The following is a 57041-nucleotide window of genomic DNA, read 5'->3' as shown; positions in this document are numbered from 1 at the left end:
CACGCCACGGCGTCGGCGTATTTCTTCCTTGCGTCCTCCAGCTCCTTTTGCCGATCCACGGTGGGGATGATCTCGCCGGTGGGCTGTGGCTCGGTCACTTCGGGTACGCTGGGATACTCCTCCTTCTGATGACAAGCGGTGGCACTGATTGCCGTCCCCATCAGCATAATGGCGACGAAGGTGCAAAACAGAAATCGAGTGATCTTTTTCATATTGTTTTCTCCTGCCGCGTGGGAAGGCGGCATGGCTCATGGGTTGTGAATGGCGTACAGAGTTTCCTGTGGCGAAAAAGGAACAGCGCGGAGGCCGGTGTTGTTGACCGTCCGCCGCGCTGTCCTTTGCCTGTTGTGGAATTATGCCAGCGTATGGATGATCTGGCAGCTGCTTGATTTACTCAGCCATGGCCCTCCAGAGGAAGGTCACGATCTGACCGCGGGTACAATCGTTGTCGGAGCCGAACAGTCCGCCGCCGATGCCGGTGGTGATGCCCTTCTTCGCTGCCCATGCCACTGCGTCGGCATAATAGGCGTTGGTTGCCACATCGCTGAACTCGGCGCTGCCGCTGACTGCGGGGCTGCCGGAGGCACGATAGAGGAAGGTCACCGCCTGCGCACGGGTGCAGGTAGAATTGGGGCTGAACTTGCCCTCGCCTGTGCCGCTGGTGATGCCGTTTTCGACCGCCCAGGCAACAGCCTTGGCATAGAAGGCGTCAGCGGGAACATCCGTGAAGCTGCTCATGCTCTTGGGGGCGGGAGAACCGGCCGCACGCCACAGGAAGGTGACGATCTGCGCGCGGGTGCAGGGATCGTTGGGAGCGAACATATTACTGCTCACGCCGTTGGTGACGCCCTTCTCCACTGCCCAATCAATCGCTTCCTCATAGTAGCTGCCTTCCGTTACATCGACGAATACGCCGGTCTGGGGGTTGCCGTTGGACTTCATGAAGATGGCTTCGATGGTGTGATCCTTCGTGACATTCTTGAAGGTGTAGGACTTCACAGCACCCACGCTCTTGCCGTCCACCAGCACCTTGGCTACGGCGTAGCCCTTATCCGGGGTGATGGTGAAGGTCTGATCCCATCCGTCACGGACGGAGGTCCAGCCGGAGGGAGAGATGGAGCCGTTCGTGCCGGCCGTTGCCTTAATGGTGTAGTAGGTGTAGTACCAACCGCCGCTGCTGCTGGACTTGTGATACAGCTCAATGGAGCCGGTCAGCGTCGTGTAGTTGGCGTCGGTGGGAGTGAAGAGCCACTTGTAGGTGGTATTGGCCGCCACAGCGGTGGTACCGGGCAGGACATTGCCTGCGTTATCCACCCACACCAGCGTGCCGGCATTGGGGTTCAGCGTGCTGCCGGTAACGGTCAAGCCGGCGTCTGCCAGCGTCTTGCCGCTGGTGGTGATAGCGGTGTACTTGGGTGCGCCGGTGGGGGTCGCTCTGGTGATGGTGATCTCCACCTCTGTGCTGGTCGCTTCGTTGAAGCTTGCATCCGCCGCCTTGGTGACCTTTACCTTTACGGTACCAACCTTGACGGGAGTCAGCTTGCCGGTGGCGTCAATGGTTGCCTCGCCGGTGCCGTTGGTCACAGCGTAGGTCACAGCCCCGGTGCCGGAGCCGCCGGTGGTGCCCAGCTGCAGGGTCTGGCCATAGACCACGGTGGTTCCGCCGGTAATGCGCAGTGCCTGCTGATCGTCCTTTTCTGTCAGGGTGATAGTCAGGGTGATGGTGAAATCCTCGTAGTTGTTGCAGGAGGATTTCAGGGTGATGGTGATCTTGTCACCCGCCTTGCCGCCGGAGATCGCATAGGTCAGCAAACTGCCGTCCGCCGCGAAATCCTGCTTGGTAAGCGTAGCCTTCGAGCCGTTGCTGACGCTGTATTCGCTGTTATAGCTCCACGTCTGCCCGGTGGGAATCTCCGACCAGTCCGGCGTGTAGGTGTGATCCGAGGCGTCCGTGTACTTCTGCTCCAGCTCGACCGTTTTGAGGCTGCCGCCATCCGCCTTGTTCACCATGACTTCAAGCCCGATGTTCTCCACTGTGTTGTAGTTTTCGGTGTCCTTCGGAGTGAACTTTGCCTGGAAGGTCTTGGCGGCAGTCGAAGCGCCGCCCACAGATTCGCTGCTATCCGTCCAACTCCAGCCGTCCGGCAGCGTCACATCCGCCAGCGTCTGACCGTATTTTGCCGTCAGGTCGGTGGGCTTTGTGTAGGTCGGTGTTGCCTTCGCTACCACAAATTCACAATGCACAGCTTCAAATCCGTAGTAGTTATCCGTATCACCAATGCTGGCGTACATACGGTAGGTACCGGCGTTCAGCGCGGGCGGATTCTGAATATCCCACGTCTGAACAGAGCCGTTGCCCGCCGCGGCATAACTGTAGGTCACTTGAGCATTCGCGTCACCAGTCCGGTCTGTCAAGGTCGGTGTGCTGGGCGCTTGACCGTAAGTATAGCCTGCCATGCTGACCTTGCCGTACTGTTGAGCCTTTTCGACAGTGATATTCGATCTTCCCGAAACCGTTAAATACTTCTCAGTGTCAGTCGGTTCGAAAATCCACTCGGCTGCATAGGTACCGTTCCCAACCACGGGTATATGCGTGCCGTCCACCCATTCAAAGGTTCCATCGACATCCACGTTGTTGACATTATCATGGAGCTTGCCGGAGAGAGCGATGGTATTCAGGGCGTTGCCGTAGGTGATGGCGTTCTTGCTCAGCGTCGGTGTGCCGGTGGGAGTGATCCTGTTCTTCGCGCTGACGTGGATGGTCAGGGTGATATCCTGATAGTTGCTCGTGGAGATTGTAACAGTGATCGCGCCGAATTGTCCTTCGTCCGTGGCGCTTCTGTTTGCTTCCAGCGTCAACTCACCGGTCTTGCCGTTTACAAGGGTAACAAAGGTGCCACTGCCCAGAGTGGTATCCACCTTCTTGTCATAGGCGATCGTGCCGTAGTCACAGGGAGCCGTCAGCTTCGGCAGCAGCGTCGAGAGGTCAAGGGAATAAGTCTTGTGCAGACCGTTGGTGATGGTCAGCGAGCCAGCCGCTGCCGTGGGTGCGGCAGCCTTGGTGATCTCGAAGGTCTTGCTGGCCTCGCTGAGAACATAGTTGCCGCCGTCAGCGTCCTTGATGGTCACAGTCGCAGTACCGGCATTGGTATTGTTGCTGTAGAAAATCTCGTACTCCTTCTGGTCGATGATGTTGCCGATGTCGTCCTTAACGGTGACGGTCGGCTTCAGCGCATCGCCGGTGTAGGTGCAGGACGCGACTTCAATCGTGGGCGTCACGGTTTTTGGCGTGATTTTCCACTCGACCGTGGCAGTTCCGGTGTAGTTGCCGGTACCTTCGATGGTCAGGGGAATGCTGTCATTGGCATTGGTGGCCTTGTCGCCGCTTACAATACGGTAGGTGATGGTTTCAGACCAGCCTTCCAGCGTCACGCGGGTGATCTTCGGCGATTGTTCCGCCGCCTTGTACGCGAATTCGTCTTTTTCCAGCGTGATGGTTGCGCCCTCGATGGACTTGGGGGCGACGTGGACTTTCACGGGGTCGGTTACGGCTGCGTAAATGCCGCCGTAGGATTCGTCCGGGGTGAATATCCAAGAGATTTTGTAATCGCCGGTTTGTTTGGGTTTATCGTTTGGATACGGCCACGCAAAGGTGCCCTTGACCTCTATTCCTGTGTCGGGGTCTTTCATCTTGCCCGAAATTTTGCTGTTGCTCAGTGTATCGCCGTAGGTAATCGGCGTTGCGGTGATTTCGCCGCCCGGCGTGGGCTCGATCTTGTTCGCCGCGTTGACCTTGACAGTCAGAGTGATGTCCTCATAGTTTGTGCTCTTGATTACCACGGTCGCTGTACCCACAGAGCCGGTGGTTTTCACGTCATTTTTCTGAATGGGCAGGGTCAGCTCGCCGTTTTCCACCTTCGCGCCGCCGGTGTAGTAGCCGTCATTGAGTTTGATCTCGCCCAGCTCATAGGTGGGTGCACCATACTCTTTGGGCTTTTCCGGCGTGGGCAGGGTGGGGAGCGTCACAGTGTAGGTCTTTTTGTAGCCGTTTATAATGGCGAGCGCAGTTTCCTTGGTGAAGTCAGGCGCAGCGGCCTTGGTGATGCTGCCAGTAGTAGGGAAGCTGCTCTGCTCCAGGGCGTAATTCTGCGCTGCCTGTCCGATCAGGGTCACTGTGGCAGTGACGTTCTTGCCGCTGCCCACACCGGCATCTTCAAAGCTGGCGGTCACGTTGTAGTCTGTGCCTTGCTTCAAGGTCACGCCGTCGAAGGTCACGCTGGAGATGTCCGCGTTTTTCGTGCCATCATAAACTTTGTCTTTTGCCGTAATGCCGGTAACGGTAACAGCCTTCGGGGTAATCACAAACGTGGCAGTCGTATTTCCGGTCAGCGTGTAATTGCTGTTGGCAATCGAGGCTGTAACTGTGTAGCTGCCTGCATTAATGGGAACGGCTGTGTCATTGTATCCGTTGCCGGTGTAGGTAAGCGTTACAGGAACGTTTTTCCCGTCCACAGCGCCGGTAAGTTTGGCAGCGGCGGCGACGACACTGCCGTAAGTGCCGCCGTTCGGGGTAATGGTAACGGTGACTTCCCTGGCGGTGATGTTGGCAGTGGTTTCGCTCTGATTTCCGCTTTTAGCCAGCACATAGTTGGCGGCAGAATCGCCGCTCAGCGTCAAATCGGAAATCGTTACTTTCTGCTTACCGACACCAGCGCTTTCCAATGTACCTGTGGCAGTAACGGTTAAGGTGTCATTTTTCAGAACACCGACAAGGGTTACCGCGCTGTAATCCAGCACAACATTGGTATTGCCGTCATAGGCTTTGTCGTTTGCCGTAATGCCGGTAACGGTGAGGGGGCGTTTGGTAATATTTACCCAGGCGGAGCCGGAAGCATCCGCATAGCCGGACTTGGAGACCTTATAATATACGATCTTTGCACCATTCGTGAAGTTGGTGTAGGTCAGGCTGTCCTGTGTGCAGCTATTTGCGCTTGGGCCGTATTTTACGGTTGCGCCACTGGGCACGCCGGTGAGGGTGATTCCGTGTGCTTTACCGTCATACACACCATCATAAGCCTCAGGCGAAATGCCGCTGAAGTGCTTCTGCGTGAGTTTGACCTTGATCTGCGCCGCCACAGGCGTGCTGGGCTGCTCCACCTCGCCAGCAATCGAAGTAAGATCCAATGTTCCGGTGAGCGTCTGTTCCTTCAGCGTATTCGGATCATAACCGCTCCATGTGACGGGGATATCATTAAATGTCTTGCCATCCACCGTGGTGATCGTCACGGTTCCGGGCAGTCCCAGCTCATCCTGCGCCGTTCCGCAGGGCTTATCCGTAATGCCAACCAGCGTATTGCAGTTCTTTACCGTACGCTTGACAACCGTTACGGGGCAGTCCTGAGTCAGCTCATTGTAGTTATTGGTATCTGTGGGAGTAAACACGATCGTGGTGGTCTTGCTGCCTGCGCTGTCCCAAGATTTAGCAGCATCTGCCTTGAAAGCGAAGGTGCCTTCGCCGCTGCCGCCGGTGAGGGTCGCTTCACTGTTGACATAAACCGGCGCAGAAAGCGTCGGCCAGTCGGTCACCACCGGATTGGCCTTCTGAATGGTATACTTCACGCTGGCGGTGGCAGCATTATTGCCCTCGCCCACCGTGATGCTGGCGGTGTACTCGCCCGCGTCAGTGGGTGCGGAGGGCAGCGTCTTGCCATTCTGCGCGTATGCCACCGCGATTGTGTCGATAGCAACGCCCTTCCAGTCGCTGCTTGTCACCGTCGCCGCCTTCTGTTTTCCGTTATAGGTCAGCGTATCCGCAGCGGGTGCGTTGATGGTCACGCTGCCGCCGTTCGGGCTGGTGCAAGTCGTGTCTGTGCAGCTCGCGGTGATGGTCGCGCCGCTTGCCGTGTACGTCCAGCTATGCTGATGCCGGGTCACGGTGAACGGCTCGCTGTCGCACTGGTAGCCGTTGTCGCTCCACACATGAACGCGGTATTGGTAGCTGCTGTTTTCCGGCAGATTGCTGATGGAGAGCGTCTTGCTTCCCGCCCCGGTATGCGTCGCATTATTCACTGTGTGGAAATACTGACTACTGAGCCAATCTTTGTCTGATTCTCTAAATAGCTGCCACTGGTAGCTGACATTCTCCGTTCCGGGCTTGATCACCGCAGTCAGCGTGATGTTGCCGTCCGTCGCAAACGCCGAGTTTTCGGTGTAGTTCGTATCGTTATTCGGATAGATCTTCTCGACCTCGAAGGGCGCTTTTTCAACGGTGACTTTTGATAGGCCTATATTGGCGTTGGAGACCCATGTGTTATCCTCTTTTTTGTAAGCGTACCCCTTCGCCAGCAGCGCATAGGGCTTGACATAGTCGGTGCCGCTCGTGATCTCGCCGTAGCTGCCGCCGCTGAGACTGGCGCTGCTGCCGTCGTTCATGACATCCACACGGCTGAAGGTGCCGTTGCTCAGCGAAAGCTTTCCGCCGTTCTGCGCCGTGACAATGGCGAGCTCCGTATTCCCGTCGTTGACGGTCAATTCCGCGCCTTTGCCGTCCACCGTCACATTGAAGCCTCCGTTGCTGCCCGTGTCCGTGACCGTCAGAGAAATGCCCTTGGCGATGAGCACTACTCTCGTGACCTTTTTCCCGCCGGTCGCCAGCGTCACCGGCCCGCGGGTCAGCTCATAGGTGGTCGAATGCCCGTCGGCATAGCCATTCACATCCTGATACAGCGTGATGGTCTTTTCGCCGTTCGCCGCGTTCGCCGCCTCGATGGCAGTGGCAAAGCCCGCGTACCAGCTCGTTTTGTCGCCGATGGTCAGCGACGCCGCCATCTGCTTCTTACAGACACTGCAAATGCCCTTGCCGTCCGTGCCGCCGTTGTGCGTATGCGACACGACCTTGACATTTTCCAGCGTATTCACTCCATCATTGGTCACAGCCTGATTATCACTTGCTCCGTAATACGCCGCGCCCTCCGCCAGCAGGTCGGCGAGTTTGCGGTCGCCGTTGGTTTTGATCATCGTAAATGTGCCGCCGGAGAGCTTGACTTTGGTGGTGTAAAAATCCGCGAAGGTAAACGTGCCGCCGGTGATCGTCCCCGTGACATTGTAGTCAAACGTAACGCCGCCATATTTCTTTTCATTATTAAAGCTGCCGCCGCTGATGTTCGCGATGCTGCTGCCCTTGAATTTGACAGGACCATTGAAGGTACCGCCCTTGGCGTTCAGCGTGCCATTCACCTCGACGGAGGCGTCGGTAAATGTGACACCCTCCTTCACCGTCGCCGTGCCGTCGATGGTCGCACCTCGATAGCTGCCGCTGGCAAAGGTCACATTCGCGTTTTCAGCGACCGTCACATTCTTGGCGGTGTGCGTTCCGCCCTTCAGCGTCAGCGTGCCGGTCAGCGGCATGGAGGTGTCGAAAGCATACATATCCAGCAGCAGGGTCAGCGTCGGCTCGGTGCAGCCCTCATTGCTCCAGCCGTTCAAGGTCTGGATGGCCTCTACATAGCCGTTTTCCAGCGCGCTGTCTTCCGTGAAATAGGCAGTCTTGGTCGTGCCGTCAGCGGCCTTGGCGGTGATCTTCGTATACAGTTTCTTGTGGCACACAGAGCATACGGGGTTGCTGTCATCGGCGCACTGATGGACGCACTCCGGGAACTGTACCTTGTACGCTGTATAGCCGGTCAACTCTGCAATTTTGGTGCTCTTATCAACGACGCTCCATGTACCGCTGTTTTCGCCGTACAGTTCACACTTTGCATGGTTGGTTTTCAGCAGGTCCTTAACGGTGAGGCTCTTGCTCGTCGTGTTATCCGTGAACTTGCCGATGGTGCAGGCGTTTGTATTGCCATTCCACAGCTTCAGGCCGTAGCCCGTACTTGTGGAGCCATACGCAACATTGCTTAAAACCAACTCGCCGATTTCGCCGCCAAAGCGCTCCAATGTGCCGCCGGCCTGCAGCTCCACGCGCGAAATCTTGCCGGTGTAGGAGTTGTCGACTGCAAGCGTTCCGTTGGAGGAAACGTAAAACGTGACATCAAGCGCCTGCGTTCCGCCGCCTGTTCCGGAATCCTTGACCGTCAGAGTATTGGGTTTGTTCCCGCCTCCGACACCAATGTATTTATTCTTGGTGCTGACAGTTTTGCCATTCAGATCCAGCGTTTTGAAGTCGGTAGCAGAGCAATTTCCTGTGAGCGTCACATCCCGCAGCAGCGTCACGGTGCTGCCTCTGGCTGCATCAAACGCCTCCGTCAGCGTCTTATAATAGGCGCTCTCGCCTATACGTGCATCGAACTGCGTATGGCACTTCTTGCAGGTGTAGCCGGTATCGTCCATCTCGTGCGTGCAGGGCACAAGATAGACCTTGCCGTCCTCGCCCAGGCTGGTCACGCAGTCGGCGGCATCCGCCTTGAAGTTCTCGGCGCGGAGCGTCACGCCGCTTGCCGGTTCGGCGATGGCCCCAAGATTTATGCCTTCACGCACGCCCACACGGATGACCGAATCCTCTCTCAATGCGCCTGATACAAGAATGGGCAGCTTCCAAGCATAATTGGCGTAATAACCGGCCTTCACCGAGCCGGAAACAGTGAGCTCAGGAGTTGTTGTTTCCTTTCCGTCGTAGTAAACGTCATATTGAGAGTTGTCGGTAACGGTAGCATCGGTGAGGGTAATAGCGCCCTTTCCATAGATGCCGCCGCCCTCATAGGTGCTGTTGTTTCCGGTGATCGTCACATTCTTGACGGTTACCCCTCTCTCCGAATAAATGCCGCCCCCGTGGCCATAACTTGTATTTCCCGTGGCGGACGCCTTGTTGCCGGTGATCGTGGCGTTGGAGATCGAAACATTGCCGGCGTTAAAGTGGATATAGATGCCGCCGCCGTTGCCGGCGGTTGCCGTGTTGCCGGTGATGGTGCCGCCGTCCATGGTGAAGCTGCACTTCTCACCCACATATACGCCGCCGCCACCGCCGTCGGATGCGCCTGCGGTGTTATCGGAAATGGTTCCGCCATGCATGGTGAAGCTCGGCGCTGTGACATTGGAGTTCGTCGTGCTGATAAGGAACACACCGCCGCCGGCGCTGCTGCCTGCTTCATTACTGGTAATCGTACCACCATACATGGTAAAGGACGAGCCAGTCTTAATGTCATTATGTGAGCCAATCTCTACACCGTTTACAAAGCCGGTAATCGTGCCCCCATAGAGGTTGAATGTGCCGCCGTTGATGGACACGCCGCTCCCGCTTCTGCTGCCCTGGAGCTTGCCCGTGCCGGTGCAGTCGGTCAGCGTCAGCGTCGCGCCGCTGCCGACCGTGATACTGCCGGAAATCGTCTGCCCGTTCAGGCAGAGGTTGACCTCGCCCGTTGGTACAGTCCAGTCTGCCGTTACAGACTGCGTCAGATAATAGCTGCCAGCAGTACCGGGCAGGGAATCGGCTGCCGTCCATGCTGTGCTGTTGTTATGGGTATGACCGTTGACCGTTGTACCGCTGTCCTTGCCGCAGACACAGTGGGTATGCTCGCCGGACTGTGCGTCCGCCAACAGCGCGGTCTGGCTGTTGAACCAGCCGAGCAGCGCCTCGAAGTCTGCGCCGGTGATCTGCGCCTGCTGCTCTGCGTTCAGTGCTTCATAAGCATCATACGCCGCCTGAATGTCGTCATAAGCTGCGTCCAGCTCGTCGGCGGTCATGCCGTCCAACTCACTCACGATGGGCAGCGCATCGATCATCGTCTGCACAGCGGATACCGCCGCGTCCGCATTGTTCCCGGCGTTTTCATCCTCGCCGCTCTCGGGCGCATCTGCTTTACTGTCCTCAGCGCCACCGGCGTCAGGGGTACCGGTATTTTGCGGGTCACCCTCTGAACCGTTCTCTTCCTCATTCGTTCCAGCCTGTTCGGATACGGCGGGCGAAATTTCCTCCTGCTGCTCCTGCTGCACGATGGCGCCGCTCTCCGGCGTATCCTCCGCCGCTCGCACGGGTGCGGGCAGGAGCGTCAGGCACAGAGCCAGCGCCATGAATGCACTCAATAGTCGTTTTTTCATGTTCTTCCTCCTTGAGATCAGTTTGCATTTATGTCGAATCCGGCGTCCGCCGGACGTTGTTTTTATAACTCTTCCGGTACCAGATGCAGCTTTTTCGCGGCGGTCTTGGCCTCCGCCCGGCGCTTCACGTCCAGCTTGTCGAGGATGTGGCTGACGTGGGTTTTCACCGTGGGCAGCTTCACGTCCATGATCTGCGCGATCTCGGCGTTGGACTTGTCCGCGCAGAGCAGATGGAGAATTTGCAGCTCCGTGGGCGTCAACTCCTCGCCGGGGGCAAGGCGGGGTTCGAGGAAATGCGGGTAGAACGCCGCCTGCGTCCGCACCGCCGCCATCAGCCGCTTGCGCCATGCTTTGTTGCCGTCCCAGTCCAGTGCCTCCAGCAGCGGCAGCACCGCCGTGCCGTATACGCTGACGGTGCGGATGAAGCGGTACTCCGCCGCCGCGTCCAGCGCCGCCGTCAATCTCTCGCGCCACCCCTCGTCCTTCTTGCGGTACAGGGCAATGGCAGTCAGGACATTCAGGTGAATGCCGTCGATGATGCGGGCGCAGTTTTGGACGTACGGCTCCAGCGGGGCAAGCGTCAGCTGCGCCGCGTCCGGCCTGCCGTCCTCCAGCTCCACCATGGCCTGGGTGAGATACTGGTAGCGCCGCATGACGTTCAGGTGCGTCGGCTCCCGCGGGGCTTTTTCCCGATACCACGCGTCCGCCGCGTCAAGGTCGCCGGTGTGCATGTCAATACGGCAGAGCATGGCGTCCATATTGGGCAGAAAGCGTGTCAAACCGCGCTCGGCAAAGCATTCACGGAGCACCTCGATGGTGCGCCGCGCGTCGGCGGGCTGTCCGCTTGCCAGCTGGCTGCGGGCCAGCAGTCCACTGACGGCGAACTCCATGTCCGGCGTGCCGCGGTTGCGGACCTCGTTCAGCTGTGGGAGAAGGGACAGCATCCGGCCGGCCACGTCCTCCCCCTTTTCAAACTTGCTCTCGGCGATGGCGCAGTCCGCAAGACCCACGCCGTCCCGCCCCAGCACCGCCTCCACGGGGAGACGGAGGGTTTTGTAGAGCAGGTCGTCCTTTTTGCTCCATGCGGAAAAGTCCTTGCCGCCGTTCATGATGCTGGGCAGCGCGCTTGTGACGGAGAAGGACGGCAGCGTCACTTCCTTGTTCATCAGCAGCCGGAACACGGCGGGAATGGTTTCCGTCAGACCGTTCACGCCCCGCTGGGGGAGAGAAATGTTCAGCCATGCAAGGCGGCTGCGGGCCTGCTTTCCGGCGGCGTCCTGCTTGCCGCAGCGCTCGGCAAATGCTTGCAGCTCGCCGTACCAGCGCTCCGAGCCTTCGTAGTCCATCGCCAGCGCGCAGAGCATGCTCATGCCCTGCATCAGCGAGGGAGAGGCGAGAATTTCCGCCTCCGGCAGGCTGCGGTAGTATTTTTCCATCTCCGCATAGTGACCCATGCCGGGGTGCAGCTCGGCGTTGCGCACCAGCAGCTCGGAGACCTTGGAATGGTCACCGCCGCTGGTGTAGCATTCCAGGGCGTGGGCGTAGTCCTCCTTCAGCTCATAGTACAGCCCGCCCCGGCTGAAGAGCGCTTTGCGCTTTTCCTCGGTATACTCCCGTTCCATCTCCCAGCGGAGAAAAACTCGGAACCCCGACCAGAAGCGGAAGCGCTGGCAGTCGTCGTAGCGCAGCATAGTGGTGTATCGAAGAAGCCAGTCCAGCCGTTCGCCGGCATGGGGATCGCCGCTGACCATCCGCGCCATTTCCAGGTCAAAGCTTTCAAAGGGAGCCAACTCCAACAGGAAACGCCGCACCGGCAGGTCAAAGCGCCGGTAGATGGCGGTCTCAAAGTAGAGGAACACCTCGTGGAACACCCGCGCCACCAGCTCCGGTGTCCACGGCTTGTCCGTGGACATGCACCGCGCCGTGATGGCCACACCCAGCGGATAGCCCGCGGATTCTTTCAAAATTCCGTCGATCTCGCTATCTGTTACATTTGCTCCCGAAAGCTGAAACAGTCGCCGCACATCGTCCGCGTCAAAAAGCAGGTCGTCGGCCTCCAGCACCGTCATCAGCCCCGTGTACTGAAACGCCGTCAGGCAGCCGGGTGGCACACCGCGCGAGAGCAGCACGAAATGGCGCTCCGGACTGGAGCGAATCAATTCGCAAAGAGCCTGCTGTCCGGCTTCCTCCTGCATGAGCTGAAGATCGTCGATCAGCAGAATGTCCCAATCCTGCGCTGACGGTGGGATCGTGCAGTCTGGATCTGCCGCGCTTTGCCGCAGCACGTTCCGCCCGCGCAGCAGCGCGTCCGCCAGTACGGTCTTTCCAAAGCCGCAGGGCGCGCTGAAAAAGAGCACGCGCCCCTGCCGCAGAAAACGGTCAAACTGCTTCTCAACGGACGGTTTTACGATGATGTTGTCCTGCAAGCGTTTCCCTCCCTTATATCAGAGTGAAATTGTCCCGTAGGGTTCCCCTACGGGACAAGGGGATGCATCCCCCTGTCGATACCTCTTTCGACACGGTTTATAATCATTCAGGTTTATTATACAACCCCTGACGGAAATGTAAATCGTTCCAAAGTATGAGACACGCTGCATAGCAAACTGCTATGCAGGTCAATATTTCATGCGGTGAAAAAGAAATTGCACAGCATCAGGTCAAAATGCCCGCGCTGTGCGATTCGGTGTTTACTTATAGAGCAAGTGTGATTTCCTCCACCGCGGCAATCTCATCCGCAGAAAGGAAGGCATCATTGTCTGTATCAAAATTATCCTTGACATACTTCCGGAAGTTTTTATCCGGGAAGTTTGTTTCGTCAATCTCCACATCGCCGGCGGCAAAGGCGGCGGTGGGCAGTAGCGTCAGCACCATGCAGCAGAGCAGCAGGATGCTGAGAAGTCTTTTTCTCATGGTCTTGTTCCTCCGTTTTCGTTGTAATCGATTAATATGGTCGCTGCAATTCTTCTGTTCCTTAACTCGTCTCCTACGGCCACCCCCTTTTTCCTGCGGTACACTTCCACAGCAACAGAATTGCCATTATGTGAGCAGCACGCGGCTGACGCGCTCCAGCAGCTTCATGTGCTGCCGTCCGGTTTCCATGGTGTAGATGCGGGTGGTGTTCACGCTGGCGTGGCCGAGGATGTCCGCAAGCCGCAAAAGATCCTTTTCCACGCTGTAAAAAACGCGGGCGAACAGATGCCGCAGAGAATGGGGAAAGACCTTGCGCGGGTCAACCCCCGCCCGCGGCGCGGACAAGGCGGGCGTATTCCTCGCGGGAGAGTTCCCGTTCCTCGCTCCCGAACAGCGTCCGCTGGACGCGCAGGGGCTTCACGCGGCAGTCTGCGCGGCCGGAAAAGGACAGGTAGCTGTTGATCCCCGCCAGCATGGAGTTGACGCTGGCGGCCTCGTATCGCTCGGTCAGACCTTCCTTGTAGCAGACGGTCAGCTCTTTGGTGGGCTCACGCCCGTCCAGCCAGCACAGGAAGGCGCAGGCGTCGCACAGGTATTTTTCTATCGTGGCGGGGCTTTTCTCGTTTTCTCGCAGGTGCTTTTCAAAGGCTTGCAGCTCGTTCATGAAAATATCCTCCGTATCGTTTTTTGTAGCTTGTCCATGAGGGTATTGTACGATACGGAGAGTGTGTCGCCTATAAAAGAGGCGCAGCTTCAGAATGAGCGGGTTTCGGCAAGTGGGGCGGGTGTATAGACCCTCGCATTTTTGCATCCACGGGGCGGGCAAATTCAGCACCATAATTGATTGAAACAATCACCCATCGGCCGGCTGCCGGGGGGCGTTGTATAACACAGTCTCTGTTGCACTATACACTCAAATGGAAGAAACCTGCAGGTCAAGAGTATTCCCTTCTTGTTCTTTCTCTGTCCTAATTCTCCGATAGAGTGGGCTGTTCCGGTGGGCTCATATTGAACCCCTCCTCGGTTCAGCAAACAGGTATAGTTACCCCTTGGCGTGGAGATTTTTGTTTTTTGGCTTAATGAAGTGGATCGTACCAGGGTTCTGTACGATCCACTTTTCATTTATTTCAGCGTATAGAGATTGGATGTGTTGCTCCCATTGGGGCGGTATCGGGGCAGCTTGGCAAGATAGCCGTGCTGCTCCAAGTCCGCCAGTGCCCGCTTGACGGTACTGCGGGAGAGATTCATATCTCTCGCAATCGTCTTGATACCGGGCCAGCAGCTTCCCGCGCTATTGGACCGGTCCTTGAGGTACATATAGACGGATACAGCCCTGGGCGGCAGGAGTGTGTCGGCGTAAATGCTGTCAAAGTAGCTCACCGATCCACCTCCTGTCGGGGAAGATTATACGGGGTGCGCTTGTGCGGCATACGGTCATAGTCGATGTCCTCCGCCACCACCATCTCCTGCACGGGCGCGTCGTGGAGCTGTCCCTCACCCTTAACGGAGCGGGTAGTCTTCTGCTCTGGCAGCTTGGGCGGATACTTCCTCACAATGGCGCGGATCAGCGCATTCTGATCGGCATAATAGACCTTTCGGGCCACCTGTTCCTCCACACGGTATTCCTCCTCGAAGGTGATGCCCCATTCGAGGAACAGGCGCAGGCGGGTACGCATTGGGTGGCATCCGGTCTTCTGCACGATGAAGCTGCCCTTGGGGATGGACTTGAGCTCATCCGCCGTCAGCAGGGGTCGCTCCATCATCTGCAGGCTCTGGCTGGGATCGTTTTTCCCGCGGCTCACAGAGCCGGAGAGCACCGTGCGGCTGCCGAGGGCTTTTGAAAAAGTCTCCGCCGCCTCGCTGTTGGGGGCAAAGCCGCCGCAGATCACATCCTGGCAGTTGTCCATCAGGATGGATGCGCCTTCTTTGCCATAGTTCTTTTCCAGCTGCGCCAGCGACTGGATGATGGGTACCAGTGTCAGGCGGCGGGAGCGTCCCGCACTGAAAAGCGGCAAAATATCAAAGGGCGGCATGGTACCCAGCTCATCGCAAAAGAGAATAACACGGTTTTTCAGTTTGCCGCCGTTCTCATCTGCGACTGCGAACAGCTCACGGGAGAGGTTCTGGATCATCAAGCCAGCCATAAAGTTCTTCGTCTGATCCTCCTCCGGCAGGATGAGAAAGATGGCAGACTTCTCTTCAGCGAACATTTCAGCGTCAATGGCACTGTCGAAGCATAGGATCTGTTCCAGTTCCGAATCCAGAAAGGAATTCAGCCGGGACAGCACAGTGGACATGACGGAGGCCATGGCCTGCTCAGAACTGTTCAGCGCTGCACCCGCCAGCCAGCGCGCTTTGTGCTCGGACGGCAGCTTATCCATGAGCAGCTGAAAGCGGGAGCGTCCTCGCGCACCACGCGCCGGCTCCAGCAGATCCTGCACCAGCTTGAATACCGACACGATGTGCCGTCGCTCCTCTGGGTGTTCCTCATCCGGCGGCAGAAACTCCGCAAGCAGCAAGATCGTGGAAGACAGCAAGCCCTCCGCCGCATCGTAGAAGAAGGCGTTCTGCCCGTGGTCGGAGTTTCCCTCCGGGCTGACGATGGACTTGGCGAGGATCTTGGCGTACTTTTCGGCTTTGGCGCGGGCGGCGAGGTTGTCCGGTTGTTTTCTGGCGATATCCATATAGCGGTTGATGAGCGTCAGCAGGTTGTTGCCGTCCGAGCGGGTGGGGTTACGCAGATCGATGACGGAGATATGTTTATATCCATAGTATTTCTTGGCGATGGAGCCGTAGTTGCGGGCGAGGTCGCCCTTGGTATCCAACGCCAGGAAGCTGACACCCGATGCACAAGCGTACTCTAAGTTGGGATAGAGGAAAAACGCCGTCTTGCCTGCGCCGGAAGCCGCAATCATCAGGCAGTGGATGTCATCGCTGTCCACCAATGCAGTTACCTCATTCTTCTTACCTTTGCAGCCCAGCACCAGTCCCTGCTCTGAGGGGAGAGCTTGACCGTTTCGCCACTCTCTGACCTTGAATGGCACATGGGCATAGGTCTGTCGGATCTCTTTATCCGTTGCCCAACGCGCTGTGCCGTGCTGACCGTCGCCCACAGTGCGGGACTTGATACTGCCGAGAGTGTAATGATAGGACAGCATGGCGAGACCGCCAATGACGGCAAACATTCCAAGTCCAGCCGCAACTAATATTCCAATATTGGAGCTATTCAGGGTATCCCACATTGTCAACAGAAAGTTTGGCATAGGTCGCTCCTTCCGTTTTCTATTTCCTGTTCTGCTGTCAGATCGTCGTTCCAGTCTTTCCGCTGCGGTACGAGCCGCTCCGCGGAGATACAACGCTCCTCCAGCAGCTTCTCCATACGCTCACTGGCGGCATGACCGGCAGCGTCATTGTCCAGGCAGAGGTACACCTGCCGGAGCTGGGGGAGCTGCCGCAGCATCTCCAGCACGGGGATGGAGGATGTCCCGCAGCAGGCCACATAGTTATGCTCCTGCCACCCCTCCGGGAAAAGGGAGATGTAAGAGAGCAGGTCGATAGGGGCCTCGAAGACATAGAGCGTGTCATCACCGCCAAGATAGTGAAAGCTGTGCTTCGGGTCGCTGCCCTCAATGTTGCCGCGATAGCTTTGTCCCATGGTATACAGCCCACGCTTATGCCCATGACGGGGAACGCCGTGTTCATCGAATCCGACGAACACGGCGTTGTGGTATTCCTTTGTCCCGTCCCTGGATCTTTCACAGCTTTCGTAGATGAGCTTCTTGCGCACGAAGGCATTGAGTATCTCGCGGTCGATGCAACGCTTTTGCAGCAGGTAGGCATACACACGGCGCATGGACTCACTCTGCGGTGGGAGCGCGAAGGGCTTTGCAGGCTCCGGCACCTTCTCCCTTGCCGCAGGGTAACTTCCGCCCAGATCATCGCCGAGGAGCAGAGACATGGCGTCCGGGTAGCTGAGTCCATAGAACTGCTTGACGAAGCTGATGGCTCTGCCGCCCTGTTCGGTGGCGTGATCGAACCACTCGCAGCCGCGGATGGTGATGCTGTGGTCACTGGCAAGGCGTTTTTCTCTGCCAGAGGTAATGAGCTTTTCTCCACGGCGGCGGAGGAACTCCTCCAAGTCCACCGAGGCGGCTCGTTCTTTTTGCTCGGTTGTAAACGGAATGTACTTTGACATAGTCCCTCCCTTATTGTGTCTGTTGCGTCAGTCCGCGATCCTCATGGTCATCCGCCTTGTGTCCCATTGCCATGCGCTTCTCCTGTAATCTGCGGCGACGCTTCTTGTCGATCTGCATCCCTGTATAAATGGCAGGCTGGGCGGCGTTCTCACGGAATATGCGACTCATCTGATGGAGCATCCGAAGGATAGCGGTTCCCGCCGCCGCACCGGAGAAGTCGTCCTGATGGTCAATGAAATATTGAGCGTAGGTGTTGCCCTGTGCCGCTGCCTGTGCGAAATAGCGCAGAGCTTCTTCACGGTCTGCTTGCACCTCCTGTCCCAGCAAATAGAGCTTTCCCAGCGTGTATTGGGCAAACGAATTCCCTTGCGTAGCAGAGTCCTTCAGAAGTTGAATGGCCGCATCTATATCCTTCGGCACACCCTCTGCGCCGATGAGCAGCAGCTTGCCGAGCCGGTATTGCGCGTATGGATCGTTCTGCTCCGCTGCCTGCCGCAGCCAGTGAAGGGCCTGCGGGATCTGCTCCTGCTCCAGCAGCAGTTTGCCCAGCGCGTATGCGGAGCAAGGATTACCGGCCTCCGCCGATTTTTGAAACCACTCTGCCGCCAACTCTTGGTCAACTGAACTTCGAACTCCATCTCGATACGATTTGCCAAGCTGATGAGCAGCAATAGTATAGCCCTCCTCCCACAAACGGTGGAGGGTGACCAATACCATTGACTTCTCACTGGGATCTGCGTCCGCAGCATCTAATACGCTTTTTGCTCTGCGGTAAAATCGAGCCCGCTGATGGATCATCCGCTCCGCACTTGGATCTGGAGGAACAGGCGGTTCTTCCGGCTCCGGCTCATCCTGCATGGCATCATCCTCGAAGGTGAAGTGCATCTCCGAGAGGCGGAGCGTTTCCCGGATGACCATGTTGCGCACAGTCTTGAACTCCTTTTGCTGCGACAGCGGTACTCGCTGCGGCGGTGTCTGATTATAGTCAATGCAAAGCTGCTCTCGGAGATCCTGCCATAGAGCATAGGCGGACGACACCCGTTCGTCCTTTGCCAGTTCGTCCACGATCTCATCCACGATGCGCTTGACACGGGGCGGTAGGTAACCGTAGACTTTCTTGCCGCTAACTTCTTGAAGCCGCTGGGCGAGATCTGCCACCAACAACTCCAGCTTATCGCTTTGCAGAGTACCGGTTGCCATCTGCCCGATGAGCGCTGCCATCCGTGCTTCCGCCTCCTGCCGGAGCAGGCCGCGCTGTTCGTCCTTCTGCTCATAGATGTGCAGGCGGTCGTTCCGGTAGATCGTGCTGACCAGCGCGGACTTGATGCTGCGGATACCCTGCCGGGAGAGGTAGCCCTCCTTCGGATCGGTTGAGAAGAGCACCATGTGAACATGGATGTGCTTCTCCTTTTCGTGCATAGCCGCGTACCAACGAAGGCGGTCCGGGTGGATCTTATAGCCCTTGGCGATGTCGGTGATGGAGGCGTTGATGAGCTCCTGCCAGTTTTTAAGGTCGGTATAACCCAGCCGCTCCGCGTTCTCACGGGAGAGGGAGATGACTGGCGTCCACACATTCCCTGTGTGCCGCGCCACCTCTGCCACGGCATTCTCCAGCGACGGGACCTTGCCATGGGCATCCCACAGGCCGTGTTCGCCCAACGCTTTTACGCCGGGACGGTTTGCGACATAGTCAAGATAGTTTTCCCGGCCATCCATGGGCTCAATAAAGTCCTCGTGGATCTGCGCGATGAGCGCAAAGGCAGTCTGCCGGTTGGGTGTGTTTGCATAGTCCTCATGCTCCGGCAGCTCTCGAGCCTCCGGGAAGCTGCGGAGCAGACGCCGGATATACTGCTGCTGTTTCTTCGTGACAGGAAGATGGGCATTGTCATCCTTGAGGAGCTGCACACCTTCGCGGGTAGCGAAGTAGCGGGTGCGATGGGCCAGCCGAGCGGCATCTCTGCCGCCCTTCATGTATGGAGAGATAAATATCAATCTCGCCATGTGTCATCCGGCAGCTGCCGTTGGACATCCTGGGCATCCTCAAACCTGATCTGACCGTTGGTGCGCTTCACTTCATCCACCACATATCCACGCAGGGCACGGCGATCTTCCATCGTATCACGGAAGTGGGCAGCGATAGTATGCGCCATGATGCCCTGCTCCACCGCGCACTTGAAGAGAATGCCGTTGGTGCGGTTGGTGCTGTCCGCGATGATCCCGCGCAGCGTCGCCACCAGCGCGTCCGAGAGAAATTCGGTAATATTCTCCGTGCCGAGGTAGCCCATATAAAAGCGCAGAGCCTTTTCCACGAATTCGTTTCGGTTTTTGCTGTTGCTTTCTTCCAACCAACCATCCATTTGTCTGCGCGTTTCTGGATAAAGCCGGATGGTCATTTGTTCTTTTGACATAGTTGCCGTCCTTTCTTTTGATGTCGCTTTTTGTGGGCGCAAACCCCTGCGACACGGAGCTCTTGGGGAAAATACGCCTACAGCCTGTTTGAAATCAAGCGAAAACGCCTACAATTCAAAACGCTGAAAAGCCCCGCACTGCGGGGCTTTGTGGGCGGTCCGGGGCGGAAACGACACCGGGCCTTTATCTTGTGCTTTTATCGAACAGGCAGGTTCCCAGCACAGTTCCCCATAGGCGGGGCGAAAGCGGGGGCAAACAGCGCCGATGCCTGTCTGGGGTACAGGGATGCCACCCTCGCCACCAAAGCCGCACACAGCGGCTCACAGGGGGCATAGCTGGCGAAACAGGGAGGAGCCGCCCTCTGGGGGGCGGCTCCTCCTGTGTGGTGTGGTCAGCTGACTTGTTCCATCCATGCCTGCTTTTCCGCCGGCGTCTTTTCGATCCAGTCCAGCAGGTTCTGAGACTCCTCCAGCCACTTTGCCATCTCGAACAGCCTCGTCCTGACGTATGCACTGTCTGCGCGCAGAGTCGTTTCAAACAGATCCCAGATGTTATCCAGCGTTTCAAGGCCGCTGGCATTCATGGGCAGGTCTTTCTCCGGCAGCACATGTGTCACCGTGCCATTTTCCCCCGCGGCAAGGATGGCCGCCTGTTCACGTTCCAGCAGTGAGGCGACCTCCTGGGTGTCACTTACGGGGATGCCCCACACCGTCCCAATGTGGGAGATGCACTCTCTGTGGAGCCGCACATCTGCGGTGGGGTGGAGCACCAGCAATGCCAGTCCCTCTTTTGCGATATTCATCTGCAGTTCCTTTGCGGTATCAATTGTCATGTTTGTTTCCTCCTGATTTTTGATTCGGGCAATGCCCGTGCAAACACAATGGCACGGCGCAGGGAGAAAAGCTATCCACGAAAAGCAACAAAAAATCCATGGCTGGTTTTGTGAAAAGCCAATGGAAACCGCAGTTATTACATGGTTTGCTCCTACGCGGTGTTCCGCATCTTTTAGACAAGCCGCGGGTGCAAAAGGGAGAGCCACGCCAGTTGGCACGGCTCTCCGGGCAGCGGATTCGATTTCACATTCCCAGCACCGGTGAATCGCGCTGCTCCTGTTCCGGTGTTAGGATAACCAGCCAAGAGAAACTCCGCTTTCTTTTCCTTTACGATCACAGCTGCAGCTCCGCAGTCTGTGCCTGCTCCTCGTGAAGCTGCTGTGCATACTCGCGCAGGCTCATGCCGGTCTGCTGCTGACAGAATTCCTCCATCTTCCGCATCAGCACTTCCTGCTCGGCTGCGTTGAGCGGATAGCTCCAGCTCTCCTCGGAGCCGTTACCCTTGCAGAGCGTTAGCTCCAGCGTGTCGCAGGGTCTATCCTCCGCGATGTCGTAGTTGGCATAGATGTTGAGCCAGTCATCGTTTTTGTCCGTGAGGACGAAGGTTCCGAAGGCAGCGTCCACATCAAAATCTGCGTCCACATAGAAGTTGAGCTTACCGTCCTCCTCCATCATGATCTCATCACTGAAGGAAAAATTCCGCGCGGAGAGATGTCCCGCCGAGGTGATTTCCATGCCATCCAGCAGCTCCAATAGTTTGGAGAGCTGTTCATCCGCCGAAGCAAAGCGCGACCTTGTGGCAAGGTAGACGGACGGGGAGACATCCCGCATCGCCCAGGTTCGCCAGCCGTCCATGATGTGTACGGCGGAGAACTCCCGCTTGTCGAAGTTCACATCGAACACGCCGCGCACCTTGCCGGTGTTCTCCATGCGTACAGCGGTCAGGGCGTCAAACTCTTTTGCTGTGATGGGTTGCCCGCCGAAAAACATTCCGATAAATTTGTCCGGCGCAGTGCCTTTCTCTGCGGTGACATAGCCGCGCAGCTTTTTGCAGGCGACCAACAGCTCCTCACCGGGCGAGGTCTTGAAGTACCACTCCTGCCCGTGCTCCGTCACATGGTAGGCGGCGTAGGTGCGGGCGGCCTCCCTCGCTTCACGCTCTGCAGCATCCTCTGCGTAGATCTCGGCACTGATGCGTTTGTATTCCTGCTCCGGGAGCTGGTTGCACAGCGTATCCAGCACATTCTCCAGATGCTCCTGCAGGGTTTCACCTTTGAGATGCTTCTCGATGGCATCCTTCCAACGCCGGTCGACCCACAATGTGATGTCTACATGATCCGCCATCTCAGTTGCCCTCCTTCACAGCCGCAGGCTTCGGCTCACTACTCTGCGGCTTGGGTGCGGCGGGCTTGACAGGACGCTTGGGTTTCACCGCCGCGGGAGCGGCCTTGCTGTCCAGATACTCCCGCAGCGGCTCCGGTACGGTTTTTTCATACAGAGCGTTCAGCGCATCCTCCAAGTGCTCCTGCACAGAGGAGTGTTCCTTGCGGAGCGAGAACTCCAGTGCGCCCAGCTTCTCATCGTCAAAGGTGACGGTGACAGTTGCTTTTTTCATGTGCGTGTCCTCCTTCTATATGCTATTTTCAGCGTTTTTGTGTTGTGGGTGGTGTAACTACCCTCGGCACGAGACAGGTGTTGTTGAAACGCTGCGCGCGCAAGGGTCATAGCGGCTTACTTGCCGCTTTCCGAGCCCTTGCAAGAGCTGCTTTTTGCGCTTCACTTGCGGTCCGAGGCGGTACGATCTTTATCCATGATTTTGGAATGGTGTAGTCAACTGCCCGTCCGCTGCGGGACGCTTTCACGAGCCTGCAATCCTCTGGTCTGTCCCGCGCCAGTGCTGCCAGCTTCTGACGCAGCATCTTGTTGTGCGTGTAAATACCGGCGGTCTTTTCTTCCTCGTTGAAGTTGATAATGGTTTCCTGCTCATAACGAGCCATGTTCATGCAACGCACCTCCGATCACAACATCTGCGGCTCCTGCGGAGCCTGCTCCATTTTCTGCTGTGGGTGGTCGGTCAGTGCATACCAGCAACCATGCTCGTCTCTTTTTAAGGACAGCACCTCCATCTCCAGAAGTTCCTGCGCCTCGACCGGCATCTGACATCCGCTGACTCCGGGATGTGCCATAGTCGCTTCGCCGTGTAAGAGCTTCTCCGTTTCGGAAGGAGTCAGATCCACAAAACCGCACGGCGTCATGAGCTGAAAGTAATCATCCGGATAGCTTGTCAGCAGTTCCTCAATAGTCTTCGGCTGTATTGCATAAACCATATCACGCACCTGCGTTTGCCGTGTCTCGTCATATAGACCTGTGAGCAGACTTTGGAAGGTCTCGCCCACATCCACAGTCTGATGCTCCATCCAAGCCTCACTCAGAAGTTCCAGTGGCTTCTCCTGCTGCAGCAGAAAAATCATCTTCTTGCGGGAAAGATTTTCTCCAAACGCCATCAGCTCGGAGTGGCAGGTCATCATGGCGGAGATCTCATCTGCAGCCTGAATCAATTCGTCACGAGAGAGCTGGTCGAGCCGGTTCATGTACCCTGCCATCTCGTTTTCTGCCTTTTGGAACAGAAGCTGCCAAAGCTCCCGTGCCGTCCGCTCTGTATGGGACGCTGTATCTTGTCCACCGACGAAGAGAGCAGAGGTATTTCTGATATCGTCCATATTCCCCTCGTTTCTCACATTGTCATTTCCGGTTGCTGCGCTTGCCGGATGTCCTCGCAGAACCGTAGGATTGTGTGACTGAACTCCATGTCATAGTTTTCAGCCTGCTCTGCCTGCCACGCCTCTCTTACAGAGGTCAGCGGTTTGTCATTAGAGAGAAGCAGGATCAACTGCTCCCGTTCAAAAACTGCGGTGAGCAGGGCATTATAGCAAATCCGGGTTGCCTCGATCTCCCCGGCGTTGGCAATGAGCTGCCCCTGTGTCATGCGGTAGAGGGAATCGGTGTATTCCCGCTGTTCACGCTCGATGTGTTCAAATAGGAGCTCCTGCAGTTCCGATGTGGTCTGTACCGACTCGCCCTGCACGATCTCCTCCGTAAGAAATAGCGCCACATCGATGACCTCCGCGTTGCGGAAGGTGAGGTCGCCGCGGTAGCCGATCTTCAGCCCTGAAAATTCCTTCGCCGCCTGCACCAGCTCTTTCGGGCTGCCGGGAGGGATCTCCTGATTCCAGCGGTACCAATTATCTTCGTAGCCGCAGGGCGTGAGCTTGAGAAGAACATAGTCCTCCGGCACAAATTTGGGATAGCGGCAGAGTTGCCCGCCCACGGCATAGTAGGGCTTTCCCTCACACATTACGGTCTGCTCCATGTACGCTTTCATTTTGCCGAGGCTCTCACAGAACCAGCACTCGCTGTCCATGAAGCGGCGGATCTTGCCGTCGTCCAGAACGCTGTCGAGGTTTTCCATCCTCGTCAGATGATAGACCACGGACGGTGGGGTTACTTTCACATAGGCCATGTCTCATTCCTCCTACATCTTCAGTTCAGGCACCGGTCCGCCACCGAACAGTCCGCTTGCCGCCATATCAGACAGTTCTTGTACACTCGCACCCTGCTCTGCGGCCTCTGCTGCCGGTATGATCTCGTTACTCAGCAGGGCGTTGTCCGGTACATGGATGGTCTGATAGATCGTGTTCACCACTTTGGGATCGAATCGCTCGGAGATCTCTTGAAAGGCCGCGACCAGCGAGGCCGCTTCTCGCTCGAAGGCGGTTTCCGCACCATCTGCCAACTCCTCAGCGAAGGCGATCCACGCTGCGGTGGTGTGCGCATCGTGCTGCGGAATCAGGTTGTCCAGCATATCTGCATGCTTCCTCTGCGATGTTCCCCCTGCCCATTGGTATTGAAGATGCTCTTGCTGATCATCCTGTCCGTGATCCGCTGATTCCGGTGTAGTACTGTCTAATTCTTGAGCGGCGTATTGCTGCACGAACGAATTAAACAATTCCAGCGTTCTCTGCTTTGCCTCCCGGACAGAATAGTACGGTCCGATGGTTTCGGCACATTCCATTTTGTCGTCACGCACATAACCATAATAGTGATTACAGAGGCTTCCGGGGTCGTGTGCATATCGGCGCTCCCGCTCTGTATAGATAACGACCTGAAATCGTTCAAAGGTCGTGGCGGGGTCGCGTCCCTCGAAGGTGTATCGCGGTGATCCGTCAGTAAAGTCTGCGCCTTTTGTCCAGACGATTTTGTTCTTTACTTCATCTTTTGGAAATTCCATTCGTTCCTCCTCAGTCATAATTGATATACGGCACCTTCAGCCAGTGCGTCCATCCTCGGCCAGCCAATTCTGTTTTAACAACACCGTACTTGGTTCCCATGGCCTCAACGACCTGACCGCCGCCGATGTAAACACCGATGTGTCCCTCATGCCAAACCGCAAGGCCAGGAATGTCCGGCATGGTGTCGATGGGTCCGGACTCCGTGGCGCTGTAGTACATCTGGTTTGCACCGATATCCGGCATCCCATGGGTACCGTAGTCGATGGTCATCGTTTCCGGGGACAGCCAGCTGTAGCCCTTGATGAGCCCTACGCAGTCGGCGGTCCTGCCGCCCAGCCAATTGGCGCGGATGATGTCCTCATGATTGCCAACACCGTCCGGGTATTGCGACACCTTGTAGGTGAGGAGTGACTCCGTCAGCACATTGCCATAGGTGCCCCAGACATAGCCCCAGCCGGACTCCCATGCGTGGGTGGCGTAGGTCACAAGGTCGGCTGCATTTTTATTGGCGGGATCAACAAAGGTGGAGATGTCCAAGTCGATACTGCTTCCATCTCCGCGAAGGAACTCGCCGCTGTAGCTGCCGCCGCCTGCGGTGCCGGCGATCATGGTATAGATGTGGTTGATGTTGCTCTTATCATCCTCTGTGATCGTCCAGCCCAGCTCTGCTTCGAGATTTGCATACGCCTGATGCAGCGAAACCGGAACAGCGACGGTGTATTCTTCTTCCATGCTGGTAACCGTGCCATCGTCGTTCTCGACATCGACTGTGCGGGTACGGGTTTCCCAATTGTAGAAGCATTCTACGAAGCGGCTTGCCGCCCGTGCGGACGGCGCATCCTCTCCAAAGCAGAGGGCATAAAAAACAGCCTTGACTCGGATCGGGTCAAGGCTGTTTCCGCCTTCCGTCCGCCCATTGACGGAGGCGACCGCCGAATCCAGAAGAGAAAACGCGGTACGCATCTCCTCAATGTGAGAGCGGAATGCCATAGGCACCTCGGTCGAATAGCTCGTCCCATAGAAGGCTGCGGCTACCGCCTGGTTGTTGTGATCCGCACCGCCTGTGCCGATGGAGCACAGCGCGGCGATCAGGAGGATGACGGGCGAGAGAACAGCGACCAGCCCCCAGCCGATCCCTTTGCGGAGCTTCTCGTTGGAAAGGGCTGTCGCCGCGGCTTTGGCGATCATACCCGCGGTTATTACCATCAGCGGCCACCCGCTGTGCCAAACAGCTTTTCCTTGTAGGCGGGAGCGTGTACTTCCAGCAGATATCGCTCGTTGCCACACTTGTATAGGCAGACACCGCGCTGGGGAAACTTGATGAGGTTGTATTCTGCCTCATCCAGCTGGAGCATCTCCATGTAAGACCGCTTATCGATAGATCCTGCATTGAACAGGAACTGGTGGGGTGGGATGCTGAACAAAGGCTTTGTCATCTCGCGAATACCCTCTTGATCGAAGTCTTCCAGATTCTGACTTGCCAGCAGCATGGCGGATTCTTTTTTACGAACACGCTTGAGGCAATTTCGGATGTACTCGATAGCAGTTGGGTTGGAGAGCCAGATGTACAGCTCATCCAGTGCCGCCACCGTGTTTCCTTCAGTCAAGAGCTTGTCCGACAGATAGGAGAGTACATTGAACAGCATGGCGTTACGAACATTTTTCGCTGCGCTCAACAGTCCTTTGACACCGAACACCAAGAATCGGCTGGACGTGATGTTAGTATGACCGTTGAAGAATTGCGCGTCCGCGCCCTTGCACATGGAGTGCAACCCAAGCAGGACTTCTTGAAGAAGATTCTTCGTGTAGAGCTGATGCGCTTCGGCATGATAGTTTTTGAACTCATCTTCGATCAGGTCATAGAGATCAGAGAGAGTAGGATAATCCTCTGCTCGCATCCGGACAAAGTTGCTCCGATCCGTGATGCCCCATTTCTGATACAGCTTTGATAGCATGATCTCAATGGTGTCGATGTGAGCATCGCTGAAATCCTTATAGGCGCGGAAGAAGTCCTTGAGGAAAGAGATGTGCTGTGACAGCAGGGTGCTTTTTCGAAATGCTTCCGGCGCCGCAGTATCATCTGGGTCGCCGCCATCATCCCAGCATTTGGGTTCCAGCACATTGATGATGTACTGCCCCGCCATGAGGTCGGCAAAGCAGCCGCCCACGGCTTCGCACATTTCCTGCTGCTCATGCTCGGCATCCAGCGTGATAACCGACTTCCCGGACTCCAGCAGATTGAGGATGAGCAATTTCATGAGATAGCTCTTACCCTGGCCGGAGTTGCCGAGAATGAGAATGTTGGCAGAAGTCTTATCCTCATCACGCTGGTCGAAGTCTACAAGGATATTACTTCCATATTTGTCCTTGCCGATGTAGAAACCTTTGGCATCCGTCTTGCCGGAATAGTTGAAGGGATAGAGATTTGCCACGGAGTTGGCGGGGAGCACACGTTCAAACTGAGCACCAAAAGCATTGTACCCCACAGGGCTGACGCAGCAGAAGCCTTGCTGCTGGCGGAGCAGAAGCCTGTCCACATTGAGCTTGCTGCGCACCAGCTCCGTCAGCACATCGGTCTGGAGCAGTTTGAGCGTGTTATGATCCGAAGCGGTCAGCTCGATGTAAACGGCACAATGGAACAACGGCTCCTTGTTGCGGTGGCGGCTGCCCTCCATGGAGATCATGTCCTGCAGATTGCTTTCCGCCGTGATCGTCTGCTGCAGGTCATTTGTGTTGGAGCTGCCCATGCGGTTTTTGTTGGCGGCATTCTGGATAATGCGCTTTTCCTCGGCAGGTGTGAGCTGCCGGGTATAGATACGCAGGGTGATGCCGTCCTTCTCGCCCAGATGCCGCAGCAGTGCCTGCTCGTCGGTCTGGGTAGGATATTCCCGCAGAGCCCACACGCAGCGGAAGGTGTTGCCGCAGATGAAGTGGTCGGGATTAAACTGCACCACGGAGGGTGCGATCATATCCAGGAAGGATTTGACAGGTGTGTCCTCCGTGTGCCTTGCTGTAGCTTTTTTCTTGTTTGCTGCCAAGTGATATCCCCCCTTATTCTCCGAAAAGGACCCAGCGTTCGCCGTCGTGATCCTCGTACCGCTCGGTGGTCACGTTCTGCTCAAAGTAGACTCCCAGCATCCTTTTGAGATTCTCCTCGGTGGCACGATGGACGGTGAAGCCGTTATCCTTGATGCTTTTTTCGATGCGGGAGAGGTAGCTGAACACATCGGATTCCTTTTTACCCTGCAGCCGGACGAGGATATAGAACTCCCGGCTGGATGCCATAAGCACCTGAATACGATCCAGATGCTTGCTGTCCTGCTCCAGCAGCTTTCGGATGACGGGCAGCTCCTCCTCGTTTGCCCGCTGGCGATAGAATGCCTTGTTGTTCTCAAAGGACTCCTTGGAATTTAACGCCAGCATCTCAATCTCCGCCATGCCCTTGACCACATTGAGCAGGGCATAGATCCTTGCGCCCACGCCGGCGTCCGGCAGCACAGAAATGTTCGTGGGTTTAATAATGAAGAATACCAGTTCTCCCATGCGGGTGGCGATGCCATAGTCGGTAATGTCATCAATGCCCATGAGCTGCCGGGTGGACTGCTCACGGGCATCTTTCTTTTTCTGCTTTCTGCTCATGGGTCGAGCCTCCATTCGTAGTATTGTTGTTTTGTCAGCAGGAAGGCAGCGGCATAGCGGATGAAGTCCAGAATGCTGGTGCCCTCATGCCGGATCGTCAGGAAGGCGAAGACTGCCGTCAGCACCAGCGGCAGGGTGATGCCGGTCTGGGTCAGCGCCAGGACAGAGAGAAGAAGCCCCACGCCGATGATGCCGATGTCCCGCAGCTCCCACAGCCACAGCGTGGCCTTTGCGGACAGGTTGTCCGGGTAAATGTACATGGCTGATTACCTCCAACAAGAATGAGGGAGGCCGCGGGAACACCCGCGGCCTCCTATGATGCTTGGTCACTCCGCTTCCGTGTCATCCAGCGCATTCTCGATGAGCTGGATGAGGAACTGCTTTTGCTTGAGGTTGCGGGCTGCCAGATATTCCTTCAGCCGCTCGAAGAGCTCCGCCGGGATCTGTACCGCCAAGGTGCGCTCTGCTTTCATGCTGATCTGCCCTCCTTCAAAGTGTTCGGTGAAGATGCGCTCCACATATTCCGCCAGTGTGTTCAGCTCCAGCTGTTCCTTTTCTGCCATGATTTTTCTGTGGAGATCAGTGGAAATCATGGCACAGAGGTTCTTTTTTCCCTCCATCGGTTCTGCTCCTTTCCTCGATTTTGCAAGCAAAGCATACCGGAAGAAGGCGCGGAAAGCTATTCACCAAGTCTAACGAAGAAGCATGGCAAAACAGAAGCGATACCACCAAAGCAGCTACGCCGTCCGCAGCCAACAGGCAAGGGAATGAAAAGATCAGCCGCCCTGCGATTCGCAAAGCGGCTGATCCATTGCGCTTACGCTGTATTTGCATCACAACTCCATTTTCGGTGCGTAATCCGCGGCAACTTCCTCTCGGACATCGTCCTCGGTGGTATCGAGCTGCCATGGCGTCTGCGTCATCGCAAGCTCCTGCAGATGACCGATCCGGCGCTGCACGCTTTCCGTGATCGCATGGATACGTCCCTCATCGATATAGTCGGCAGCTTCCTCACAAGACAGTACGCTGGAGATCAGCTCGTCTACATCGGAGAGGCGATCAAAGTCGATCCAATCAAAATCGGTCACCAGCTTCAGCTGCTCGGCGTGGTGGTTTTTGAAGGGCTTGCAGATCACATCCTTTTCCGAGCGCATCTGACCGGGCATCTTATCATAGCCAAGGGAGGAGCCGCTGTCATAGATCGGAGCCATACCGAGCCATTCCAGCGTTTCCGCGTCTCGCAGTGCCCCAAAGTTATTGAAGTGGCGATCCTCGTTTGCGATGATATAGTCCAGCACCAGCATCCGGTCTAAAAACGGTGTAATGTTCCCGATGCCGAGCAGCTCGCAGCACTCCAATAGATGCCGGTATCGGGAGGTGCTGTTCTTCTGCTTTTTCGCCTGCAGCAGCCTCCACGCCGGGATCAACTCCGTATTCTCCGTAACAAAATCCTCACAGACCGAGTAGGGTGCATCCTTGCTCCAGATGACTGTATACGATACATGAGGAATGCCGAGCCGCTCCATGATACCGGAGGCGATCACCTCGTTGAACGGCTGCTGCCGGAACGGGTTGCTGCCGCCCTTGATTAGGCATCGCTTCCCATCGATGATCTTCCACCGCTTTTTCAGATTGCCGTCCGATGTGCTGTCGGGGGAGCTGAAATTGAGTGTGTCCTTCTTCTTTCGTTCTCCGAACAGCACATCTCCGATGTCCTCCGAGAAATCATTTTGGAAAAAGTTGATGTCCTCCCACCGAAGCTCCGCGCCTTCCGGACAAATCCAGTACTGATCCGAGAGGCTCAGCCCGTAGCAGCGGATGAGCAGCATTTTGGTGTCTGCCACCCCCAACGATTCCAGTGCTTCCCGCACACCGCTGCGGCTTGCCGGAATAGAGCGATCCCGCCACCAGTCGTTAAACGCCGCGCGGTCGGCGATCTCGTTTCGCACAGGGATGCCGATAGGCAGATGCTCCGGTGCGTAGACACTGCCAATTTTTTGTATAAAGCCGGTCACATCGTCCAGCTCGAGCTCTGCCACGGGGGTTCGTTTATGCATAAAGGTGCATTTCATACCTGTCGCCTCATTTCGTCTGCTTTTCTGTGATTTCAGCATGCGCAGCTGCGCCTGCAGTTCCTTGCGCTTTTCGATTTTATCTGCCAGCGGCGCGATCTCACTGTCGTGCAGATAGCGGCTCTGCTTGACACCGTTTTCCGACCACTGGTGATAGTAATAGACCTTTCCGCCGATGGTTTTTTTGGAAAGATACCCCTTCGGCAGTCCGGCGATCTGCTCGGTCAGTTCCGTGATGCGCCTTAGCTGCTCCCTGTTATTCATGTCTGTCACCTCGTCTTTCAAGGATATTATACCCCGACTTAACCCCCGTTGTCAACGCTCTGCTTCATAAAAGCGCGGCGGCGATCCGCGACATAATAAACTCCACGCAGGGTATCGCCACACTGTTGCCCAACGCTTTATAACGGGCACTGTCCGAAGCACCGGGTATATCCGTCCAGCCGTCCGGGAAGCCCTGCAGTCTTTCACACTCCAGCGGAGTAAGACGACGGATAAGCAGTCCGTTGCGGATCGGATGAATGGAGTTGAGGGAACTGCCGGAAGTTCCTTTCTGGAGAGTCCCGCATAAATCCCCATTCTCGACAGCATTGCGGCAGTCAAGTCCTGCCACATCCACGACAAGGTCGGTGGCGTCCTTATGCTGGCGGGCACTCTGCGTGCTGACCACCTCACCGTCCTTGAACTCATCCACCCGCTGACGGGCATAGATGCAGTGCCGATCTGTGGCAGTCAGCGTATAGGCCAGCTCGTCCTGACAGCCAAGACCGTTGCCGCCGTTCTGCGGCTGCCGGTCGACAATGTTGCCTGCAATGCAGATGGCATCTGCCTCCTGCTCGACCAGCGGCACATTGTTACCGCCCGTGCCGTATCGTGCGGACATGGTAGGGGCTACCTTGTGCGGGCCGGTGTAGCGGCTGTCAACGCCGTGGTTTTCATATACGAGAGGCTGGTGTCCGTGCTCCTGCGCCCGCAGAGTACCGGACACATTCTCAGAGCAATCCATCACGCTGCCGCCCTGGTCGTTGAGGCACAAAACAGACGGCACCATGTTCGTGCCGCTTTCCGCCGCTTTCAGCGTAGGAGAACATTCTTCCTGATACCCGATACCACCGGCCTTGCTGCCTTGACCAGCGGAGAAGGCAGCAGTCAGCACACAGGGGTAACCCTGTCCTGCCTGCCCACCTCCTGCTGATAGTGCCGTGTGCCGTTCCTCGGAAAGGAAGCAATCCCCGTTGCCTTTGGTCACAACGCCTGAAGCTACGAAGGTCTGTTGTTTCATCCCTGGTTGTGCGCCCAGCGCGCCCGCCAAATCGTGCAGGTCGCGCACCTCATCCCGCTGATTGGCGGCAAAGGCCATGACTCCATTTCTTCCGGTAGACATCCCGCAGTTGACGCCGAGCGTGGCCGCTACATCGCCAGTCAGATCGCCGTTGTAGCCGTCAAAGCCCTCAACAGCTTCATCCGGCTGTGTCACGAAGGTCTGCATCTGCATATTGGTGGTTGCCATCAACGCGCCAGATACGCCGTGCAGGTCGATGCCCTCATCCCGCTGGTTGATGTGGTACGCTTCTAATCCTGTGGGCTGTCCGTCTGGGCGCATGAGCCCCGCCTGGATCTTTAGGGCACGCTCCAGTTTCTTCGGCAGTTCCTTGCCGCGCTCAAAGGCCCGGCGCAGGATGCCCAGGCAGGCCTTCGGGGACAAATAGTATTTTAGGGGCGGATCTGCCTGCAAAATCTGCGATAAGGAAGATTCTTTTGCGTCTTTGGGCGACACCCCAGTATTGAGCGTCGAGGCACCGCCACGCCAGGGAGAAATCAGCTCCCAATAGAATTCGCCCAGCAGATTCCCAGCGCCCGGAGTCAGGTCGAGGGACTGAAACGGAATCGCATTTAACGCGGACGATCTCCTCCAAAACGATCCGGAAGTCTTCGCCCTTGGGCGTTCCCGAGCTGAAGGCGCCGGGCACGTTCTCCCATGCCATAAATCTTGGCCGAACATCGAAAGCTGTTCGGTCTCTTTGTATGTCTGCATTTCGCATCTCCTTTACCAGTCGGACCTGTTCCATGAACAGGCCGGAACGCGCTCCGGCAAGACCTGCCCTTGCGCCGGCAACAGACAGATCCTGGCATGGGCTGCCCCCGCAGATGATGTCCACGGGCGGCAGCTCTGCGCCATTCAGCTTTGTGATGTCGCCCACATGGAGCATATCGGGGAAACGCAGCTTTGTCACCTCAATGGGAAAGGCTTCGATCTCCGACGCCCACACCGGCGTGATGCCACTGCGGATCGCGGCCAAAGGGAACCCACCAATGCCATCGAACAAGCTGCCCATCGTCAGTCTGCTCATTTCGCCACCGCCTGTACGACCGTGCGCGTGGTGTTGACGGCGGCCTGCGCGGTATAGACAGCACTCATGAGGTTTGCCTTGGTGGAGGTATCCAGTCCAAAGGCTCCCGCAATACGGGGGATCTCACCGGCGGAGAGCATGAGTCCAAGCCCTAACAGGGCATGATCCTTGAACACCATAAGTCCGGCGACAAGGATCGTCGCCTGCAAGAACGCCGACAGGCATAGGCCGATGATCTGCTTGCACCATTGGATAAAGCCATCCGTATATCCGCGAGGGACACTGAACATATAGAGGCTTCCCACGGCGATCTGGATCAGCAGGATGCCGCCGCGCTTCAGATTGGCGAAGAAGACCTTGATGATCGCATACGCCATAAGGATGATGCAGAACAGGATCATGATCCCGCTGGTGATGCTGCCGAAGCCCAGCAGCGGCCCTGCCGTCAGATTGGATATCGATTCCACGGCGTTGAACTCCTTCATGACCTCTCCGGCCACATCCCCGATGGAAGTCCCATAGCCGGTGAGCGCCGCGGTGAAGGTCCCCTGCAGCGAAACGCACAGCTCATAAAGCCGGACCGGAACAACGGTGAAGAGGCTGACAGCCATAAATCCCTTGATGGCATTGAGGGCGGTCTCACGGATGTTGCCGCGGCCGCTGGAATACTCCACGCCGGTTTCAAAGCAGGCCACCACCAGCCCTGTGCCGTAGAGTGCCCATGCCAAATAGGAGAAGAACAGCACAATGCTCTGCACCCAATCCATGGTGAAGAGCTCCGCGCCCATGTTTCCCATTTCCGAAAAGAAGTTGCCGAGGAAACCCACGACTTGACCGTAGAACCAATCCACGATCTGGCCGAGTATCTTATCGGCAACAAAATCCCAAATAAACATTGATCGGTTTCACCTCCGGGTGAGGCCGCACCAGCTGCTTTGGGATATGGCAAAGGCCGTACAGCTGGTACGGCCTTCAAATCACACTTTTGTTACATTGTCTGCTCCCACGCCCGGTCAGCGGACTGGCTCATATCCTGAAATACCTCCAGATAGTCTGACACCGCGCCGGACAGCACCTCATAGTCCTGCCGGGTGGGGTGATACAAATACCAGCTCACCGTTCCATAGTCATCCCAAATGTGCGGTTCTACACCATTTCGGAAGTTGGGATTTGAGGTCATCTTTGTCCCCAGCAGATCCGAAAAGCGAAGGCGCAGGGTATCCACCTGTCCTTCGCTGCGGTTGAGGATCGTCAGCTGCAGGGCATTGTACTGGCTGGCGATCATGCCGGTGACGAATTGGATCTTCGCCCGATTCATGTCATTCAGGCGCACATAGCAGGCTCTGCCCACATAAGTGGCGTCGGGGTACCGCTCTCCAACGATCTTCCGAAGCTCCTGTTCGTAAAATGTCATTGCCTATACCTCAAATTCCGATGATCTGCCAGATGTACAGCGGTGCTGTTAGCGTGAACACGAGGCACGCGAACAGGATGGCGGGCGCCGTCCACTCGAACTGGCCGCTTTTTCTGAAGTCGAAATAAGCCGTACCAAGTTTGGCGAAGAAGAATACCGCCAGGATCAGGTCGATGGCGGGAAAGACTACATTGTTCACCACGGTCTTGATCTGACCGGATGCCGTCTGCCATGTGCTTTCCACCGCGCCTGCCACATCGCCTGTGCCTGCGGCAAAGGCCGTGGCGGAAAAAGCACAGCACAGAAGCAGCACAAGGGCGGTCAGAATCAGGATTCTCTTTTTTCTCATAAGTTCCTCCGTTTCTATCGTTGTTTTGCGGGAGCAATATGCCACTCCTCCCAAAGATTCCCCCGGATGGTGACGCTGTCCGTCAGGTTCATGGAGAGCATTCCTGCCGGCGTCCAGCAATCCAGAAGCCATGTGTAGGGCGTATAGCTGCCGTCCGGATACCAGATGGGCGTGAAGTGGGTGCGGCGGTTGTAGGTGCTGTAGGGGTTGGCTTTGAACTGGAAAGTCGTGCTTCGCCCGGAGATTTCTGCCTCCAGCAGCCGCCAATAGCTCTCATAGCCAAACTCCGGGAAATAGGTCACGGCATTCTGCGCCGCCGTCACCGCCGCACTCTGATTTGTGGTGACTTTTGCAGTCACCTTCTCCTGAACGCCATAGCCGCTTTTCAGCGTGGATGCGGTCGCCGTGGGGCTTTTCTCATCCGGCGTGGTGCGCATGGATGCAGTCAGGCTTGCGGAGTAGCCGTTGTAGTCAAACTCCCACCAGCCATGGTCCTCCCACCAGCCGTTATCCACCCAATGGTACCAGCGGTCCCTGTGGGTCTTGCCGTCCGCATCCGTCCAGCGGTCTGTGTGCCAGCATTTCTGCCAGTTTTCTACCCACTCCCAATTCTCCTGCCACCACGGTGACCAGATGCCCCAGGACGCCGAAGTCACTTGCTCTTTCTCTGGAATAGAGGATAGCCGGAAAGCATCATTGCGGTCATCCGCCAGCGGGTTGGGCGGGTCATTGCCGTCCAGATCCACAATATTGCAGGTGATGGTACCCTGCGCCGAGCCGCCGCCGTACACGCTGACGGAAATCGTTATGACGCAGGGTTCCGCGGGAGTACGCCAGCGCACCCACGCCAGCTGGCTGTCGCCGTCCGGGTAGTAGACATTGCTTACAGTGTAAGTCCTGCCCTGAATGTTAAAGCGTACCGATACGGGGTTGTCCGGGTCGGACTGTCCGCCGCGCACCTCCACGGAGGTGATGACTTCTGTGTTGACGCGGTATTCGTAGTCATATTCGCCGGGTTGGGGCGGCGTGGTCACCTCGTTGAAGCGGACGATGCCGATGCCAAGAGAGGAGATGATGTCGCCGTTGGACGCCTTCTCCGTGCGGCTGCCGGACCATGCAGTGTAGCCGAGATCCGCTTCCTCCAGAAAAATCGCCAGCGGCAGATTCTTATGGGTGAGCGTCCCCAGCTTCTTTCTGAGATCGCCGTTGACGACCTGGTCATACAGAGCCGCTTCCGTGGCGGTCATGGCAAACTGCTGACCGTTGTAGCAGAGATAGGCCAGCGGCTCCACTACGATTCTGTAATCTCCACTGATAAGCAAATCAAAGTCGATTCCCACATATCCGGCAATCGCTCGGATGACCTGTTCATCGGTGAAATAGCTGCGAATCGCGGCGATGCTGGCTTTGCTGCTGCTCGTAGAGATGATCTTGGGCAGGCTCTGACTTGGGTTTCGATAGGAATATCCGCTGACCGATACGGACAATCCTCGTCCCGCATTGTAAGACAACTTGGACACCTTTCCGAAGTGAGCAACATTTGCTATAGGAACCTTGTTGGTTAAGTCGATGGGGGTTCGCACTACAGAATGGGAACCTACATCCACGATAGACACTCTCACGCCGTCCATGCCGGGATTCCAGTAGTTGGTCTTGGTACCGTCCCCCATGCTGCCTCCACCGCCGTCAAAGTTGCCATCTCCTGTGGCATAGGCGGGAACGGCGGCGGATATCGCTATCACCAATGCCAGCAGCAGGGATAATATCCTTTTCATACGCATTCCTCCAGTCGTGAAGATAAAAAGAGACACGGCCGTTTCTCAGCCGTGTCTCTCTTGGAAGGGCGAGGTCAGCCGCCCATGATACCGATCTTGTTGCCGTTCTCATACATATCATTCAGTGTTCCGCCATCGTTGGGACCGCTGGGCGTCACATAGCCGAAGCCGGGGACATACACCTGTCCGGCATCATTGGTGCTGCCACCTGCAGGCTCCGTAGGCTGGGGCTTCCCCTCAGTCTGCTCCGGCTTGTAGGTGGGCGGCGTTTCCTTGTTGCGGTCCGCTTCCGGCACATCGTCCGCCGCATGGTCCTTTTCCGTCTTGCCGGGATGCTCCGGTGCGTCCGGCTTGGTGGGCGTACCCTGAATGGTCTGCTCTGTACCGGAGCTGGCAGCATCCCTGCCGGGATCATGCTGTTTACCATCCGTCCTGCTATCCACCTTTACCTCTGGATCGCTGATGTTCACTACCGGATCTTTCGTGTTGGGTGTATCGTCCGGGATGGCGGGGTCGATGGGCATGGGCACCGCCGCAAGGCGGCTGACGATCCCCACCACCAGTGCCGCGCAGAGCAGGACGCCTGCCGCAATGAGGATGATGCGTTTTGTTTTGTCTGTCATAGGTCGAACTCCTCCTTTGTAGGGGTCAGTGGTTTTTCTTCTTATCCCGAACATACCACAGCTTTCTTCGGAAGTCTACTGCAAGAAGTGAAAAGAACTAAAACTTCGGGATATACTTGGCCTGCACCTGCAGATTTAGGCTCACGGGCGGCAGCACCCGTCCGGCAAAGCGGGTGGGGACCTCCAGATGGAGGGTGGCGGTTGCGAGATACCCCTCGCTCCGGCCTGAGGCGATGGCGTTGTTGGAGATATGAACGGACAGGTCGGAGAGCGTATATTCCAGCTCGTTTCCGGCGTATTTCATGTAGCCTTCGCCATCTGTGGTAAGGCCGAGGATATAGGACAGGTTGCCGTAGATGTCACCGGCGTCGATGGACTCGAACCACTCGCCGTCCCCCTCCGGGAACCAACCTGCGGCATAGCCCTCCCGCACAGAGTGGTACACATCGTCATAGTTCTCATTGACCGTGGCAATGACCGCCTGCTGCACCGCGTCCCGCACGCCCTGCACGATGATGTTCACCCGGAAATATTCCGCTATGACCATAAAGAGCATGAGCAGGCAGAGGGTCACGGCGATGACCATGGGATAGCCCTCACCGGAGCGAGAGCGCAAGAGTCGTTTTCTCACTTCCAGTACACCTCCGATCTGCCGCTGGCCTGTGCCGTCAGCTCAATGGGGAAGCTGCCAAGCCCACCGAAGCCGATGTCCACATCCATGGTCAGCGTCACCGTCACCTCCTCATTGAGCTGGATGCGGCCGGTGCGGGACCAGCGGATGTCCGGGTCGATCTCCAACCGCTCAGACAACACCTGCGCGCGGGAGGTCGTTTCACTCCCGACTCTGCCGGTGATCTCGGCTTCCCGCACCAGCTCGGCGGCGAAGGTGTCAAGCTGCTGCTTCGCCACATACACCGGCAGCACCTTCACCGCCAATGCGATCACCAGCATGGCGCAGAGGATGAGGACGCAGGTATCGATGTAGCCCTCGCCGGAGCGTTTCTTCCATTTGTTTCTCATCCGAACAGCCCTCCCATCGAGGTGAGGATCTGCATGAGGATGACCACAATGTAGATGAGCATAAAGCAGACCAGCATGACAAAGGAATACACACGGATCTTGGGCGGGATCTTTGCCGCCTGCGCCTTGAGCCGCTGAAGCTCCAGCTGTTTCATGTCGTGCGAGAGCATCTGAAAATAGACGCGCCCGTCATCCCCGCGTAGGACGCCGATGAGCCCGCGCACGATGTCCGAGAGCATGGGCGACGCCAGCCTGCCCTCGAAGCGAACCAGTGCCGCTTCGTAAGAGGACGAGCGCATATCCGCCGTCAGCACATCCAGTTCACGGGCGAAGTCGGGACCGGCGTGCCGCTTGTAATTTTCCAAGATCGTCAGCACATCACGGCTTGCGCCCAATTCCTGCTCCACTGTGGCAACAAAGCGGGGCAGCTCTCCCTCGATCTTCTCGCGGCGTTCGGTGACCTTTTCCTCCGCCTTGCGGCTCTCCTTGAAGTAAAGCAATATCGACAGCAGCACCACGATGGGCGAGAGCAGAGGGAAGATCAGCAGACACGGAATGACCGCCAGCAGCGCGGCGGCAGGCTTGAGGATGGTATAGGCCAAATAGACCTCCGGTGTCATGTCCATGCCGGCGGCACTCAGCGTGCGCTCCAGCCGATGCCTCTTGTATTCATCCATGCGGATATACTTGGAGAGCTTGATGGCCCAGCCAAGGAAGATGGCGTCCAGAGACTTCATCCGCTTTTTCTCGGTTCGCCCTGCGGACAGGAGGGCCTTCTCCGTGGAGAGGCGGGGCAGCTTCAGAATGTCCGCCAGAATGAAGAACAAGCCCGCGGCAACGGCCACGCCGAAAAGGAACAGTAAGATCGTCATGTCCGTCACCTCCGATATTCAATGGGCTGGGTCAGCTTGACCACTCTGGCAAAGGAGAGAAAGATAGCGGCGGCACAGACCGCCAGCACCGCCTTGCCGGGTACGGTGGTCATCAAGGTTGCATACCAGTCCTTGTTGAGAAAGTACAGCAGCGGGATATTCAGCACCACCAGCGCCGCCATGGAGATGAATTCCTTGCGAGGCGCGAATACGAGATTCTCCAGCTCCCCATTGATGATGCGCATATCCGAGAGCTTTGCCACAATGGGATTAAGGGTGCTTTTCATGCTGTGGTCATACTGGCAGGCGGAGAGTGCCTCGCACCACTCCCGCCACACCTCATTGTCAATGGCAGACTTCAGCTCCGCCAACGCCGCATTCACATCCGGGTCGATGTGCTTGATGCGGGTGAGGAAGCTGCGGAACACGCCTTGCACGGGCGGGTTCAGATAATTGATATTCTCCTCCACGGCGGTCTGCAGATCCTCACTGCGGAGGTAGGCCGTGGTGATGATGGAGAGCGCCGTTTCCAGCTCGGCGGTAACAGCTTTCCTATAGTGTCCGGCCGTGAGCTTGATGTACCAAAAGGGCAGGAACATCATGCCGGCCGCCAGCACCGGCACCAGCAAGAGGTTATTCATGATGATGGCGATGCCCGCACCCACGGCAAAGAGCAGCAGGGATGCCGCGCACAGCACGGGAAAGCGTTCCTCCTTGCCGGTGGCTTGCAGGATCGTCTGCGCTTCCGATATCTCACGGCGGAAGAAGCCGGGCTTTTTGTGATGGGTGGTCTCATTGATCTCATCCCGGATGCTTTTGGGCCCGGCGGTCAACCGGCGGAACACACCCAGCGTGAAATCCATGGGCGAGATACGGAAGATAAGAAATGCGCCGGTGATCATGCCGGCGCACGCAGTCAGCAGCAGGGCTGTCAAGTGGCGTTCACCTCCTTCTTGGTTTCCAAAAGAGCCTGCAGCTCCTCATTGGGCATACCGTTTTCCAGCAGGCGTTTGCGCAGACTCACGGAGATCTCATTCACCTGCGTGTGATGTCCTTCGATGACGAATTTTCCGTTCTCCATGTGATTCTCCGTGATGACATAGCGGAACAGCGTGTTGTAGCGGCGATCCCCATTGGGCAGGATCTCGCACTCCATGATCTCCATCATGCGGCGCTGCTTGTTCTCCAGCTGCTTGCAGAATACCACGATGGGGTATGCCTCCGTCACATAGCTGAGAAGCGTTTCGTCGGACATATCCACGGCTCGTTTGCACAGGGACACCATGCGGCGGTAGGTCGCCTCGCAGGAGTTGGAGTGGATGGTAGTCAACACCGCCACGCCCACGCGGGCGGCCTCCTGCGCGGCATTGGCCTCGGCGCCGCGCATCTCACCCACCACCAGGATGTCCGGGTTGAAGCGCAGGCAGATATCCACCAGTGCGATCTGATCGATCCGCTGACGCTCATTTTCGCTGTCACGTGTCAAGGTATGGACCACCGAGTTTACCACCTTACCGTTTTCCTCCCGCACCAGCTCCAGCTCACGGGAGCCGTTCTCGATGGTGAAGATGCGTTTGCTGTCTGGGATCGTGGTCAGCAGCCAGCCTGCCGCCGTGGTCTTGCCGGAGGAGGTGGCGCCAGCCACGCAGATGGAGATCCCATAGCGCAAAAATACGGAAAGCCAGTCCAGCATTTCCTCTGTGGCCGTGCCGCTGCGCAGCAGATCCTCACGGCTGAGATTATGGCGGTTGACGATTCGGATGGAGGCGGCAACGCCCACATCCTCATCCACCACGGGGGACTTCATAGCGGCAATACGGGTGTTGCGGGTCAGGTGTCCCGTAACCAAGGGACTGGCATTGTCCAGCACCATGCCGGAGGCGTGGAGCATACGGCGAATGACGGCGAGGGCGTGTTCCGGTGAGTCGAAGTGTTCCGTGAGCTTTTCGCTTCGACCGTCCGAATACTGCACCTCGATATCCCGCCACGAGTTGATGTTGATCTCCTCAATGCCGTCGGCGTAGATATAGCGGGTCAGGAAGCCGAACTCCGCCATCTCGGAATAGATGGCGTCCACCAGTTCCGTCTGCGTCATGCCTGCTACGGCGATACGCCGGTCCTGCAGGTACTTGGTGATGTAACGCATGAGCTGTTCCTTGGAGTCCTCGCCGCCCCCGGTGATGAGTGCGGCGTAGGCGCCGGAGATGTATTCCTGCACCTCCTGCAGCACGGAATTGAAGTCCCTGCCCTCTGCCGACGGGGTAAAGAACAGGTTGTGCGCCCGTCCGAGGGTGCCAATGTCGGTGTTCAGAGTCCGTTGCGGCGTGTCGTCCACCACTACGGGGATGACCTCCGGCTCCGAGGTGACCTGATATTCCGCCGCGTCCCGCCGCTGTGCAGCTGTGGCAAAGACCGAGCCGTTTCGCTTTTCGCCAAGAGCCATATTAAAACACCTCCGCAATGATACACTCTAACTCCTTGCGGAAGGGGCGGCTGTCCTTGAGGGCGAGGTCGGCAAGCAGGTTGCCCGCCAGATACTGCTCCTCCAGCTCCTGCGAATAGGGCAGCACGAAGGCCGTGTCGCCCAGCACCTTGCCGATGTGGTCCGCTGCCTGATAGGGCTTCACATTGGATGCCACCTTATACTGCTTGTCCATGTCCCACTCGGGCCCGTCCAGCAGAGGGAGCTGACTGGCAAAGTAGTTGACGCTTTTGGGGTCGCAGTTGGCAAGGCGCAGGATACTGTCCGCCTCCATCAGCGCCACGGCGGAGAGGATGTCGTTGGCAATGTAGCTGCCGCAGTCCACGATGACATAGGGCGCGATCTGACGCAGGCCGTCCAGCAGCTCTACCACCTGCTTCTGCGTAAAGGGCGGGGTGCTGTACTCGTTCTGCCGCTCGAGCAGCCCCAATACCGCAAGGCAGCTGTTGCGCTTAAAGGTGACAAGGTTATGCTTGATGAGGTTCTCGCTGATGCGGGCGGCTGCCAGGACGCCGGCAAGAGAGCCATTGCTCTCCAGAGCGTCCGCGGGACAGATGCACGGCAGCATGGGTGCGGCCATGTCACAGAGCAGAAGGATGACATTTTTCTTTCTGGCGGAGAGCATTTTTGCGATTTTCACCGCCGTTATTGTCTTTCCGCTGCCGGGGCTGCCCCAGACCGCCAGCATACCGCCGCTGTCATTCTGCTCCTCCGGCTTCTCTGTGTCGCGCTGAAAGATGCTGGCCTTTCTGAAATTCATCCTGTCACCTCACTCCCCGTCGTAGCTGCGGCGGGGTCGGCAGCTTCGCCCTCCTCAATGGGATCTTCCTCCGGCTCTGCGTACAGCTCCTCAATGAGCGTGTCCTGCGCCTCGATGAACTGCCTTGCGCCATCTGTTGTGCCGCGGTAGACGAGCGCTAAATGGAGCTTGGCGACCTGCTCCAGCTCCGCCAGCACCTTGGCCTGCTCCGGCAGAACGAGGAAGGTCACGGTGGAGGGAAGCTCTTTTTCCTCCCCTGTGGCTTCACCGGTATTGGCGTCATAGCCGGTGCTGGCGGTAACAGAGATGATCTCCACGTACTGCAGCTCGGCGGGGATGGTGGTTTCGCCGTCCTCCGGGTAGTCCGCCACGATGACTGATACGATGTCGCCGCTCTGGAGCTTGCCGGACAGTCCTGTGGCGAAGCTCTTGATGGTGACGGAGATGGCCTGCTTCGTGCCATCCAGATTATAGAGATACGCATTTTCGGCGGCAGGCGCGTCCGAGAGCTTGGCGGCGAGAATATAATCGCCAACGGCAAGATCCGCCTTGGCGTATTTGCCCACTACATTGTCTTTCGCGGTCATAAGGCCGGAGGGGAGATTGTAGGAGCCGACCTCGGCTGTGGTGACCATGTCCCTGGTGATGAGCTCGCCGGCGTGAATGTCTTTTGTGACGCGGACGATCTCTGACCTCTGGCTGATGCTCTGATTGAACAGCGGCGTGATGCCGAAGCAGATCACCAGCGCCAGCAGAATGCAGATGACGCCGATGACCGTGCGGTTTTTGAAAATACTCATGGAGCAAGTCCTCCTTATTCTTAGATGATATATGCGGTAAAGAAGCCCGCTGCAAGAAATGGCGCGAATGGATAGCTCTCCGGTGGGCGCTCTTGCCTGCGGATCTTGTGCAGGGCGGCTATTGCAAGGTAGAAAAGGCAGTACAGCACCAGTGCCAGCACCAGTCCGGCGACTCCGCGCAGAAAGCCCAGCAGGAAGCCGGAGGCGGCGATAAGCAGCGCATCTCCCATGCCGCCGCGTCCTCTCCGGCTTGCCAGCCAAAATGGGACGGCCAGCGCCAGGCCGAGAAGCCGGGCGGGGCTGAAGGAAATCAGCCCCGCCCCTGCGATGATGATACCGGAAAGGTCATAGATCTGCCTGCGCCGGAGATCCGTCCATGCCGCGCTCATAAGTCCGATGAGGAACAGCGTCCCCTGCAGGACGGATGCCACGGATCAGCCGCCCAGCGCGCCGGCGTAGTTGAACATATCCTTGATACGCTGGTTCAATGTGGGCATGACCACATCGCCGAACAAAGCGTAGAGGCCCGCCAGCAGCAGCGCGCCCAGCACCACGGCGATTAGGATCTTGACGGCGGTGTCGATGTAGCCCTCACCGGAGCGGCGGGTGGCGGCAAGGCGGATGGCCTTGGCGCGGATGGAATTGACGGTGTTCTTGATAAACTTCTTCATGTGATAATTTCCTCCAAGTTATATGTTTTATGTTGTGGGCGACTTACATGACCTGCTCCGCGGCGGGAGCATTGTCCGGCTGCTGGGCCTGCTGGAGCGACTGCTCGTAGGCGTTCAGCACCGCATCGTTGAACTGCTGGCGGGCCTCCTTCGTGCAGGGGAAGCAGATGTCGTGGTAGTCCCCATGGCTGTCCTTGTACTGCGGCATGGCGACAAAGGGCCCTTTTTCGCTGCGGATGACCTTCACGCCGCGAATGGCGAATACGCCGTTGATATCCACATTGGCGTTGGCGAGGGTGTACTTGCTGTCCTTCACGGGATAGATGCGCACGGCGTACTCCACGGGGAGCGGGGTATCCGGTGCAGGGGTGGGCGCTGTTGCCCTGGTTTGGGCTTTGGGCATTGGGATTCCTCCTTTTCTGATTTGGATATGAAAAAAGCACCCGGCCGGGTGCTCAGTTCACGGACACAGATCCATTTCCTGCTGGGGTGCAAACTCGATCTGCCGGAAGCCGACACGGTCGCAGTAGTAGAACTCGCTGCCGTCGGCGTCGTACAGCTCCAGCACATCCGAGATGCCGATGGGTCTGCCGTCGTAGCCTGGAACCGGGTCGCGGAAGAGCATGTAGATCTCCTCCGGGTCATTGGTCCCGACCAGACCGTCATAGACTGTTTCGTAGTGCTTACGGTCAGGCTGTCCGAAACGCTCCAGCAGGGCTTCATACGGGATGAAGCGCATATTGATGGGGCTGTCCCGCGTGAGCTGCCACACACGGCAGCTTTTCAGGGGCGGAGCCTCCGGATCGAAGCGGCCGCCCCTCTGCCCCAGCAGGAGGCGGTCATAGACACCGTCCTCCCAGCGGATGGTGAGCGCCTGCTTTTGCAGAAAACGCTCCAGCTCCTGCGTTTGGAACATGGTATCCACCACCGCCTCCTTTTCCGCGATGTATCCGGCAGGATTGCTGTAATAGAGGACGCGGTCATGGTTATCAATGAAGATGCGCTGCACTTATTTCACCTCCGATCATTCCAGCTTCATCTCACCTGCGGCCGGTTCCTCCTGCCGTGGTGCGGTCAGCTCCATGAGCTTCTCCCGCGCCCAGTCGGGTAGATATTTTTCGTCCAGCACACCGATGAACTCGTGCCGATTCCAGCGTGTCATCTCGCCGTCACCCAGGCAGGTGCAGCGCACCGAACGCCCAATGGCGTGAGGCGAACAGCCAAAGCCGTCATGGGCATACCAGAGTTGGTTTTCTTGGCTCCAGCAGGATTCCTTCAGCGTATCCGGTGACAGCACCAGCACCTTGCCGGTATAGTCCTGCTCGGCGCGGTCACCGACACAGTGCTCCGCGCCGAAGAGATTTAACGCCTGCACCGCCTTGCGGTAGAAACTGACGAAGCCATCCAGCACGGCCGGATGGCTTCGGACAACAAAATCGCTGTTGTGGATGAGATCTGTGGGAATATATATCTTCTCTGCCCAATGCTTGTTGGCGTAGCTGAAACGCCCGTCCCACTTGAGTTCATGCAGGGTATTGGCAAGCACCCATGCGGTGCGCTTGTAGCCGTATTCGTCCAGCACGGCCTTTAAACAATCTGTCTGAAGGTTCATGCCATCGAAATTCTGGCGGATGGCGTCCTCGATAGCATCCCGGCAGGCGATGTTTGCCTTGTGGCTCTCCCGCCAAAGGGAAAGTTCGTTCCGCTTACGGGCTTCAGCAGCGGAATACGGGTAGGGATAGGTTTCATTCATTTGGATCTCTCGCCTCGTTTCTTCTTTGAATACCTACGGTATCACTTATCGTAGATGACATCGTCCTCCATCAGCAGATCCTCCAGTACGGACAGGCAGCAGCCGGACTTGCGCAGGGCCTCCAGCAGCTCGGCGGGAATATCGGAGAGGTCGTGGTCGTAAAATGTCTCGCACACGGTGATCACACCGGAGCCCTCGTCCACATGGCAGTCCAGCTTGGCGTCGGGCGCGATGTCCGCTTCCGCTCTGGCCCAATCGGGAACGGTGACGGCGGGGCGGATCAGCTCCTCGATGTCCGCGTCGCGGAAGGTGCAGTGCCCCTCGGTGCAGCCCTCGCAGCTGCCGCAGAGGTCCGTCAGCTCCCTCATCAGCTGACCGGCGCGGTCCGTCAGGGCGAGGATCGTGCGCACCATCTCCATGGCGGTCATCTCGCTCTTTGACAAAATGACCGCGCCCTTGGCGCCGGCCATTTCCAGCTTCCCCTCATCGTCCAGCCCGCAGACGGTCAGAACGGCGGGAGGGATGGTGACGCTCTTGTTGTCGTTGTATTTTACAAATTTCATGCTGCTTCTCCTTTTATTGTTCAGATTTTTAAGGGATGCTCCGGCTCATGGATCAGCTCGTAGCGGGTGTCGCCATCGCCACCCAGCAGACTATCCATAGAGAGCTGCCAGCAGGCTTTGCGGGGGTCATAATTGGTGATGACGATCTCCTCATATTCGCTGCCTGCCGTCTGGGACATGCTGTTGGGACGGGAGGTGCGGAAGATATAGCAATCCTGATAGATCTCGCAGATGTAGTCCTGGTAGTTGTAGGAAACGATGAAGTATCCTTCACAGGTGACCAGTACATCATGGAGCCGCTGATGATCCTCCGGGGGAAACTCCACCTCGTAGCAGCTCTCCGCCTTGTAGTAGGGCGGGTCACAGTAGATCACGGCACCTGCCCGGTCGTACTGACGGATGACCTCCTCGAAGTCCTTATTCTCCACGATGACATTCGCCAGCCTGCGGGAGCATTCCCAGATCAGGTGAAAGAAACGGCGGATGTCGCAGGGCTTGCCGCCGAAGGACTTGGCGCCGCCGCTGAAGCTGTAGCGGATAAGCTTGAAGAAGTCCGCCGCGCGGCGGATGCTCCCGCGGGGCGTGCGCTCCAGCATAAGGGCGCGGATGGCCTCGGCGTCGGGCGGCTTGAGGTAGACCTCCGTCAGATCCATCTCCTCCTGCAGGTAGTCATCCGTGAACTCGCCCTTGGAGAAGAACTTGTAAAGGACGTTGAAGTCATCCCGCGTGTTCAGCGGCAGGAAGCCCAGCTCCGCCAGCAGTGCCATGGGGCGGTTCTTCACGCAGCAGAACAGGTTGGTGAGATTGCCGTTGAAGTCGTTGTAGACCTCCATGCAGCCGCGCTGGATGGGGCGGCACATGGTCACCGTGCCGCTGCCGCCAAACACATCGATGAAGCGGGTGTAGCGGTCCGGCATCAGCTTGTTGATGATCCACAGCAGCTTGCCCTTGCCGCCCACCCAGGGAATAAAGCTGTTCAAGAAGTGTCACCTCCCTCCAGCGGGAGGGAGAGCTGACCGGTGTCCTCATAGTCAGGCAAGGTGCGGGACAGGCCGCGCTCCGCAAATGCGATTTTCTTGATCCGGCTGCGGAGCTGCCGGATGGTGCGCCGCAGCTCCTCCTCGGTGGCGGCATAGTAGTAGCCGCCGTCAAAGCTGCAGATGGGGATGCCGTCGCCCCGCAGGGCGTTGATCTCCCGGCGCAGCTCAGAGCCGCGCATTCGGAAGGCACACTCCAGCTCCCGGCTGGTGACGGCGTTCGCCTCGCCCTTGTGGTAGAGGTCAAGATACTCTGCAAGGGCTTTGTTGATCGGCACAGTTCCTCCTTTCCGGGTCCGTTATCCCGGAGCAGGAGGTCAAATCAGCGCAAAAAAGAAGGGGCCGCTTTTCCCCGTCCGGGAATACGGCCCCCTGGTGTATTGTTTTGCTTGTTTCGTTCTTTTAGAACGGTCACCGTTCTGTGCGCTCCTGTGAAACAAATAGCTTCTCCAATATAATTTAAGAACGGATTCCGTTCAAAAGGAGATTGCACATGGATCAGATCGCATTGGGAAAACGAATCAAAGCCGCCCGTGAGCGTGCCGGTATGACGCAGGAAGAGCTTGCTGCCGCTGTTGATTACAGCGTTGACCATATGAGCGTGGTCGAGCGCGGAGTCAAAGCACCAAAGCTGGATAAGCTGGTCGCCATTGCCAATGTACTCAAGGTTGGAACGGACGAGCTGCTTCAGGATAATTTGGATGCGGCAACGCTGCTTCACGCCACAGAGCTCTCCGAGCGATTGAAAGCCCTGTCCCCAGAAGGGCAGCGCAAGGTGATGAATGTGCTGGACACTTTGATCAACGAATTGTGGTAACATCGGTGCAGAGGTTTGCTTTTTAGCAAACCTCTGTTTTTTCGACTGCGTTCGACACTTTTCCCCAAAACTCCTGTGCTATTGTAGTTCTAAAAGAACGATATCCGTTCTAAAAAGCAATAGGAGTGATATCATGAAGAAAAAGAAGATCAATGCCGATGCTGCTCTGCTGGAGGTTGCCCGCAGACATCACACTACCGTGGAAGAGGTGCGAAAAGAGATCCGGCTTGCCATGATTGCCGCGATGTGCAATCCTGACCCTGCCGTACAGAAGAGATGGCGCGAGATACCTCACACCGGTGATACGATCACGCCGGAAGATCTCATTACATACATTGCAAAGCAGTGCCTGCCACAATGATCTTACACTTTGGTCATGACGGGGACCTGACGGGATTACATTACCTGCATTTCCATCGACTGTTTCTGTTCGGCGGCTGGATACTGCACATAATCACTGCCGATGAACACGCCTGGATGCTCGTCCTCATAGCGGCAGCCCAGCGCGCCAAGATCCATGTATTCGTACAGCTCCTCCGGGACGGTAGTTTCGTTGGCGAGGTAGTATCTGCCCAGCGCGGCGTAGCTGTTGACGCCCTTGAGGATCGTGTAATCACTCAGCTGTTCCGGTGACTCTGCGAAAATCTCCGCAGCCTCCGCCTCGCCCTTTTGCAGAACGATGGCGGAGAGGATCGTCTTTTCATCATCGCTCAGAGCATCCGGTCTGCATCGGTATGTCTCCTGTGCTGCACAGGACAGCGGCCGGTCGCCTTCGTGTTGGATCTGTTCCCTGGTCATTGCATCGTCATCTCCTTTTCCTGTTTTTGCTGTATGGGTGAGAGCATTGGTTCATAGTCCGCGCGGTGCAGCAGGCCGTAGGATGTGAGGGCGGCGTTGTCCGCATGGATGACTGTCTCGCCGTAGTTGAAGAGGTTCACATACGGGATCAGACGAACGGCTTCTTCACGGTTCATGATGAAGCAGAGCTGGTCCAGCGCCGCCTCCTGCGGTGAGCTGAGGTTCGGCGTGAGGATGTAATCCGCCAGATGCTCTGTTAAGAGCATCGCCGTTTCAATGTCCTGCACCTCGAACTGCTCCAGCAGAGCCTTCAGCTTTGGCACCTCGGATCTCGGAATGTCCCGCGCGGCCTTGGTGAAGGTATTAAAATCCTCCAGCTCCATTGGCAGGTCTGCAAACTCTGCCGCATAGGGGATGATCCCGTCATAATCAATGACCGTGACGCCCTCCCAGCCCTCCGCACCGAGCTGTTCCTGTGCGTCCAGCAGCTCCGCCTCTGCTGCGGGAAGATCCAGCGTCACCGTGCGCGCATCGCCAATGTCGGGATGCAGTCCAAGCGTGAGCCGGAAGAGGTATCCCGGCTTTTCCGGCAGCGTCTTTTGGACGGGGGGCGCGGTTGTCAGCTCGCCATCCTGCAGCACATACAGGCTGCCCACAAAAACGCCGTTTTCGCTGCACCGCATCATTCTTCCGATGCCGGCGAAGTCCAGCATCTCGAATACCTCGTCGGATATGCCATCCAGTTCGGGGATAAAATCGTTTTCTGCGTAAAACCGGCCGAGGGCAGCATCGTCTGCGGCATCCACCACATGGTAACAGTCGGTTTTTGCGCTGACCACCAGATCCCGCAGATCCCGCAGCGTGATGACGCCGCCGTTGGCGTTTACTTTTCTCTGCACCTCTATGGAGAACATCCCCTCAAAGGCGATCCCTTGTACCTCGTCCAATGCCGCAAGCTGTGCGGCGAGGTCGTTGAGCTCGTTGAGGCTGATGTCTAATCCATCCAAGTGGGGCGAGAGATACTCAAAGGCATAGTAGTCTTCGACCTCCATGTACAGGATATCGTCTGTCTGAAGCCGCACCTTTTCCATGGCGTCCCAAACCTCCCACGGGGAGGCGGGCAGCTCCAGCTTGGCATAGGCTGCGCTATACGGCGTATCGTTTTTAGCGAGATACACACGCAGTATTTTCTTACCCAAGGGTCATCCCTCCCATTTTCATCCCGTTCTGCTCATAGGTTTTCGGGTCAGCACCAGGGACGCCCCAGCCGTGCATACTGCCGCACTCCATTGCCAACCGCTGCTCCTGCGTCACGCCAAGCCGCTCGTTGTTATAGTCCGCTATCTCACGGTTATGTGCGGGATCGTCTGTGTTCCAATCGCTGGGGTAGTAGCCGCTCACGCCGCGCTTGATACAGATGAGCTCGCCGGTACCGGGGAGCGTTGAGAAGCACAGCTCCGGCAGACCCTCCGCCAGCTTGGGGGCGAACAATTCCTGCTCCGTTTGGATGGTCCACTCGTCAGAGTTCCAAAGATGGACATACAATTCACCGCCGTCATCCACGGAAATCTCCCGCTGCTCAAAGCCCTCGCCCCAGCCGTCCGATGCCTGTCCGGTGATAAACTCTTTCAAAGTATCCATTTCTGTGTCCGACAACTCCCCGGCGACGCGGCATTCCGCTACGCCCCAGAGCTGCCGGTCACGCTTCTCCACGGTGAAGACGGCGGAGCGTACCTTGCGGTCAACGCTGTCGGCTTCATCATACCAATGCATGAGACCGCGTTCCGTTTCCTCCGGCATCCGGTTCTTCACCAGTGCCGCCGTGATCTGATCCTTGTAGCCGCGCAGTTCACTGCCCTCCAGCAATGTGCTGCTGTCATCGAGATCGCCGTACTCGTTCCGCTCGTAGAGGTCGGCGGTCAGGGGCATATACAACTTGAGCGTGGTCAGCTTGGGCGGCAGCACGGTGAAGCTGTCCTCGCCGGGGATGAGCGGCAGCGTGCGGCCATTGTCCCACTTCATAAAAATTTGCCCCTCATCATCCACGAAGTCCACTTCGCCCTCGGTGCCGGGAAGAATGGGATGATGGGGATCGTCCATAGCGTTCAGCCGGATGCGGGTGCCGGGGGGATACTGTTCCCTGAGAAAATTCACCATTTTTCTGTCCATTATCGTTTCCTCCATGTTTTGCTCTCTGTCGTAAAACTCCAGCTCGTAGATCACGCCGCGATCTTGCTTTCGGGCATCCTTCACCTTGACCGTCGTACCATCAAAGATGTAGTTGCCGGCTTTCCCAAAATCGGTGTAGAAGCCCTTGCCGTGGTTGCAGGTGGAGAAGGGATGCTCCGGCTGGTCCTTGATCTTGGAATAGAAGCCCACCGTCTGCACTGTGGTCACCACACGGGTCAGCCCCACCATATCCGCGTGATTGGCGTGGCTGACGGTCTTGAACTCCACTCCGGGTCGGATGAACCGTTTCAGCTCGGCAAGGCTTTTGAAAGCGACCGCCTCTCGCTGCTTTTTTGAAGCGTCCATTACATTCCCCCGAAGGTCATGCCCTGTTCGGGTCGAGGCTCGTGATCCTCCTGCCGACAAGGGGCTTCCTCGCCGTAGAAGTCGAAGATCATGTCATCCACCTGCTTGCGGACGCTGGGATCGTCGGTCAGCACTTCGTAACGGAAGCCTGTGGTCGGGCGATACGGAAGCTCCTCCCGCACGCACTTGAGAAAGGCTTCGGCATCGGCAAACTCCTGCGCGTCGCCATTGGCATAGGTGACGCGGCCCACCAGGGGCTTGTCCCGCGCCATGTTCTGCCGCTGGACATCCAGATCATAGGCCGTACAGTAGCAGTTGTAATCTCCGGGGGATGGATTGCAGCGCAGGCAGTAGCGGTAATGCTCGGTTTCCACGATGTAACCGTAGTTTTGTGTCCAGCCGCCGCTGATTTTGCCGCCGTGTTCATAGCAAAAACGCTCCATAGCAAAGCGGCTTTTCAGCACACTCTCCCGCAGCGTGTCCACGACCTCCTGCAGCTCCAGCTTGAATGCGGGGCTGTTCAGCTCCTCCGGTCCTCGCGGCCACCATGTATGCCAGAACTCATTTCCGCTGCGACCGAAGTCCATACGGACATGGCCAACGGTACCCAGCCGCGTATCTTCTTCGGGGTGCGGGGTATAAAATAAGCCCGCCTCCTCCGGGCGGGCAGACCGGATATGGAATTGTGTTGCATCTTTCAAGGTTAAGATCTCCTTTCGGTGTGGAATTTGGCTTTACACATTTTGGGGGATATGCTATGATGTGGCTGACTAATCGAAATTTGAGAGAACAGGGAGGACAAAATGAAAAGAGAAATTGCTGTATTTCTTATAATAACTATGGTTTTATCATTATCAGCTTGTGGAAAGACACTCAAAGGCACAGATGGACTAATAGAAAAAGCAAGAGAAGAAATACCGATTTCTGATTCCGATACCATTGATTTGCAGTATGCAGGAATGTGTGGCAATGACAATAGAGCAATCGCTTGGTTTATCTCAGGAAATGAATATCAGAAGCACTATTATTTGCCCATGGAAGTTGAGGTAAAAGAGGATGCTGCTGAATACACTTTTATCCGAACCTATAAGCCCATTGATGATAGAATCGGAGACATTGCATATATTCAATGGGGTGATGGATATGCGTTTATAGTAAACAATACAAATTGTAAAAGTGTTAGATTCACATCCGGAAATGAAGTGTACGAAGAAGTAATACCGGATGATACTTATCCGTATGTTTTCTTCTATCTTTCTGACCATACAAATTCCACTCTGCAATTTGAATTCTTAGATGCCGAGGGTAATGAATTAAGATGACGATTTCCAGTTTATCTGCCTATCAAGCGGCTCGTTCCAAATGGATCGAGCCGCTTTTACTTACATCATCCTCTGCTCCTGCCGCTGCTCCGAAAAGGGCGGGTCCAAGCGCCGCAGCAGGCCGAACTCTGTTTTTGTCACGCAGTCGTTTTCCATGCAGTCCTGACCGTATTTCTCAAAATCCATGTAGCCGTCCAGCTCATAGATGGCCTCATCATCCAGCCCCAGCGTTTCCTGCAATCGCTGCTGACCGTAACCGTAGGCGTCCTCCGTGATGCGCTGATAGTTGTCCAGATTTCGCAGGAGTTCACGGGCACGGTGCAGGGTTTCCGGCTTCTCGGCCTCCAGCACGGCGGCGTAGGTCAGAAGCAGCCCGTCCTGCTGCCAGATGTCCTCCAAGGCTTCGGCAAAATCGTTGTAATCCTCCACGGCGGGGCAATCCGTATCACGGATCAGTTCCCCAATATAAGGCACCTTGAAGCGAATATCACAGAGCATGGCATCCGCGAAAACATCAATATCGAGGTAAGCCTTCACCGCGTCCAGGTACTCCTCATCAGCGGGGAGGACGAGGGTGTAGTCCGGCTTTCCCTCAACACGCAGCGTCATGCGGAGCATTTCATCCCGATTTTCGTTGCGCCAAGGCTCTGCCGGCGAAAGGTAGCTGCGGTCGATCCCCATATCCGGCGTCAGCAAGCTGCGGGCGTTGGGGACAAAGGCACTGTATCGGGCGTAATTATACCCCTGCGGGTCAACAAGGAAACCGTCCGTTCCCTCCGCATCGAGGATGAGCAGACAGTGTCTGGCGTCATCATCGTGCCGGACAGTGTTTTTATTCTCTGCGATGAAATCATAGTCAGCCAGCAGTGCGCGGCTGAACTGCTGGAACCGCGGGCTTGGCAGCTCGATGACCTTATCCACGGCACAGGTGTCTGCCTCACACCCGGTCTGCGTACACTTTAGTTCTGCCTGAATGATCATTGTGAAAGCCCTCCCAGCACCATACGGCTGCTCTGACCACCGTTCATTACTTCCTCCATGCTGTAATAGCCCTTGTACGCGATGTAGCCCCGGTCGGTGAACATCCCGTCCTCCTCATTCATCCGCTGCGCGCCATACTTCTCATAGTCATAAAAAGCGTCGAGATTTTCGTCGTAATCGAAACGCCCGGACTGACGAATCATGTACTTGCCGTATTCCTCCGGCGTATGCGCACCGGGGGCGAAGTCAAAGAGGTCGAGGTTTTCCGCAAGGTTTTTGATCTGTGCCGCAGACTTTGGCTCTGCCAGCATGACCACGGCGCCCAGCTTTTCCATATCCGCTTTTGACAACCCATCCGTTGCCGCTGCCAGTTCGTTGAGGTCGGAGAGGGTTTCGTACTCCATATCCAACAGGACATCCACCTCGTTGGGAAGCTGGCTGTCCTCCAGCCGCAGGCGGACATCGGCGGGATCTGTGATGCCCCCACGAAGGAGGGCGCGGTCGATCTCCTCCTGGACCATGGGGAGGAACAGCCATGTGATATGCTCTGTATCCTCCGGCTCGGCTTTAGAGGTCACCGCAACGGTGATGACATTCGGCTTGTAGTAATAGCAGGGGAAGAACCGGCCATCGTAGACCTGCTCTAATTTCATACCGTTGTCGTAGACCACACCGTAGGGCGTCACCGTGCCGCTGCCGCTTTCGATGAGCTGCCGTGCGGTTCCCTTGTCGTCCAGCGCGTTCAGTTCATCCACACTTGCGCTGCCGCCGTGCAGGTTCATGTAATGGTCGCGGCCGATGGCGGCGAGGTCGGAAAAGTCTGTAATGACCGTGGCCTGCTGGCAGCAGAAGGTCAGGTTGATGAGATCCTTCAGCTCGAACAGCTCCAGCTTGTGTGCCATCGCCTGAAACTGCGCGGCCTCGCCGGTGTCGAAGCTGTCCAGCCGCTTGGCGAGGTAGTTCAGCTCCTCTACATTGACCGTAAGCATTTCCGTGCGCTTGAGAACGGTATAGAAGCTGTCGATCTTCTCCACCTGACAGTCCGCCTTGACCGCGTCGCCGATCTCCAACGCCTCCAACAGTTCCATGCAGTGCGCGTACTGGTCGCGGGGGATGGGGAACGGGATGGTTGCCACGCCGTATTCCGGGTGGCTGGGGTTACTGAGAACCGCTTGAATCATCATGTTGTCTCCTCCGTTTTTCTTTCCAGATTTAAGACCACCTCGCCGTACCTGCACAGCAGGAGTGCTCCGAGGATGAGCCGGAAGGCTCTGTCGCTGACCAGCTCGGAAAAAGCAAGGTCTTCTATGACGATGTTGTCACCGCCAACGGAAATGGTCTTCGCCGCCTGATAAATGCTGTACAGCTCCGGGTGAATACCGGAGAGGCGGATGGCGGGGAAGTCGAAGCCGCTGCTGTCGAAATGCCAGAGGACTCTTTGCCAAAGCTCCTCATCGGCGGTAAGCAGAAACAGTGCAGCTGTATTGCGCCCGGACATACCGTAGCAGCGGTTTTTCCAATGCGTCCATCGTTCTCTGTGGGCATCACTGAGGAAGAAGTGAAAGGACTGCCGGTTCAGCTCATCTCGCAGCCGTCTTTGCAGCGGGCGGAACATCCTCCCGCCGAAGCACTCCCGCGCCAGAGCGTTCAGCTCCACCACGCCGGCCTCGATGCGCTCCTCCAGACAGATACATTCATTCAGGGGACAGGGGTGCCCGCTGTCATATCTCGTGCAGTCTTTGCAGCGTACATCGTCGGCACTGTAGCGAAAGCTGCTGCGGATGCGTCCGCTTCTGCGAGGCTGATGACGGGGCGGCGTCATCATCTGCACCTCTGCGGCGAACAGGGGTGTGAACTTCATAAAGTATCGCGTCAAGCAAATCAAACTCCTTTTTTGAAAATAAAAAAGGGCCGGAGTCTTATTGCTAAAACTCCGGCCCATGCCATACTGCTATTACATTGTCTGTTCCTGCGAGGCTCGTTCCAATGCTTCCTCCTGCTGACGGACGCGCTCGTCCAGATCCGGTACGCACACCCTGATTTGCTGCTGGATTCCGCGGATCATTTCTTCCTGCGTATCCGTAAGCTCAAAGAAGTCCTCATCCACGGAATCGGCGCAGCAGCGGAATATCTCGGTCAGCTGCTCCGGGCTGAAAAGCTGTTCCTTTTGGATAAGCCCGGAGCGTGTGGCGAAGTCCTGCTTGGCGCCATCGTAGTTCTCCATGAAGTAGTGTCCGTGTACCACACCCGTGCGGTCATAGTCCCAATCCCATGTGACGAATTGAACGCCGTGTTTGCTCGGAGTACCTGCCAGCACCGTGCCGCCAAAGTCAGCGAGGATACGGTAGTCGCCATCCAGTCCGCTGGCTTTGAGCTGTGGGGCGGCTTCCATAGCGGTCATATACTCCAGCGTCTTCGCGGCGATGTCCTCGACGCGATACAGGGCGTCCTCTGCCTGGGGCGTGTCCGCATCCTCCCGCCGATAGAACACGCTGCCCTTGCCGGTGATTCGGCAGAGGGGCGTGCCGTTCCAAAGGACAGGCAACTGCTCTCCCTCCGACGGCAGGGTTCCAAAGCCAGCACGGTGCAGGGGAATACGGACTTCTTCAAGGTAGCGGAGCTGACGACTTGTGTTTTGGGTGTCCATGTGAGCGATCCTCCTGTTGTAAAAAAATAAGGTCGGAGAAGTCATCTCCGGCCTGCCGTTTCAGACGCTGCAGCCAGCGCCCTTTTAGAAATTGAAAAAGGGCGCCGCTTTTTTCGGCCTGTCAAAGCCGACAAAACGACGCCCAAATTTTTGTGATCCTTTTTCTGTGATGATGCCGCTTTTTTTGAGAGAAAAGTCCTCTCTAAAAGGGCGCTGGAGGTTGGAAACTGTCCAAGACATGAGATACTCCAGTTCAAATCCGGTCAGTTGCTCCGAAACCTCCATAAAAATCTATGGTTCAAAAGAAGAAATCCGGGCTCGAAAAAGCCCGGAAACGGTTGATGCGCCTGGCTTTGCGCCAGACGCATCTATACCGGTAATTCTTTATGGAGCTGCTGACCAGATTTGAACTGGTGACCTCATCCTTACCAAGGATGCGCTCTACCGACTGAGCTACAGCAGCAAATATGGCGACCCGGAACGGGCTCGAACCGTCGACCTCTAGCGTGACAGGCTAGCGTTCTAACCAACTGAACTACCGGGCCATAACTGACTCGACTTATTTATTATAACACATACAACCAACGTTGTAAAGACTTTTTTATGGCAGGGGCAGAAGGATTCGAACCCTCGGCACGCGGTTTTGGAGACCGCTGCTCTACCAGCTGAGCTATACCCCTAAATCGCTTACGGATACCCCGCGGCGAAACCATTTTGGTGGGCCTTCGGGGACTCGAACCCAGGACCGATCGGTTATGAGCCGACTGCTCTAACCAACTGAGCTAAAGGCCCGGTTTTAAGAGTAGTATTGCCGCCACGCCAAGTGGCGGCAATACTTTGGCTCCCCCTGTAGGACTCGAACCTACGACAGCGCGGTTAACAGCCGCGTGCTCTACCAACTGAGCTAAGGAGGAATATTTCAGGCTCCAACTCTATTGAATTAGAACCTGTGTTGGCGCTATCTATCTTTCCGGGCCGTTGCCAGCCAAGTATTGTCGACAGAAATGAGCTTAACTACCGTGTTCGGAATGGGAACGGGTGGACCCTCATCCTAATCAGCACCAACTCTATGTCATCGGGCACTG

The 57041-nt window shown here is 56.9% G+C and carries 58 protein-coding genes, 5 tRNA genes and 1 rRNA gene (1 of these 64 running past the window's edge); 3 read left to right on the top strand and 61 right to left on the bottom strand.

Features of this window, described 5'->3' with window-relative positions; all coding sequences use genetic code 11:
- The 46 genes from PY311_RS09315 to PY311_RS09095 form a co-directional block, all read right to left on the bottom strand.
- Positions 1 to 212, bottom strand: partial view of a class B sortase gene (locus PY311_RS09315; protein ID WP_286148412.1) — the beginning only. The gene continues 595 nt to the left of window position 1, outside the view; the window shows 212 of its 807 coding nt (coding positions 1-212); it begins with the start codon at positions 210 to 212; its stop codon lies beyond the left edge, outside the window.
- Between the two features lie 178 nt (positions 213 to 390).
- Positions 391 to 10038, bottom strand: a complete 9648-nt coding sequence (locus PY311_RS09310; RefSeq protein ID WP_286148411.1) for an S-layer homology domain-containing protein — start codon at positions 10036 to 10038, stop codon at positions 391 to 393.
- A 62-nt stretch (positions 10039 to 10100) separates the two neighbouring features.
- Positions 10101 to 12464: a helix-turn-helix transcriptional regulator gene (locus PY311_RS09305; RefSeq protein WP_286148410.1), complete on the bottom strand. Its 2364-nt coding sequence runs from the start codon at positions 12462 to 12464 to the stop codon at positions 10101 to 10103.
- A gap of 265 nt (positions 12465 to 12729) precedes the next feature.
- A complete protein-coding gene (locus PY311_RS09300) occupies positions 12730 to 12948 on the bottom strand; it encodes a hypothetical protein (protein WP_286148409.1) in 219 nt (72 codons plus the stop codon).
- Positions 12949 to 13074: 126 nt separating this feature from the next.
- Positions 13075 to 13293, bottom strand: coding sequence for a tyrosine-type recombinase/integrase (locus PY311_RS12680; RefSeq protein ID WP_350309727.1), 219 nt, complete (start codon positions 13291 to 13293; stop codon positions 13075 to 13077).
- Complete coding sequence (locus tag PY311_RS12675; protein ID WP_350309726.1) at positions 13268 to 13612, bottom strand: site-specific integrase; 345 nt, start codon at positions 13610 to 13612, stop codon at positions 13268 to 13270. Before PY311_RS12675 ends, PY311_RS12680 begins: the two co-directional genes overlap by 26 nt.
- A 458-nt stretch (positions 13613 to 14070) precedes the next feature.
- A complete protein-coding gene (locus tag PY311_RS09290; RefSeq protein ID WP_055245649.1) occupies positions 14071 to 14328 on the bottom strand; it encodes a helix-turn-helix domain-containing protein in 258 nt (85 codons plus the stop codon).
- Positions 14325 to 16190 (bottom strand): type IV secretory system conjugative DNA transfer family protein, encoded by a 1866-nt coding sequence (locus PY311_RS09285; protein WP_434059943.1) that lies wholly within the window; start codon positions 16188 to 16190, stop codon positions 14325 to 14327. The genes PY311_RS09290 and PY311_RS09285 overlap by 4 nt, the downstream gene beginning before the upstream one ends.
- A 2-nt stretch (positions 16191 to 16192) precedes the next feature.
- Positions 16193 to 17143, bottom strand: coding sequence for a DUF3991 and toprim domain-containing protein (locus PY311_RS09280; protein ID WP_286148408.1), 951 nt, complete (start codon positions 17141 to 17143; stop codon positions 16193 to 16195).
- Positions 17144 to 17153: 10 nt separating this feature from the next.
- A complete protein-coding gene (gene mobP3, locus PY311_RS09275; protein ID WP_286148407.1) occupies positions 17154 to 19145 on the bottom strand; it encodes a MobP3 family relaxase in 1992 nt (663 codons plus the stop codon).
- Positions 19133 to 19552 (bottom strand): hypothetical protein, encoded by a 420-nt coding sequence (locus tag PY311_RS09270; RefSeq protein ID WP_286148406.1) that lies wholly within the window; start codon positions 19550 to 19552, stop codon positions 19133 to 19135. Before PY311_RS09270 ends, mobP3 begins: the two co-directional genes overlap by 13 nt.
- A gap of 392 nt (positions 19553 to 19944) precedes the next feature.
- A complete protein-coding gene (locus PY311_RS09265; RefSeq protein WP_286148405.1) occupies positions 19945 to 20385 on the bottom strand; it encodes a hypothetical protein in 441 nt (146 codons plus the stop codon).
- Between the two features lie 334 nt (positions 20386 to 20719).
- Positions 20720 to 21730, bottom strand: coding sequence for a hypothetical protein (locus PY311_RS09260; RefSeq protein WP_286148404.1), 1011 nt, complete (start codon positions 21728 to 21730; stop codon positions 20720 to 20722).
- 1 nt (position 21731) lies between these two features.
- Positions 21732 to 22001: a DUF6103 family protein gene (locus PY311_RS09255; RefSeq protein ID WP_154025245.1), complete on the bottom strand. Its 270-nt coding sequence runs from the start codon at positions 21999 to 22001 to the stop codon at positions 21732 to 21734.
- Positions 22002 to 22107: 106 nt separating this feature from the next.
- Entirely contained in the window at positions 22108 to 22389 is a 282-nt protein-coding gene (locus tag PY311_RS09250) for a hypothetical protein (RefSeq protein ID WP_286148402.1), read from the bottom strand.
- Between the two features lie 15 nt (positions 22390 to 22404).
- Positions 22405 to 23106: a hypothetical protein gene (locus PY311_RS09245; RefSeq protein ID WP_286148401.1), complete on the bottom strand. Its 702-nt coding sequence runs from the start codon at positions 23104 to 23106 to the stop codon at positions 22405 to 22407.
- Positions 23107 to 23120: 14 nt separating this feature from the next.
- On the bottom strand, positions 23121 to 23906 hold the full coding sequence (locus tag PY311_RS09240) for a hypothetical protein (protein WP_286148400.1): 786 nt from the start codon (positions 23904 to 23906) through the stop codon (positions 23121 to 23123).
- A gap of 12 nt (positions 23907 to 23918) precedes the next feature.
- On the bottom strand, positions 23919 to 24674 hold the full coding sequence (locus PY311_RS09235) for a hypothetical protein (RefSeq protein WP_286148399.1): 756 nt from the start codon (positions 24672 to 24674) through the stop codon (positions 23919 to 23921).
- Positions 24675 to 24684: 10 nt separating this feature from the next.
- Positions 24685 to 25881: a hypothetical protein gene (locus tag PY311_RS09230; protein WP_286148398.1), complete on the bottom strand. Its 1197-nt coding sequence runs from the start codon at positions 25879 to 25881 to the stop codon at positions 24685 to 24687.
- Entirely contained in the window at positions 25881 to 27644 is a 1764-nt protein-coding gene (locus tag PY311_RS09225; protein ID WP_286148476.1) for a VirB4 family type IV secretion system protein, read from the bottom strand. Before PY311_RS09225 ends, PY311_RS09230 begins: the two co-directional genes overlap by 1 nt.
- 82 nt (positions 27645 to 27726) lie before the next feature.
- The gene (locus tag PY311_RS09220; RefSeq protein ID WP_286148397.1) at positions 27727 to 28314 is read right to left on the bottom strand and encodes a hypothetical protein; all 588 of its coding nucleotides are present in this window, start codon (positions 28312 to 28314) and stop codon (positions 27727 to 27729) included.
- A complete protein-coding gene (locus PY311_RS09215) occupies positions 28311 to 28574 on the bottom strand; it encodes a hypothetical protein (protein WP_286148396.1) in 264 nt (87 codons plus the stop codon). The genes PY311_RS09220 and PY311_RS09215 overlap by 4 nt, the downstream gene beginning before the upstream one ends.
- Positions 28575 to 28640: 66 nt before the next feature.
- Positions 28641 to 28934, bottom strand: a complete 294-nt coding sequence (locus PY311_RS09210; protein ID WP_286148395.1) for a 4-oxalocrotonate tautomerase — start codon at positions 28932 to 28934, stop codon at positions 28641 to 28643.
- 213 nt (positions 28935 to 29147) lie between these two features.
- Complete coding sequence (locus PY311_RS09205) at positions 29148 to 30650, bottom strand: DUF6788 family protein (protein ID WP_286148394.1); 1503 nt, start codon at positions 30648 to 30650, stop codon at positions 29148 to 29150.
- Positions 30651 to 30714: 64 nt separating this feature from the next.
- A complete protein-coding gene (locus tag PY311_RS09200) occupies positions 30715 to 32163 on the bottom strand; it encodes a DNA cytosine methyltransferase (RefSeq protein WP_286148393.1) in 1449 nt (482 codons plus the stop codon).
- Positions 32048 to 32737, bottom strand: a complete 690-nt coding sequence (locus PY311_RS09195; protein ID WP_286148392.1) for a DNA cytosine methyltransferase — start codon at positions 32735 to 32737, stop codon at positions 32048 to 32050. Before PY311_RS09195 ends, PY311_RS09200 begins: the two co-directional genes overlap by 116 nt.
- Positions 32734 to 33633 (bottom strand): conjugal transfer protein TrbL family protein, encoded by a 900-nt coding sequence (locus PY311_RS09190; RefSeq protein WP_286148391.1) that lies wholly within the window; start codon positions 33631 to 33633, stop codon positions 32734 to 32736. The genes PY311_RS09195 and PY311_RS09190 overlap by 4 nt, the downstream gene beginning before the upstream one ends.
- A gap of 92 nt (positions 33634 to 33725) precedes the next feature.
- Positions 33726 to 34151: a hypothetical protein gene (locus PY311_RS09185; protein ID WP_286148390.1), complete on the bottom strand. Its 426-nt coding sequence runs from the start codon at positions 34149 to 34151 to the stop codon at positions 33726 to 33728.
- Between the two features lie 10 nt (positions 34152 to 34161).
- A complete protein-coding gene (locus tag PY311_RS09180) occupies positions 34162 to 34500 on the bottom strand; it encodes a DUF3852 domain-containing protein (RefSeq protein ID WP_286148389.1) in 339 nt (112 codons plus the stop codon).
- A 14-nt stretch (positions 34501 to 34514) separates the two neighbouring features.
- The gene (locus PY311_RS09175; protein WP_286148388.1) at positions 34515 to 36275 is read right to left on the bottom strand and encodes a DUF8193 domain-containing protein; all 1761 of its coding nucleotides are present in this window, start codon (positions 36273 to 36275) and stop codon (positions 34515 to 34517) included.
- 74 nt (positions 36276 to 36349) lie between these two features.
- Entirely contained in the window at positions 36350 to 36898 is a 549-nt protein-coding gene (locus PY311_RS09170; protein ID WP_286148387.1) for a DUF6550 family protein, read from the bottom strand.
- A gap of 97 nt (positions 36899 to 36995) precedes the next feature.
- Positions 36996 to 37529, bottom strand: a complete 534-nt coding sequence (locus PY311_RS09165) for a hypothetical protein (protein ID WP_286148386.1) — start codon at positions 37527 to 37529, stop codon at positions 36996 to 36998.
- Complete coding sequence (locus PY311_RS09160) at positions 37526 to 37918, bottom strand: DUF4320 family protein (RefSeq protein WP_286148385.1); 393 nt, start codon at positions 37916 to 37918, stop codon at positions 37526 to 37528. Before PY311_RS09160 ends, PY311_RS09165 begins: the two co-directional genes overlap by 4 nt.
- Complete coding sequence (locus tag PY311_RS09155) at positions 37915 to 38790, bottom strand: secretion protein F (protein WP_286148384.1); 876 nt, start codon at positions 38788 to 38790, stop codon at positions 37915 to 37917. Before PY311_RS09155 ends, PY311_RS09160 begins: the two co-directional genes overlap by 4 nt.
- A 5-nt stretch (positions 38791 to 38795) precedes the next feature.
- Positions 38796 to 39725, bottom strand: coding sequence for a type II secretion system F family protein (locus PY311_RS09150; protein WP_286148383.1), 930 nt, complete (start codon positions 39723 to 39725; stop codon positions 38796 to 38798).
- Positions 39722 to 41233 carry an ATPase, T2SS/T4P/T4SS family gene (locus PY311_RS09145; RefSeq protein WP_286148382.1) on the bottom strand — a complete coding sequence of 504 codons (1512 nt, stop codon included), beginning with the start codon at positions 41231 to 41233 and terminating at the stop codon, positions 39722 to 39724. Before PY311_RS09145 ends, PY311_RS09150 begins: the two co-directional genes overlap by 4 nt.
- 1 nt (position 41234) lies before the next feature.
- Positions 41235 to 42032: a CpaE/TadZ family protein gene (locus PY311_RS09140; protein WP_286148381.1), complete on the bottom strand. Its 798-nt coding sequence runs from the start codon at positions 42030 to 42032 to the stop codon at positions 41235 to 41237.
- On the bottom strand, positions 42029 to 42832 hold the full coding sequence (gene cpaB, locus PY311_RS09135; RefSeq protein WP_286148380.1) for a Flp pilus assembly protein CpaB: 804 nt from the start codon (positions 42830 to 42832) through the stop codon (positions 42029 to 42031). Before cpaB ends, PY311_RS09140 begins: the two co-directional genes overlap by 4 nt.
- A gap of 20 nt (positions 42833 to 42852) precedes the next feature.
- The gene (locus PY311_RS09130; RefSeq protein ID WP_286148379.1) at positions 42853 to 43263 is read right to left on the bottom strand and encodes an A24 family peptidase; all 411 of its coding nucleotides are present in this window, start codon (positions 43261 to 43263) and stop codon (positions 42853 to 42855) included.
- Positions 43264 to 43266: 3 nt separating this feature from the next.
- Complete coding sequence (locus PY311_RS09125) at positions 43267 to 43503, bottom strand: DUF6133 family protein (RefSeq protein ID WP_286148377.1); 237 nt, start codon at positions 43501 to 43503, stop codon at positions 43267 to 43269.
- A 43-nt stretch (positions 43504 to 43546) separates the two neighbouring features.
- The gene (locus PY311_RS09120; protein ID WP_286148376.1) at positions 43547 to 43906 is read right to left on the bottom strand and encodes a SpoVG family protein; all 360 of its coding nucleotides are present in this window, start codon (positions 43904 to 43906) and stop codon (positions 43547 to 43549) included.
- 57 nt (positions 43907 to 43963) lie between these two features.
- Complete coding sequence (locus PY311_RS09115) at positions 43964 to 44512, bottom strand: YodL domain-containing protein (RefSeq protein ID WP_286148375.1); 549 nt, start codon at positions 44510 to 44512, stop codon at positions 43964 to 43966.
- Positions 44513 to 44527: 15 nt separating this feature from the next.
- Complete coding sequence (locus PY311_RS09110) at positions 44528 to 45256, bottom strand: DUF3849 domain-containing protein (protein WP_286148374.1); 729 nt, start codon at positions 45254 to 45256, stop codon at positions 44528 to 44530.
- A gap of 41 nt (positions 45257 to 45297) precedes the next feature.
- Complete coding sequence (locus tag PY311_RS09105) at positions 45298 to 45819, bottom strand: hypothetical protein (protein ID WP_286148373.1); 522 nt, start codon at positions 45817 to 45819, stop codon at positions 45298 to 45300.
- A 20-nt stretch (positions 45820 to 45839) separates the two neighbouring features.
- Complete coding sequence (locus PY311_RS09100; protein WP_286148372.1) at positions 45840 to 46799, bottom strand: DNA adenine methylase; 960 nt, start codon at positions 46797 to 46799, stop codon at positions 45840 to 45842.
- Positions 46796 to 47134, bottom strand: a complete 339-nt coding sequence (locus PY311_RS09095) for a hypothetical protein (protein ID WP_278886106.1) — start codon at positions 47132 to 47134, stop codon at positions 46796 to 46798. The genes PY311_RS09100 and PY311_RS09095 overlap by 4 nt, the downstream gene beginning before the upstream one ends.
- Before the next feature lie 215 nt (positions 47135 to 47349).
- Here PY311_RS09095 and PY311_RS09090 point away from each other — a divergent pair, with 215 nt between their 5' ends.
- Positions 47350 to 47673: a helix-turn-helix domain-containing protein gene (locus PY311_RS09090; RefSeq protein WP_286148371.1), complete on the top strand. Its 324-nt coding sequence runs from the start codon at positions 47350 to 47352 to the stop codon at positions 47671 to 47673.
- A 133-nt stretch (positions 47674 to 47806) separates the two neighbouring features.
- Complete coding sequence (locus PY311_RS09085; RefSeq protein ID WP_286148370.1) at positions 47807 to 48034, top strand: sporulation initiation factor Spo0A; 228 nt, start codon at positions 47807 to 47809, stop codon at positions 48032 to 48034.
- A 35-nt stretch (positions 48035 to 48069) separates the two neighbouring features.
- Here the strand turns inward: PY311_RS09085 and PY311_RS09080 are convergent, their stop codons facing one another.
- The 4 genes from PY311_RS09080 to PY311_RS09065 are packed head-to-tail and all read right to left on the bottom strand — an operon-like array spanning position 48070 to position 51707.
- Positions 48070 to 48471, bottom strand: coding sequence for a hypothetical protein (locus tag PY311_RS09080; protein WP_286148369.1), 402 nt, complete (start codon positions 48469 to 48471; stop codon positions 48070 to 48072).
- Positions 48468 to 49670: a hypothetical protein gene (locus PY311_RS09075; RefSeq protein WP_286148367.1), complete on the bottom strand. Its 1203-nt coding sequence runs from the start codon at positions 49668 to 49670 to the stop codon at positions 48468 to 48470. Before PY311_RS09075 ends, PY311_RS09080 begins: the two co-directional genes overlap by 4 nt.
- On the bottom strand, positions 49663 to 51006 hold the full coding sequence (locus PY311_RS09070) for a DUF4314 domain-containing protein (protein ID WP_286148366.1): 1344 nt from the start codon (positions 51004 to 51006) through the stop codon (positions 49663 to 49665). The genes PY311_RS09075 and PY311_RS09070 overlap by 8 nt, the downstream gene beginning before the upstream one ends.
- On the bottom strand, positions 51006 to 51707 hold the full coding sequence (locus tag PY311_RS09065) for a hypothetical protein (protein WP_286148365.1): 702 nt from the start codon (positions 51705 to 51707) through the stop codon (positions 51006 to 51008). Before PY311_RS09065 ends, PY311_RS09070 begins: the two co-directional genes overlap by 1 nt.
- A 102-nt stretch (positions 51708 to 51809) precedes the next feature.
- Here PY311_RS09065 and PY311_RS09060 point away from each other — a divergent pair, with 102 nt between their 5' ends.
- Positions 51810 to 52328: an LptM family lipoprotein gene (locus PY311_RS09060; RefSeq protein ID WP_286148364.1), complete on the top strand. Its 519-nt coding sequence runs from the start codon at positions 51810 to 51812 to the stop codon at positions 52326 to 52328.
- A gap of 60 nt (positions 52329 to 52388) precedes the next feature.
- Here PY311_RS09060 and PY311_RS09055 read toward each other — a convergent pair whose 3' ends face one another.
- From PY311_RS09055 to rrf, 11 genes are all read right to left on the bottom strand, one after another.
- Positions 52389 to 53309: a DUF6329 domain-containing protein gene (locus PY311_RS09055; protein ID WP_286148363.1), complete on the bottom strand. Its 921-nt coding sequence runs from the start codon at positions 53307 to 53309 to the stop codon at positions 52389 to 52391.
- Positions 53306 to 54493 (bottom strand): antirestriction protein ArdA, encoded by a 1188-nt coding sequence (locus PY311_RS09050; RefSeq protein WP_286148362.1) that lies wholly within the window; start codon positions 54491 to 54493, stop codon positions 53306 to 53308. Before PY311_RS09050 ends, PY311_RS09055 begins: the two co-directional genes overlap by 4 nt.
- Complete coding sequence (locus PY311_RS09045; RefSeq protein ID WP_286148360.1) at positions 54490 to 55185, bottom strand: hypothetical protein; 696 nt, start codon at positions 55183 to 55185, stop codon at positions 54490 to 54492. Before PY311_RS09045 ends, PY311_RS09050 begins: the two co-directional genes overlap by 4 nt.
- A gap of 78 nt (positions 55186 to 55263) precedes the next feature.
- The gene (locus PY311_RS09040; RefSeq protein WP_286148359.1) at positions 55264 to 55956 is read right to left on the bottom strand and encodes a hypothetical protein; all 693 of its coding nucleotides are present in this window, start codon (positions 55954 to 55956) and stop codon (positions 55264 to 55266) included.
- 84 nt (positions 55957 to 56040) lie between these two features.
- Positions 56041 to 56241: a hypothetical protein gene (locus PY311_RS09035; protein ID WP_286148358.1), complete on the bottom strand. Its 201-nt coding sequence runs from the start codon at positions 56239 to 56241 to the stop codon at positions 56041 to 56043.
- Between the two features lie 102 nt (positions 56242 to 56343).
- Positions 56344 to 56419 (bottom strand) — tRNA-Thr (locus tag PY311_RS09030).
- A gap of 5 nt (positions 56420 to 56424) precedes the next feature.
- Positions 56425 to 56501 (bottom strand) — tRNA-Asp (locus PY311_RS09025).
- Between the two features lie 59 nt (positions 56502 to 56560).
- Positions 56561 to 56636, bottom strand: a tRNA-Trp gene (locus PY311_RS09020).
- A 35-nt stretch (positions 56637 to 56671) separates the two neighbouring features.
- Positions 56672 to 56748, bottom strand: a tRNA-Ile gene (locus PY311_RS09015).
- 46 nt (positions 56749 to 56794) lie between these two features.
- Positions 56795 to 56870, bottom strand: a tRNA-Asn gene (locus tag PY311_RS09010).
- A gap of 36 nt (positions 56871 to 56906) precedes the next feature.
- A 5S ribosomal RNA gene (gene rrf, locus PY311_RS09005) occupies positions 56907 to 57022 on the bottom strand.
- Positions 57023 to 57041 lie beyond the last annotated feature (19 nt).

The organism is Neopoerus faecalis, assembly GCF_029218125.1.
In the GTDB taxonomy this organism is placed as follows: domain Bacteria; phylum Bacillota; class Clostridia; order Oscillospirales; family Oscillospiraceae; genus Oscillibacter; species Oscillibacter faecalis_A.
Note: the sequence above shows the minus strand (reverse complement) of the source record. Positions and strands in the feature narration are given on the sequence as shown.

Excerpts from the sequence above, each read along its gene's own strand:
- PY311_RS09310 (WP_286148411.1), bottom strand. The coding sequence starts at position 10,038 with ATGAAAAAACGACTATTGAGTGCATTCATGGCGCTGGCTCTGTGCCTG.
- PY311_RS09300 (WP_286148409.1), bottom strand. The coding sequence starts at position 12,948 with ATGAGAAAAAGACTTCTCAGCATCCTGCTGCTCTGCTGCATGGTGCTG.
- PY311_RS12675 (WP_350309726.1), bottom strand. The coding sequence starts at position 13,612 with ATGAACGAGCTGCAAGCCTTTGAAAAGCACCTGCGAGAAAACGAGAAA.
- PY311_RS09285 (WP_434059943.1), bottom strand. The coding sequence starts at position 16,190 with ATGTGGGATACCCTGAATAGCTCCAATATTGGAATATTAGTTGCGGCT.
- PY311_RS09280 (WP_286148408.1), bottom strand. The coding sequence starts at position 17,143 with ATGTCAAAGTACATTCCGTTTACAACCGAGCAAAAAGAACGAGCCGCC.
- mobP3 (WP_286148407.1), bottom strand. The coding sequence starts at position 19,145 with ATGGCGAGATTGATATTTATCTCTCCATACATGAAGGGCGGCAGAGAT.
- PY311_RS09270 (WP_286148406.1), bottom strand. The coding sequence starts at position 19,552 with ATGTCAAAAGAACAAATGACCATCCGGCTTTATCCAGAAACGCGCAGA.
- PY311_RS09265 (WP_286148405.1), bottom strand. The coding sequence starts at position 20,385 with ATGACAATTGATACCGCAAAGGAACTGCAGATGAATATCGCAAAAGAG.
- PY311_RS09260 (WP_286148404.1), bottom strand. The coding sequence starts at position 21,730 with ATGGCGGATCATGTAGACATCACATTGTGGGTCGACCGGCGTTGGAAG.
- PY311_RS09255 (WP_154025245.1), bottom strand. The coding sequence starts at position 22,001 with ATGAAAAAAGCAACTGTCACCGTCACCTTTGACGATGAGAAGCTGGGC.
- PY311_RS09250 (WP_286148402.1), bottom strand. The coding sequence starts at position 22,389 with ATGAACATGGCTCGTTATGAGCAGGAAACCATTATCAACTTCAACGAG.
- PY311_RS09245 (WP_286148401.1), bottom strand. The coding sequence starts at position 23,106 with ATGGACGATATCAGAAATACCTCTGCTCTCTTCGTCGGTGGACAAGAT.
- PY311_RS09240 (WP_286148400.1), bottom strand. The coding sequence starts at position 23,906 with ATGGCCTATGTGAAAGTAACCCCACCGTCCGTGGTCTATCATCTGACG.
- PY311_RS09235 (WP_286148399.1), bottom strand. The coding sequence starts at position 24,674 with ATGGAATTTCCAAAAGATGAAGTAAAGAACAAAATCGTCTGGACAAAA.
- PY311_RS09230 (WP_286148398.1), bottom strand. The coding sequence starts at position 25,881 with ATGGTAATAACCGCGGGTATGATCGCCAAAGCCGCGGCGACAGCCCTT.
- PY311_RS09225 (WP_286148476.1), bottom strand. The coding sequence starts at position 27,644 with ATGATCGCACCCTCCGTGGTGCAGTTTAATCCCGACCACTTCATCTGC.
- PY311_RS09220 (WP_286148397.1), bottom strand. The coding sequence starts at position 28,314 with ATGAGCAGAAAGCAGAAAAAGAAAGATGCCCGTGAGCAGTCCACCCGG.
- PY311_RS09215 (WP_286148396.1), bottom strand. The coding sequence starts at position 28,574 with ATGTACATTTACCCGGACAACCTGTCCGCAAAGGCCACGCTGTGGCTG.
- PY311_RS09210 (WP_286148395.1), bottom strand. The coding sequence starts at position 28,934 with ATGGAGGGAAAAAAGAACCTCTGTGCCATGATTTCCACTGATCTCCAC.
- PY311_RS09205 (WP_286148394.1), bottom strand. The coding sequence starts at position 30,650 with ATGAATAACAGGGAGCAGCTAAGGCGCATCACGGAACTGACCGAGCAG.
- PY311_RS09195 (WP_286148392.1), bottom strand. The coding sequence starts at position 32,737 with ATGAGCAGACTGACGATGGGCAGCTTGTTCGATGGCATTGGTGGGTTC.
- PY311_RS09190 (WP_286148391.1), bottom strand. The coding sequence starts at position 33,633 with ATGTTTATTTGGGATTTTGTTGCCGATAAGATACTCGGCCAGATCGTG.
- PY311_RS09185 (WP_286148390.1), bottom strand. The coding sequence starts at position 34,151 with ATGACATTTTACGAACAGGAGCTTCGGAAGATCGTTGGAGAGCGGTAC.
- PY311_RS09180 (WP_286148389.1), bottom strand. The coding sequence starts at position 34,500 with ATGAGAAAAAAGAGAATCCTGATTCTGACCGCCCTTGTGCTGCTTCTG.
- PY311_RS09175 (WP_286148388.1), bottom strand. The coding sequence starts at position 36,275 with ATGAAAAGGATATTATCCCTGCTGCTGGCATTGGTGATAGCGATATCC.
- PY311_RS09170 (WP_286148387.1), bottom strand. The coding sequence starts at position 36,898 with ATGACAGACAAAACAAAACGCATCATCCTCATTGCGGCAGGCGTCCTG.
- PY311_RS09160 (WP_286148385.1), bottom strand. The coding sequence starts at position 37,918 with ATGAGAAACAAATGGAAGAAACGCTCCGGCGAGGGCTACATCGATACC.
- PY311_RS09155 (WP_286148384.1), bottom strand. The coding sequence starts at position 38,790 with ATGACGATCTTACTGTTCCTTTTCGGCGTGGCCGTTGCCGCGGGCTTG.
- PY311_RS09145 (WP_286148382.1), bottom strand. The coding sequence starts at position 41,233 with ATGGCTCTTGGCGAAAAGCGAAACGGCTCGGTCTTTGCCACAGCTGCA.
- PY311_RS09140 (WP_286148381.1), bottom strand. The coding sequence starts at position 42,032 with ATGAATTTCAGAAAGGCCAGCATCTTTCAGCGCGACACAGAGAAGCCG.
- cpaB (WP_286148380.1), bottom strand. The coding sequence starts at position 42,832 with ATGAGTATTTTCAAAAACCGCACGGTCATCGGCGTCATCTGCATTCTG.
- PY311_RS09125 (WP_286148377.1), bottom strand. The coding sequence starts at position 43,503 with ATGAAGAAGTTTATCAAGAACACCGTCAATTCCATCCGCGCCAAGGCC.
- PY311_RS09120 (WP_286148376.1), bottom strand. The coding sequence starts at position 43,906 with ATGCCCAAAGCCCAAACCAGGGCAACAGCGCCCACCCCTGCACCGGAT.
- PY311_RS09110 (WP_286148374.1), bottom strand. The coding sequence starts at position 45,256 with ATGAATGAAACCTATCCCTACCCGTATTCCGCTGCTGAAGCCCGTAAG.
- PY311_RS09105 (WP_286148373.1), bottom strand. The coding sequence starts at position 45,819 with ATGAAATTTGTAAAATACAACGACAACAAGAGCGTCACCATCCCTCCC.
- PY311_RS09090 (WP_286148371.1), top strand. The coding sequence starts at position 47,350 with ATGGATCAGATCGCATTGGGAAAACGAATCAAAGCCGCCCGTGAGCGT.
- PY311_RS09085 (WP_286148370.1), top strand. The coding sequence starts at position 47,807 with ATGAAGAAAAAGAAGATCAATGCCGATGCTGCTCTGCTGGAGGTTGCC.
- PY311_RS09080 (WP_286148369.1), bottom strand. The coding sequence starts at position 48,471 with ATGACCAGGGAACAGATCCAACACGAAGGCGACCGGCCGCTGTCCTGT.
- PY311_RS09070 (WP_286148366.1), bottom strand. The coding sequence starts at position 51,006 with ATGGACGCTTCAAAAAAGCAGCGAGAGGCGGTCGCTTTCAAAAGCCTT.
- PY311_RS09060 (WP_286148364.1), top strand. The coding sequence starts at position 51,810 with ATGAAAAGAGAAATTGCTGTATTTCTTATAATAACTATGGTTTTATCA.
- PY311_RS09055 (WP_286148363.1), bottom strand. The coding sequence starts at position 53,309 with ATGATCATTCAGGCAGAACTAAAGTGTACGCAGACCGGGTGTGAGGCA.
- PY311_RS09050 (WP_286148362.1), bottom strand. The coding sequence starts at position 54,493 with ATGATGATTCAAGCGGTTCTCAGTAACCCCAGCCACCCGGAATACGGC.
- PY311_RS09040 (WP_286148359.1), bottom strand. The coding sequence starts at position 55,956 with ATGGACACCCAAAACACAAGTCGTCAGCTCCGCTACCTTGAAGAAGTC.
- PY311_RS09035 (WP_286148358.1), bottom strand. The coding sequence starts at position 56,241 with ATGGAGGTTTCGGAGCAACTGACCGGATTTGAACTGGAGTATCTCATG.